We start from the raw sequence: 56,729 nt of genomic DNA on the forward strand, positions 1-56,729 counted from the left end.
GCGCCGTGATCACCGCTCCCGCACCCAGCGCCAGCAACACCACCGCCCCACCCGCGACATACGGCGTCATGGAGCTACCCCCCGTCTCGGCCAACCCCTCCTCCACCGGAGCCCCCTGCGGCTTCACGTCGGCGGCGACCGAGGGGGCCTCACAAGTCGCCCGCGCCAACGTCACCGTCCCCTCCACATCCGCCACGTTCAGCTTCAACGGGTTGACGGACACCTTGAGTTCGAGCGCGGTGGCCGCGGCCGTACGGGACGTGGTCGACGTCTTGGACAAGTCGAGCCGCACCGACCCGACCCCCGGCACCTGAACCTCCGTAGGACCACTGGCGGTCACCGTGACCCGCTTGCCGAGCACCGTCACAGAACCCGGCAGATGCGACGTGGCGACCGGCGCCTTCCCCGCCTCGCACGTCGCCTTGGACGTGACCGCGTCGACCTCGATGAGCGAGAGCAACGGCAACCCGGGCACATGGAGCCGGACATGGGCGAGGTCGGTGTACCCCTCGGCCTTCGTCGCGGAGACCGTCGCCTTCGCCGTGGCGACATCCGCGCTGAGCACACTGAAGGGCTGCCCGCCGTTCACCGCGTCCAACTGGGCGGAGAGCGCGGTCTTTTCGGCACTCCCCGGCGCCTGGACCTCGTTGAGGGAGACCGAGAGCGGGACGTCCACGGTCTTGTTGAGCAGGGACACGTCGAGCCCGGTACGCAGGACGACGGCGCTCGCGCGACCCTGGTCGGTGGTCGCCTGGGCGGACCCCGCGCCGGCCAGCGTCGCGGGCCCGGCGGCGAGGACGGTGGCCGCGGCGACGGTGGCCCAACGGCGTGCGGGCATGCGGAAGTTGGTGCCGTTCAAGGTGTGGGACCCCCAGAAGAGACATGCTTGGGACCCGGTAAGAATTACCCACGAAGGGTGAACCGTCAGCGATCCTGCGTCACTTCACCCCATCGTGGGTTTTCCGTGAACGTATTCGAATCGGCTGCCGACTATTCGACCACCAGCCCGTTCAGCACCACCCGTCGCGGCGACGCCAGGACGCGCACATCGGCGCGCGGGTCCGTCTCGTAGACCACGAAGTCCGCCGACGCGCCCTCCTCGAGCCCGGGCCGTCCGAGCCACCGCCGCGCACCCCACGCGGTCGCCGACAGCGCTTCTACGGCGGGGATGCCGGCGGTGACGAGTTCGGCGACCTCGGCGGCGACCAGGCCGTGGGCCAGGGACCCGCCCGCGTCGGTGCCGACGTACACCGGGACGCCGGCGTCGTAGGCCGCGCGCACGGTGTCGTAGCGCCGCTCGTACAGTCGCCGCAGGTGGGCGGACCAGCGTGGGTACTTGGCGTCGCCGCCCTCGGCGAGCTTCGGGAAGGTCGCGATGTTCACGAGGGTCGGGACGATCGCCACGCCCCGCGAGGCGAACAGCGGGACGAGGTCCTCGGTGAGGCCGGTCGCGTGCTCGATGCAGTCGATGCCGGCCTCGACCAGGTCGCGCAGCGCGTCCTCCGCGAAGCAGTGCGCGGTGACGCGCGCGCCGAGCCGGTGGGCCTCGGCGATCGCCGCCTCCACGCTCTCACGCGGCCAGCAGGCCGAAAGGTCGCCGAGGTCGCGGTCGATCCAGTCGCCGACCAACTTGACCCAGCCGTCACCGCGTTGGGCTTCCTGGGCGACGTAGGCGACGAGTTCGTCCGGTTCGATCTCGTGGGCGAAGTTGCGGATGTAGCGGCGGGTGCGGGCGATGTGCCGGCCGGCCCGGATGATCTTCGGGAGGTCTTCGCGGTCGTCGATCCAGCGGGTGTCGGACGGCGAGCCGGCGTCGCGCAGGAGCAGGGTGCCGGCGTCGCGGTCGGTGAGCGCCTGTGTCTCGGCGGTGGCCGCGTCGACGGGGCCGTGGGGGCCGAGGCCCACATGGCAGTGGGCGTCGACGAGGCCGGGGAGGGTCCAGCCGTCGACCGTGCGGATGTCATCGGCGTCGACGGGACGGTCGTAGGAGACGCGGCCGTCGATCACCCAGAGTTCGTCGCGGATGTCCTCGGGGCCCACCAGGACCCGGCCCTTTACGTGCAGCACCGGTTGATCGCTCATGGGACGCACGATAGTTCGTCGGGTGCGGGTTTCGATGTGGCTGGTCGCGCAGTTCCCCGCGCCTCTAAGGGGCGCTCTCGTCGTCCGGTACCTCAGACATCGCCGGGTCCAATAGACGGGACAGGAAATGGCGCGTTCGATCGTGCTGCGGGTTGGCGATGACCCGGTCCGGCGTGCCGTCCTCGACGATCACCCCGCCGTCCATGAACACCACCCGGTCGGCGACCTCGCGCGCAAACGTCATCTCGTGAGTCACCACCATCATCGTCATGCCCTCGTTCGCGAGCATCCGCATGACCGCCAGTACGTCGCCCACCAGTTCCGGGTCGAGTGCGGAGGTCGGTTCGTCGAAGAGCATCACCTCGGGGTCCATCGCCAACGCCCGTGCGATCGCGACGCGTTGCTGCTGGCCGCCGGAGAGGGACGCGGGGTAGGCGGCGGCCTTCTCGGAGAGGCCCACGCGCCGCAGGTTCTCGGCGGCGACCTTCTCCGCCGCCGCCTTGTCCCGGCGCAGGACCCGGCGTTGGGGCAGGGTGAGGTTCTCGGTGACGGTCAGGTGGGGGAAGAGGTTGAACTGCTGGAAGACCATGCCGATACGGCGGCGTACGGCGTCGATGTCCACGTCCGGGTCGGTGACTTCGGTACCGCCGACGAACACCCGACCCTGCGTGGGTTCTTCGAGCAGGTTCACGCACCGCAGCAGCGTCGACTTGCCCGAGCCGGACGGGCCGATGACGCACACCACCTCGCCCTGCCCGATCTCCAGGTCGATGCCTCGCAGTACCTCATTCGTGCCGAACGACTTGTGCAGGCCGCGCACTTCGATCTCGGGGTTCCCGGGTGGAGCGGTCATCGCACGGCCTCCCCGGTCTTGGTCTCCATACGGCGTACGACGAAGCTCAGCGGGATCGTGACGAGGAGATAGCACAGGCCCGCCACCAGGATGGGCGTGGAGTTGGCCGTCGTACTCGCCAAGTCCCGTCCGTATTTGGACAGTTCGCGCTCCTCCAGCGTGACGCCGAGGAAGAGGACCAGGGAGGAGTCCTTGAAAAGGAGGACGAGTTCGTTGGTCAGCGGCGGCAGGATGATCCGGAAGGCCTGCGGGACGACGATCGACACCATGGCCCGCGCCGGCGAGAAGCCGAGCGAACGGGCCGCCTCCAACTGCCCCTTGGGCACCGCCTGGATGCCGGCCCGGATCGTCTCCGCCATGTACGCGGCCGACACCAGGCCGAGCGCGAGGGCGACCTTGCCGTACGTGCCGCCGACGATCTCCGTTCCGGGGAAGGCGAGGGGCACGGCGACACCGACGAAGATGAAGATGAGCAGGGCGGGCAGTCCGCGGAAGATCTCGATGTAGATCCCGGCGAGCCAGCGGTACGGGCCGACGGACGACAGCCGCATCAGCGCGACGACCATGCCCAGCACGAGTCCGAAGACGAAGCCGGACAGGGTGTAGAGCACGGTGTTCTTCAGCGCCAGCGTGATGACGTCGGGGAACATCTGCTTGGCGATGCTCCACTGCGCGAACTGGTTCTTCAGGCGGCCCCAGTCGGCGGTGACCGCGAAGGCGATCACCGCGCCGAGGAACACGGTGTACTGAACTCCCCTGGACAGCCTGCGCCGTTGACGGCGCGTCAGCCCCTTTGCCTTGGGCTGGAGTTGGGTGTCGGCAGCGGTCATGACGCCGAGGGCGAGGCGGCCGAGGCGTCGTACGGGCCGATCCACTTCTCGTACAGCTTCTTGTACGTCCCGTCGGCCTTCGCGTCCTTGATCGCCTTGTTGATGGCGGCGAGGAGCTTGGTGTTGCCCTTCTTGACCGTGAAGCCGTACTGCTCACCGGTGTTGAGGTTGTCGACGACCTGGAAGGCGTCGGCGTTGGCCTTGGTCTTGAGCCAGCCCTGGACGACCGGGTAGTCGATGATGACGGCCTGGACCTGGCCGGTGCGCAGGCCGTTGAGGACGGCGTCGGAGGACTCGAAGGAGACGGGGTCGAAGCCCTTGCTCTTCGCGTAGTCCTCGCCGGTGGTCTGCGCCTGCGCGCCGAGCTTCTTGCCCTTGGTCTTGACGTCGGCGAGGGAGGTGATCCCGCTCTTCTTGTCGACGAGGACGGCCTGGGTGGCGTCGAAGTACGGGTCGGAGAAGTCGACGTTCTTCTTGCGCTCGGCGGTGATGGTCATGCCGGCGGCGGCCAGGTCGCACTCGCCGGCGTTGAGGAAGGCACCGGTCTTGAAGTTCTCGAACGGGGTGTCCAGGATCTGCTGCTTCACACCGAGGTCCTTGGCGACCAGGTCGATGAGGGAGACGTCGAAGCCCTGCACCTTGCCGTCGATCTCGGACTGGAAGGGCGGATAGGGCAGGTGGGTGCAGGTGGTCAGCCGGCCGGCCTTGACGAGTTCGACGCCACCGGCGGCGGTCTTCGAACCGCTGCCGCCGCTGTCGCTCGACGTGCAGCCGGCCACGAGGACGAGTGCGGCCGTCGCGGTGGTGGCGGCCAGGGTGCGGGCCCGGCGGCCGAGGAGCGTGTTCACGGAGGCCTCCTGTGACGGAACTGTGGCTTCCGATTATTCGGATGGGCGGGGCGGACCGCTCGTGGTGAGGCGCCGGCCAGGGGGCCGTACGGGCTAAGAAGTCGCCGGTCAGAGGGGCCCCAGGGGCGCCGGATACCCTCGTTCCCATCGACCCCCGCGAGTGAAAGAGCACCGCCGTGACGCACCCCTTCCTCGACCTGGCCCCGTTGAGCGCCGCGCACTTCGCCGCGATCGAGGACCGGGTGGCCCGGCTGCTCGGCACCGAGCAGGATGTCGTGATCATGCAGGGCGAGGCGTTGCTGCCGCTGGAGGGCGCGATCCGTTCGACGGCCGGTCCGGGCACGGTCGCGCTGAACGTCATCACCGGCCCCTACGGGCAGACCTTCGGCAACTGGCTGCGGGACTGCGGCGCCGAGGTGATCGACCTGGCGGTCCCCTTCCACACGGCGGTGACGGCGGACCAGATCAGGGAGGCCTTCGCGGAGCGCCCGGAGATCGACTTCGTCTCCCTGGTCCACGCGGAGGCCGCGACCGGCAACACCAACCCGGTCGCGGAGATCGGCGAGGCCGTCCGCGCACACGGTGCCCTCTTCTACCTCGACGCGGTCGCCTCCATCGGCGCCGAGCCGGTGCTGCCGGACGCGTGGGGTGTCGACCTGTGCGTGATCGGGGCGCAGAAGGCGATGGGCGGCCCGGCGGGCGTGTCGGCGGTGTCGGTGAGCGCACGGGCATGGGCCCGTATGACGTCGAACCCCGGGGCCCCGCGCCGCTCGTACCTCTCTCTCCTCGACTGGAAGGACCGCTGGGTGGACGCGGGCCGCAAGACCCTCCTCCACGCCCCGGCCCAGTTGGAGATGCTCGCCCTGGAGGCATGCGTCGAGCGGATCGAGGCGGAGGGCCTCGACAAGGTGATGCGCCGCCACGCCGTCGCGGCCGCGGCGACACGGGCCGGCGCCCTGGCCCTGGGCGGCGGCCTGGAACCGTACGTCCGCGACGCGACCGAGGCCGCACCGGTCGCCACGACCCTCAGGACACCGCCGGACATCATCGCGTCGGACCTGACGGCAAGCGCCCTGGCGACGAACCCCACCCTGCCCCTGGCAGCGGGCGGCGGCGCCCTGGCGAAGGAGATGATCCGGGTCAACCACTACGGCGTCGACGCGACACCGGACGCGGTACAGAGCTCTGTGGCTGCACTGGGCGCGGCGCTGGCCGAGCAGGGGGTGCGGGTGGACCTGGAGGCGGCTCGGACCGCCGTGGACGGGGCGTGGCGGTAACCCTCGGCCGAGGTACCCCCCAGGGGCTCCGCCCCCGGACTCCCGATCGGCCTCAACGGCCTCGTCCTCAAAGGCCGGGCGGGCTGGGAGTGGCAGTGGTCCGCAGTCACAGACTCCGAGGTCGAACGGATCTGGTTCCAGCGGGTGTTCGGGCTCGACGTGCAGCCGGTGCACGGCAGGAGCACTGTGCCCGGCCGGCGCCGGACTACCTCGGGCGGATCCCGGACGGGCCGATGGCCGGCGTCGAGGTCAGTCTGCGGTGGGTGCTTATTCATATGGTCGAGGAGTACGCGCGGCACAACAGTCACGCCGATATCTTGCGGGAAAGTATCGACGGTATGACCGGCGCCTAATTCGGATGTAATTCCAGAATTCTTCTGCCCGATTTCCGCGCACCTAAACGCAAATAATTCGCGTAGATCTCGTGAGGGTTACACCCTTGTGACCCGTTACACAGACGGACCGTTTTGCCCTTTATCTAATGGTCAAACCGCCGCATACCTCCCGCACTCGCACGCGTGATAACACAGCACAGCCCCAGACGTAACCCCGATCCTCCATGCAATTTCGAATTTCCCTCGGTAAATTAAATTTGCATGACCGCCACCCGAGCAGACCTGCACATAGACCGCCCCACGGTGGCCGACGGCGCCGCGCTCTGGCGTATTGCCAAGGACTCGAACGCCCTCGACCTGAACTCGTCGTACAGCTATCTGCTGTGGTGCCGGGACTTCGCCGGTACGTCCGCCGTCGTGCGGGACGAGCGCGGGGAGCCGGTCGGTTTCGTCACCGGGTACGTACCGCCGGACCGGCCGGGCACGCTGCTCGTGTGGCAGGTGGCCGTCGACGCCGCGCAGCGCGGCCGTGGGCTGGCCGCGCGGATGCTCGACGGGCTCACCGAGCGGGTCTCCGCCGAGTACGGCGTGACCGGCATCGAGACCACGATCTCGCCCGGCAACACCGCGTCCGAGCGCCTCTTCACGTCGTACGCCGAACGCCACGGCGCCACCGTCGAGCGCACGGTGCTGTTCGAGGCCGGTGACTTCCCGGACGGACCGCACGACCCCGAAGTGCTGTACCGGATCGGCCCGTTGAGCCTCTGAGGCCGCGGCCTCCGACACCCCCCACACCCCCTTAGGAGCGATTCGCGTGACCATCACCCAGCCCGATCTCACTGTCTTCGAGACCCTGGAGTCCGAGGTCCGCAGCTACTGCCGCGGCTGGCCCACCGTCTTCGACCGGGCCCGGGGCAGCCGTATGTACGACGAGGACGGCCACGCCTACCTCGACTTCTTCGCGGGCGCCGGCTCGCTCAACTACGGGCACAACAACCCTGTCCTGAAACGGGCGTTGATCGACTACCTGGAGCGCGACGGCGTCACCCACGGGCTCGACATGTCGACCAGCGCCAAGCGCGCGTTCCTCCAGACCTTCCAGGACCTGGTGCTGCGGCCCCGCGACCTGCCGTACAAGGTGATGTTCCCGGGCCCGACCGGCACCAACGCCGTCGAGTCCGCGCTGAAGTTGGCGCGGAAGGTGAAGGGCCGCGAGTCGATCGTGTCGTTCACCAACGCCTTCCACGGGATGTCGCTGGGCTCGCTGGCCGTGACCGGCAACGCCTTCAAGCGGGCCGGTGCCGGCATCCCGCTGGTGCACGGGACGCCGATGCCGTTCGACAACTACTTCGACGGCAAGGTCCCCGACTTCCTGTGGTTCGAGCGGCTGTTGGAGGACCAGGGCTCCGGCCTCAACAAGCCGGCCGCCGTGATCGTCGAGTCCGTGCAGGGCGAGGGCGGTATCAACGTCGCCCGCCCCGAATGGCTGCGCGCGCTCGCCGAGTTGTGCGAACGCCAGGACATGCTGCTCATCGTCGACGACATCCAGATGGGCTGCGGCCGCACCGGCGCGTTCTTCTCCTTCGAGGAGTCGGGGATCGTGCCCGACATCGTCACCGTCTCCAAGTCCATCAGCGGCTACGGCCTTCCGATGTCGCTGTGCCTGTTCAAGCCGGAGCTGGACATCTGGGAGCCGGGCGAGCACAACGGCACGTTCCGCGGCAACAACCCGGCGTTCGTCACCGCGACCGCAGCCCTGGAGACGTACTGGGCGGACGGCTCCGCGATGGAGAAGCAGACCCGGACCCGCGGTGAGCAGGTCGAGCAGGGGCTGATCTCCATCACCGAGGAGAACCTCGCCGACATCAAGGAGTACCGGGGCCGCGGACTGGTCTGGGGCATCGAGTTCAAGGACCCCGAGCGCGCCGGACGGATCTGCGCCCGCGCCTTCGAACTCGGCCTGCTCGTCGAGACGTCGGGCCCGCAGGGCGAGGTCGTGAAACTGCTCCCCGCGCTGACCATCACCCCGGAGGAGCTGGACGAGGGCCTGAGCATCCTCGCCCGAGCCGTACGCGAAACCGTCTGAACACCCCGACCCGCCCGACCATCTGACACCACATCAAGGAGGCGTCACAGCACCGTGATTGTCCGTTCGTTCAAGGAACTCGAAGGCACCGACCGGCACATCAAGGCCGCGTCCGGCACCTGGGAGAGCAAGCGCATCGTCCTCGCCAAGGAGCGGGTCGGCTTCTCGCTCCACGAGACCGTCCTCTACGCGGGTACGAAGACGTCCATGTGGTACGCCAACCACGTCGAGGCCGTCGTATGCGTCGAGGGCGAAGCCCTGTTGACCGACAACGAGACCGGGCAGACGTACACGATCACGCCCGGGACCATGTACCTCCTCGACGGACACGAGCGGCACACGATGCGGATCAAGGAGGACTTCCGCTGCATCTGTGTCTTCAACCCGCCCGTCACCGGACGGGAGGACCACGACGAGAACGGCGTCTACCCGCTGCTGACCGAACCCGAGGAGGTCTGACGAGCATGACGACCACAGTCACCGACCTGTACCCCAGCCGCGGCACCACCGAGGTGTCCGTCCCGCGCAAGGACCCCGTCGTCTGGGGTTCCCCCGACACCCCGGGACCGATCCCGCCGGCCGACCTCGGGGCCTTCGAGCGCGACGGCTTCCTCGCCGTGCCGGAGCTCCTGCGGGACGACGAAGTCGACGTCTACCGGCGGGAGTTGGAGCGCCTCGTCGTCGACCCCGCGATCCGGGCCGACGAGCGGTCGATCGTCGAGCCGAAGTCGAAGGAGATCCGGTCCGTCTTCGAGGTGCACCGGATCAGCGAGGTGTTCGCGCGGCTCGTGCGCGACGAGCGGGTCGTCGGGCGGGCCCGGCAGATCCTCGGCTCGGACGTCTACGTCCACCAGTCCCGGATCAACGTCAAGCCCGGCTTCGGCGCGAGCGGCTTCTACTGGCACTCGGACTTCGAGACCTGGCACGCCGAGGACGGTCTGCCGAACATGCGGACCGTGTCCGTGTCGATCGCGCTCACCGAGAACCACGACACCAACGGCGGCCTCATGATCATGCCGGGCTCGCACCGCACGTTCCTCGGCTGCGCGGGCGCGACCCCCGAGGACAACTACCGCCAGTCGCTCCAGATGCAGGACGCGGGCACTCCCTCCGACGAGGCGCTGACCGACATGGCCGCCCAGTACGGCATCAAGTTGTTCACGGGCAGGGCAGGTTCGGCGACCTGGTTCGACTGCAACTGCATGCACGGCTCGGGCGACAACATCACCCCGTTCCCGCGCAGCAACGTCTTCATCGTCTTCAACAGCGTGGAGAACCAGGCAGTTGAGCCGTTCGCGGCGCCGGTGCGACGGCCGGAGTTCATCGGGGCCCGGGACTTCACGCCGGTGAGGTGAGGAACGGGGTCAGAGCCAGGCCAGGGCCGCGGCCCGCTCCAGTACGTTCCGTACGGCGTCCTCGTCGCCCGTCGCCCCGCGCGGCACCGCGTCGGGGGTGTACCGCCCGCCCACCAGCAGGCAGAAGTCGACGGGATCCAGGACGAGTTCGGCCCGCACGGGCTCGTCCTCGGAGCCCAGCACCCACTCGCCCCCGCCGGTGATCGCGAAGAGCACCGGCGGCGCGGTGGGACCGAGCGCCAGGCCGAGGATGCGGACGGCCAGCCGGACCAGTTGCCCGAGGTGTTCCTCGGGCGGCGGCGGTACGCGCAGGCCGAGGGCGCGGCCCAGGTCGTCGGTGTGGATCCACGTCTCGAAGGCCCGCACCACGAAGTGGTCGGACACGGGCAGCCTGATCCCCATCAACAGCGTGGCGCAGGACGCGAGTTCGGAGTCGCGTGCCTCCGGTGTCGCGAGGAGGTCCGTCGCCTGCGCGGACCAGTCGGCGACCGTCGCCCCGGGGTCACGGCCGTGTTCATGGGCGATGACGTCCGTCGTACGGCGGTCCCAGGCGTCCTCCCAGGCCGCGCCCTCCTCGATCCGGGAGGCGGGGACGCGCGCGCCGATGCCCAGGCGTACCGCCAAGTGCTCGTCGGCGGCGAGGAGATGGGCGAGTGTCGCGTGGGCGTCCCAGTCGTGGACCACCGGAGTGCCCCACTTGCCCTCCAACTCGGGGAGCAGGGCGCGGAGTCCGGAGACGGCCGCGGCGTAAGGGGCCGCGTGCGGGGCGACTTGGGGTGCGGCGGGGCGGGTGCGCAGGGCACGGGTGAGGACGGGCACGGCGGGTTCGGCCTGGGTGCCATTCGCCGGCGGGCCGTCCAACAGACGTACCGTCTCCCGCAGTCGGGCGGCCTCGGCGGAGCAGCTCTCGCACTCGGCCAGGTGCGGCTGGACGCTTCTGCGCTCGGCGGGCGGGAGCGCGCCGAAGGCCCAGGCGGCCAGCAGGTCCCGTACACCGTCGTGGTCGGTCATCGGACGTCCCCCTTCCTTGTCGTCATCATGCGCTTCTTTCCAGCGCCGGGTCCGGAGGGTCCGCCAAAGACTCGGCCAAGGTGCGTAACGCCGTGCGCAGGCGGGTCTTGGCGGTGCCCTCGGGGATGCCGAGTTCGGCGGCGGCCTGGCGGTAGGTGCGGCCCGCGAAGTAGGCGAGGTGCACCACTTCCCGCTGGGGTTGCGGGAGTTCGGCGAGCGCGGTGTGCAGGAGCAGGGCGCGCTCGCGGTCCACGACCGTCTCGTCCGGGCCCGGCCCGGCGTCCGGGATCGCGTGCAGCGCCGAGTCGTCGGCGTGCCGGTGCTTGCGGTGTCTGGCCTCGCCGCGCACCCAGTCCACGGCCCGCCGGTGGGCCAGCAGCGACAGCCAGGTGCGCAGCGAGCCGCGGCGCGCGTCGAAGGCGTAGGGCCTGCTCCAGAGTTGGGCGAAGACCTCCTGCGCCACGTCCTCTGCGGCGAGCGGGCTGCGGGTGACCCGTGCGGCGACCCCGCGCACCAGGCCGCCGTAGATCCGGTACGCCTCGGTCAGCGCGGACTCGTCGCCGTACACGAGCCGTCGGTGCAGCTCCGTGTCGGCGGCGGATGGTACGGACGTGCTGCTGCCCGTCGGCTGCACCGGCACCACCCCCTGGTGCCCTTCCTAGCGTCAGCCGGACAGGACGTCCAGCAGGCGGTCGACGTCCTCGGGGGTGTTGTAGAGGTGGAAGGCGGCGCGCAGGTTCCCCGCCCGGTTGGAGACTTCGACTCCGGCCGCGCTCAACTCGCCCTGGCGGTGGCCCAGTCCGGGGACGGAGACGATCGGTGCGCCGGGGGACGGGACCGGCTCGTGACCGAGGCCGGCCAGGCCCGCGCGGAAGCGGTCGGCGAGGGTGAGGTCGTGGGTGCGTACGGCGGCCACGCCCAACTCCTCCAGCAGGGCGAGGGAGTGGCGGGCGCCGGCGTAGGAGAAGAGGGCCGGGCTCTCGTCGAACCGGCGGGCGGAGTGGGCGAGTTCGGCGACCGGGCCGTAGCAGCTGTCCCACGGGGCCTCCCCCGCGACCCATCCCGCGAAGACCGGGTTGAGGTCGCCGAGGTCCTCCGGGGTGACCAGGAAGGCGACTCCGCGCGGGCAGAAGAGCCACTTGAAGCCGACGGCGGCGACGTAGTCGTAGGCGTCGGCGTCGAGGTCCAGCCAGCCGGCGGCCTGCGAGGCGTCGACGTACGTGCGCGCCCCGTGTTCGCGTGCCGCCGCCCGGAGTCCGGGCAGGTCGGCGATCCGGCCGTCGGCGGACTGGGCGGCGCTGACCGCGACGAGCGCGGTGCCGGGGCGTACCGACTCGGCGATGCGCTCCAGCGGGACGGCGCGCACCTTGAGGTCGGCGCGCATGTGGAAGGGGTTCACCACCGAGCTGAAGTCGGCCTCGGCGGTGAGGACTTCGGCGCCGGACGGGAGCGAGGAGGCGATCAGTCCGCTGTACACCGCCACCGAGGCGCCGGCCGCCACCCGGCCGACCGGCACCCGCGCCAGGCGGGCGAAGGCGGCGCGGGAGGCCTCGACGTCGTCGAACATGTCGGTCGGTGTGCCGACCGAGGCCGCCTCGACGGCGGTGTGCATGGCGGTGACGGTGCGCCTCGGGAGGAGGCCGGTGCTCGCCGTGTTGAGGTAGGTGTTCTTCGGGGCGAACTCGGCGCGGACGAGGCTCTCGAAGGTCTCCATGGCTCCACTCTGCGGTGCCGTGCGCCCCTCGTCCATTGCGCGTTTTTGCGTGAATCCTCTAAGCGATGCTTATGCGTCGCCCCTGACCTGCGGCTTTCAGGCCTGGGGCACCGCGCACCCGTCGGGGCCGCAGGCCTCGGCGTCACCGTTGTCGATCAGCTTGAGCGGTGCGTGCTCGCCCCACGCCTGGGTCAGCGCCTGGGCGAAGACCTCGGCGGGCTGGGCGCCCGAGACGCCGTACTTGCGGTCGAGGACGAAGAAGGGGACGCCGTTCGCGCCCAGTTCGGCGGCCTCGCGCTCGTCGGCGCGGACGTCGTCGGCGTAGGCGGCCGGGTCGGCCAGCACCTTGCGGGCGGCGTCCGCGTCGAGGCCGGCGCCGGCGGCGAGTTCGACGAGACGCTCGTCGTCGCCGAAGACGGACCGCTCCTCGGCGAAGTTCGCCTTGTACAGCGCCTGGATCAGCTCGTCCTGGCGGCCCTGCTCCTTGGCGAAGTGGAGGAGGCGGTGCATGTCGAAGGTGTTGCCGTGGTCGCGGTCGCGGGTGCGGTAGTCGAGGCCCTCGGCGGCGGCCTGCGCGCCGAGGTTGTCCTCGCCCGCCTGTGCCTGCGCCTCGCTCATGCCGTACTTCTTGGTGAGCATCTTCAGCACGGGCTGGATGTCGCCCTTGGCGCGGCCCGGGTCGAGCTCGAAGGACCGGTGGACGACCTCGACGCCGTCGCGGTGCGGGAAGGCGTCGAGAGCCTTCTCGAAGCGGGCCTTTCCGACATAGCACCAGGGGCACGCTATGTCGGACCAGATTTCGACGCGCATCTTCTTCGGCTCTTTCCAGGACGTGTGCGGTTGACGGAGAGTCCCTCCGTTTCCCCCGTGAACGTTCCTCCGGCCCGCTTCATTCCCCGGCGAGGGTCAGCCGCATCCCCAGGTGGTGACCGCCGTCGGACGGATCGGCGACCCAGCCCTGACGGACGTAGAAGGCCTGCGCCCGTTCGTTGTCGACATGCACGTCGAGTACGGCGGTCTTCCGGGCGTCGGCCCGCCACTGCTCGACGCAGGCCGTGTGCAGGGCCGTGCCGAGGCCGGAGCGCCAGCGGTCGGGGTCGACGTGGAACTGGAACAGCTTGACCGTTTCCGCCGGGCCGTCCTCCGGGGTACGGAAGGAGGCGACGGCGACGATACGGCCCTCCTCGACCGCGCACAGCACATGGCCGTCCGGCCGCTCGATGGAGCCCAGCCAGGCGGCGCGCCAGTCGAAGTCGGACGGCGGGAGGCCGTCGGGGTAGTAGGTCGACCGGGCGCGGAAGTGCAGGTCGGCGACGGCCCCGGCCTCGGCGGGCAGGGCCGTGCGGATCATCAGGGTGTCGGTGGCGCGATCACTCGTCATGCGACCGATGACGTGAGGTCCGCCGCTCCGGTTCCCAGGCGGGTGAACTGGGCCCGGTAGGCGCTCGGGGTCAGCCCGGTGCGTCGGACCAGGTGACCGCGCAGGGAGTCCGCCGTGCCCAGGCCGCAGGCGCGGGCCACCTGGTCCATGGGGAGGGTGGTGGTCTCCAGGAGTTCCTTGGCGCGTTCGACGCGCTGGTGGAGCAGCCATTGGAGGGGGCTCACCCCGCTCTCGGCGTGGAAGCGGCGGGTGAGGGTGCGGACGCTGACGCCCGCGTGCCGGGCCAGGTCGGTGAGGGTGAGCGGCTTGTCGAGGTTGCGCATGGCCCAGCCCCGGGTGTCGGCGCAGGCGGTGCCGCGTTCGGGCGGCAGCGGGGTCTGGGTGAACTGCGTCTGCCCGCCCGGTCGTACGGGTGCGACGAGGGCGAGGCGGGCGACCTCGTTGGCGACGGCGGCGCCGTAGTCGGTGCGGATGATGTGCAGACAGAGGTCGATGCCGGCGGCGTAACCGGAGGCGGTCAGGACCTGGCCGTCCTGGATGTACAGGACGTCGCCCCTGAGGTCGAGGGCCGGGTAGCGCTCGCGCAGCTCGTCCGCCATGCCCCAGTACGTGGTGGCGCTGCGGCCGTCGAGCAGCCCGGCCTCGGCGAGCAGGAAGGCGCCGCTGCAGATGGAGGCGACGCGTTTGCCCGCGGCGGCGGCCTCGCGGACGGCGGCGACCGCGGCCGGATCGGGTTCGTAGCGCTCACCGGTGCCCGCGAGCACCACGGTGTCGGCGGTGCGCAGGACGTCGAGGCCCCGGCCCACCTGGAGGTCCAGGCCGCCGGTCGTCACCACCGGGCCGCCGTCGGAGCTGCAGATCGTCACCTCGTAGCCGGGGGTGCCGTCGATCTCGACCTTGGCGAAGAGCAGCTCCGGGATGGCCAGGTTGAACATGGAGACGGGGGACGGCGCGACGATCGCGACACGGTGCGGGGGCCGTTTCCTCGGCGTGTTCCTCGGCATGGCCAGAACCTCCGGCTGTATGGCGTTCCGGCCACTACTCTATGCCGTCGCGGTTCCGCAGCATGGGTACATGCCAACGCCGACCACCCAACTCACGCCCCGCACCGCCGGTTTGACCCCGTCCTCCCCCGCTCTCACCCTCACCGCCGCCCTCCTCGGCTTCGCGCTGATCACCCTCGACGCGTCCGTGGTGAACGTGGCGCTGCCGTCGATCGGACAGGCGCTCGGCGGCGGGATGGCGGGCCTGCAGTGGGTGGTGGATGCCTACACCCTCTCCTTCGCCGCCCTGATGCTGTCCACCGGCGCCTTCGCGGACCGGGCCGGGGCGAGCCGGGCGTACGCGATCGGCATCACGGTGTTCACCCTCGCCTCGGCGGCCTGCGGCCTGGCCCCGAACCTGCCCACGCTGATCGCCGCGCGCGTGGCGCAGGGTGTGGCGGCGGCCGTCGTCCTGCCGGCCTCGCTGTCCCTCGTCCGACAGGCCTACCCCGACCCCGCCAAGAGGGCGCGGGCGGTGGCCACTTGGGCGGCCGGGGGTGCGATCGCGATGGCCCTCGGCCCGGTGGCCGGGGGCGCGCTGACCACGGTCTGGGACTGGCGCGGCGTCTTCTTCATCAACCTGCCCCTGGGCGCGGTGGCACTGGCGCTGCTGGTCCGCTCACCGCGCTCGGAACGCCGCCCCGCGCCGCTCGACCTGCCGGGCCAGGTGCTGGCGGTGGTGGCACTCACCGCCGTGACCTTCGCGGTGATCGAGGGCGGCACGACGGGAGTTGTGGCCTCGCTGGTCGCCCTCGTCGCGGGCGCGGCCTTCGTCCGGGTCGAACTCCGCCAGGCACATCCCGTGGTGCCGCTCGGTCTGTTCCGCAGCCGTACGGTGTCCGTGGCGGTCGCGGCGGGTGCGGTGTGCAGCATCGCCTTCTACGGCGTGGTCTTCCTCTTCTCCCTCTTCTTCCAGCAGGTGCAGGGCCGTTCGGCGCTGTACGCCGGGCTGATGTTCCTCCCGATGGCCGCTCTGATCGCGGTCACGAACGTCCTGTCGGGCAAACTGGCGGGCCGCTACGGAGCCCGACTCCCCATGCTGATCGGCCAGTTGCTGGCCACGGCGGGCACACTCGGCCTGCTCTGGGTCGACGAGCACACGCCCCCGCTCCTGGTGGCCGTGCTGCTCGTACCGATGGCCGTCGGCTGCGCCCTGACGGTCCCGCCACTGACCATCGTGATGATGGACGCGGTACCGGCCGAGCGGGCGGGGCTGGCGGCCGGTGTCCTCAACTCGGCGCGCCAGGTGGCCGGTGGGCTGGGCATCGCCGTCTTCGGGGCGCTGGTCTCCGGCGGTTTCACGACGGGCCTGCGGGAGAGCCTCGCGATCAGCGCGGCCCTCTTCGCGGTGACGGCCTCGCTCAGCTTCCGTCTCTCAGGTCGTCCGGCCAACTCGCCCTGAACTCAAGGTGGTCGTACGTCACGACACACCCCTCCCCCATCGGCGACTGCGTCATGAAGCCGACCAGAGCGGCGTCCGTCTCCTTCTCGTCACCGAGCGTGAAGAGCCGCACGAAGACCCACCGCTCGCCGTCCCGAGAGGCATGAAACGCGAAGGCCCGCCCGGTGCGACTGACCCGCAGCCACACCGAACTCCCGTCCACGGTGAAGGAGTTGGCGTCGTCCGAGTGCCCCCGCGTGACCACCGTGCAGACGGTGGGCACGTCCGGCGAGTACTCCAGACACAACTTCGCCCAGGCCCGCTCCCCCACATGGACGTAGAGCACCCCGGCATCGAACGACCCCGCGAACCCCACGGTCACCCGAGCGATCAGCTGAAAGTCCCCATGCGGCGCCCCGAGCAACCGGGGCGCGTCCGAGGCGGGGTCCAGCCCCTCCCCGGTAGGCGTCACAAACCGATCCTGCCGGGGCCCTGCCCACCCGGTGAGCACACCGTCCTCGTAGGACCAATGCCCGTCGGGACCATAAGTGCGGAGGGGGAAGGGCAGTTCGGGAAGTTCCAAGTCCATCCACTAACTATCTCAGGCCCAGGCGAAGGTCTTTCAGGGGCGCGGGGAACTGCGCGACCAGCCACAACGGACCGTCAGTCCGAAGTCCACCGCACCCCAACGGCGCTACCGCTCCAACCGCCCGTCATAACGCCGAGGCAGCCCAAGGGAGTTCTCGTCCCGCAACTCCAACGGCAGCAACGCTTCAGGGGTGTTCTGATAAGCGACCGGCCGCAGCCACCGCTCAATAGCCGTACCACCAACAGACGTTGACGTAGAAGTCGTAGCCGGGTACGGCCCCCCGTGATGCTGAGCCGCCGCAACGGCAACGCCTGTAGGCCACGCGTTCACCAACACCCGCCCGGCGAGCGGCGTGAGTTCGGCGAGGATCTCCGCCCCACGCCCTTCCCCGGCCGCTTCCTCCGCCGACAGATGAACAGTCGCCGTAAGATTCCCCGGCAGCCGCGACAGCACGGCATTGGCCTGCGCGTCATCGTCATAGCGGGCCACCACAGTGACCGGCCCGAAGCACTCCTCGAGCAGCAGGTCGTACGCCCCTTCGGCCGCGAGCCTCTCCGCCGGCACTGTCAGGAACCCCGGGCTCACCGTGTGCTCGCTGCCCGCGCCGGGCGTCACCGGCGAGTCCACATCGGGGAGTTGAACCCGCTCGCTGACACCCGCGAGGAAGTTGTCCCGCATCCGGTGGTCGAGCAGCACCCCGGAGTCCGTGTCACTGACGGCGTCGGTGAGGGACTTGACCAGCCCGTCCCCGGCGGAACCGGACGGCACCAGCACCAGACCCGGCTTCACACAGAACTGCCCGACGCCCAGGGTCATCGACCCGGCGAGCCCCGTACCGATCGCCTCGGCCCGCTCGGCCGCCGCAGCCTCGGTGACCACGACGGGGTTGAGGGAACCCAGCTCGCCGTGGAAGGGGATCGGCACGGGACGGGACGCCGCCGCGTCGAAGAGGGCACGGCCACCCCGTACCGACCCGGTGAAACCGGCGGCCGAGACCAGTGGGTGCTTGACGAGCTCCACGCCCGCCTCGAACCCGTGCACCAGACCGAGGACCCCGTCCGGGATGCCCTGCTCGGCGGCGGCCCGGCGCAGCACCTTCGCGACCAGCTCGGACAGGCCGGGGTGGTCGGGGTGGGCCTTGACGACGACCGGGCAGCCGGCCGCCAGCGCGCTCGCGGTGTCGCCGCCGGGGACGGAGAAGGCGAAGGGGAAGTTGGAGGCCGAGTAGACGGCGACGACGCCCAGCGGCACCTTGTAGCGGCGCAGGTCGGGGATCGGCGGGGTGGCCGTGTCGTCGGGGTGGTTGATGACGACGTCGAGGAAGGCGCCCTCGTCGACGATGTCCGCGAAGGCGCGCAACTGGTAGCAGGTGCGGGCGAGTTCGCCGTTCAGCCGGACCGGGCCGAGCGCGGTCTCCGCGTCGGCGACCTCGACCAACTGGTTCTTGGCCGCTTCGAGCTGGTCGGCGGCGCCGCGCAGGAAGGCCGCGCGGACCGTGCGGTCGGCGAGGGAACCCCGTGCGGCGTACGCGGCGCGGACGGCGGCGTCCACCTCCTGGGCTGTGGCCTCCACCGCAACCTGTTCCCGCTGCTTCCCGGTTCGGGGGTCGACACTCCAGACTGGTGCTGCTGCCACCGCGGGTCCCTCCACATGTAATGCCGCAGTTCTGGGTCATTCACCAGGCTCGTTCGATATGCTGAACGCTGTCTCTGATGATGAATATGCTCGTGGAGACGATAACTCAAGGTTCTCGTCGAACGAAGGGGTCAAGGGCGATGTCGGCAGGCGAGACAGGCGGCGGGGCACAGGTCAAGTCCGCGGTGCGGACGGTGGAGCTGCTCGAATACTTCGCGGGCCGGCCCGGTATGCACTCCCTCGCGGCGGTCCAGGAGGCCGTCGGTTACCCCAAGTCCAGCCTCTACATGCTGCTGCGCACGCTGGTGGAGCTGGGCTGGGTGGAGACGGACGCCACGGGCACGCGGTACGGCATCGGCGTACGGGCGCTGCTCGTCGGCACGTCGTACATCGACGGCGACGAGGTGGTCGCGGCGGCCCGCCCCACCCTGGACCGGCTCTCGGACGACACCACGGAGACCATCCACCTCGCCCGCCTGGACGGCACGAACGTGGTCTACCTGGCCACCCGCCAGTCCCAGCACTATCTACGGCCCTTCACCCGCGTCGGCCGCCGCCTCCCGGCGCACTCGACCTCGCTGGGCAAGGCGCTGCTGAGCACCTACTCGGACGAGCAGGTCCGCAAGATGCTCCCGGAGACGCTGCCCGCGCTCACCGAGCACACGATCACCGACCGCGAGAAGCTCATCGAGGAGCTCCACCAGGTCCGCGAGCAGGGCTTCGCCGTGGACCGCGAGGAGAACACGCTCGGGCTGCGCTGCTTCGGCGTCGCGATCCCCTACCGCACCCCCGCGCGGGACGCGATCAGCTGCTCGGTGCCGGTGGCGCGGCTGACGCCCGCGCACGAGCAGATGGTGAAGGACGCGCTGTTCGACGCCCGCGACCGGCTCACCCTCGCCACCCGGAGGCTCTGACTCGTGGAGCTCCGCATGATGGAGGTATTCATGGAGGTCGCGCTCCGCCCGGTCCACGACAGCGACCTGCCGGTCTTCTTCCGGCAGGTCAACGATCCCGAGTCGCTCCGGATGGCCGCCTTCGCGCCCAAGGACCCGGCCGACCGGGACGCCTTCGACGCCCACTGGAAGCGCATCCGGGCCTCGTCGGACGTGCTGCGCACGGTCCTGGTGGACGGTGACGTGGTGGGCAGCGCCGCGGTGTACGGCGAACCGGGCGAGCGCGAGGTGACGTACTGGATCGACCGCGCTTACTGGGGCAAGGGCATCGCGACGGCCGCGCTGCGCGACCTGCTGGCCGAGGTGCCCGAACGACCGCTGCACGCGCGCGTGGCGGCCGACAACGCGGGTTCGCGGCGGGTGCTGGAGAAGTGCGGGTTCGTGGTCACCGGCGATGACCGGGGGTTCGCGAACGCGCGCGGCGAGGAGATCGACGAGCTCCTCCTGACGCTGACTTCATGAGCACTCGATGAGAAAAGCGGCGTAAGGGAACGATCCCGTCCCGTCCGCTCGTCCTCCATGCGGGATGAACAAGACGATCAGGCGCGCCTCCGTCTTCGCGCTGCTCCTGGTGCTCACCCTCCTGGTGAGGGCGACCTGGGTGCAGTTCTACGACGGCCAGGCGCTCGCGGACGACAAGGACAACCGGCGCAACGCGATCGCGACGTACGCGGACCCGCTCGGGAACATCATCGTGGCCGGGAACGCGATCACCGGCTCGACGCGGACAGGGGACAGCAGCGACCTCGCGTACAAACGCACCTACACGGACGGCAAGCTGTACGCGGCGGTGACGGGCTACGCCTCGCAGAGCTACGCGCCGACGCAGCTGGAGGGGATCTACGCGAACCTCCTCGACGGCACGGACAGCGGCCTGAAGACCGTCATGGACACGGTCACCGGCGAGCGGGCGGCCCCGGGCAACGTGGTCACGACGATCGACCCGGCTGTGCAGAAGGCCGCGTACGAGGCGCTCGGCGACAAGAAGGGCGCCGCGGTCGCGATCGATCCGACGACCGGCAAGATCCTCGCCGTCGTCTCGACGCCGTCCTACGACCCCTCGAAGCTGACCGACGCGAACACCGCCGCCGCTGCCTGGAAGCAGCTCAACGCCGACCCTGACAAGCCGCTGACCAACCGCGCGCTGCGCCAGCCGCTGCCGCCGGGTTCCACGTTCAAGCTGGTCGTGGCGGCGGCCGCCCTGGAGGACGGGCTCTACTCCTCGGTGGACGAGAAGACGACCAGCCCCTCGCCGTACACCCTGCCGGGCACGGTCACCCCGCTGAAGAACGAGAGTTCCTCCGCGCCCTGCACCAACGCCTCGATCCGGGTCGCGCTCCAGTACTCGTGCAACACCGTGTTCGCGAAGATGGCCGTCGACCTCGGGCAGGACAAGGTCAAGGCGATGGCCGAGAAGTTCGGCTTCAACGACGACAAGCTGGACATCCCGGTGCGGGCGTATCCGAGCGTGTACCCGTCGAACATGAACAAGTCGTCCACGGCCCTGACGGGCATCGGCCAGTACGACGTGACCGCCACCCCGCTCCAGATGGCCATGGTGTCGGCCGCCATAGCCAACGACGGCAAGCTGGTCTCCCCGCACATGGTGTCGGAGACCACCGACAGCGGCGGCGACGTGGTCCACAACTACGACGACAGCACGACGACGAAGGAGATCGTCAGCTCGCACACCGCCCAGCAGCTCCAGTCGGCGATGCAGACGGTCATCACCGACGGCACCGGCACGAACGCCCGGATCGCGGGCGTGACGGTGGGCGGCAAGACGGGCACGGCCCAGCACGGCGAGAACAACGACCAGTCCCCGTACGCCTGGTTCACGTCCTACGGCAAGTCCGACGACACCGGGAAAGAGGTCGCCGTGGCGGTCGTGGTCGAGCAGTCGGACGCGGCGAGGTCGGAGATCAGCGGCAACGGCCTGGCGGCCCCGGTGGCCAAGGCGATGATGAAGGCGGCGCTGAAGAGTTAGCGAGCGGCCCCGGCCGGGTGGCCGGGGCCGTCGTTCACTTGACGCCCAGGATCTGCTCCACGGGGTCGATCGCGAAGTACACGAGGAACAGCGCGGACACTCCCCACAGCAGCCAGTTGACCTCCTTCGCCTTGCCGAGCACCGCCTTGATCACGACGTACGAGATGAACCCGGCGCCGATCCCGTCGGTGATCGAGTACGTGAACGGCATCGCGGCGATCGTGAGGAACGCCGGGATCGCGATCTCGTACTTGTCCCAGTCGATGTGCTTGACGTGGGTCATCATCAGGAACCCGACCGCGATCAGCGCGGGCGCGGCGGCCTGCAACGGCACGATCGTCAGCAGCGGGGTCAGGAAGAGCGCGAGCCCGAACAGACCGCCGGTGATCAGGTTCGAGAACCCGGTACGCGACCCCTCACCGACCCCCGAAGCCGACTCGATGTAGGCGGTGTTGGAGGAGGCGGACCCGATGCCGCCGGCGACGGCCGCGGCACCGTCGATGAACAGGACGCGACCGATGTTCGGCACCTGTCCCTTGTCGTCCAGGAGACCGGCCTCCGCGCTGATACCCACGATCGTGCCCATGGCGTCGAAGAAGTCCGAGAGGATCAGCGTGAAGATCAGCAGGATCACGGTGATCGCGCTGGTCTCGCCGAAGGCCCCGAACAGGCTGAAGTGACCGATGAGCCCGAAGTCGGGCGCGGCCACGATCTTGTCCGGCACCTTGGGGGTCATCAGGCCCCAACTCTTGATGTCGGCGGCGGAGTTGATGATGATCGCGAGGACGGTCATCGTGACGATGCTGATCAGGATGGCGCCCTTCACCTTGCGGGCGACCAGCGCGATGGTCAGCAGTACGCCGAGACAGAAGACCAGGACGGGCCAGCCGGTCAGTCTGCCGACGGCGCCGAGTTGTACGGGGACCGTGGTCTGCGCGGCGTCCGGTATACGACTCACGAAGCCGGCGTCGACGAAGCCGATGAAGGCGATGAACAGGCCGATGCCGACACCGATGGCCTGCTTGAGCTGCTGCGGGATCGCGTTCATGATCGCCTCGCGCAGCCCGGTGAGGACCAGGACGCAGATCAGAACGCCCTCGATGACGACGAGACCCATCGCGTCGGGCCAGCTCATCAGCGGCGCCAGCTGGAAGGCGACGACGGCGTTGAGACCGAGGCCCGCGGCGATGGCGAGGGGCAGATTGCCGCCGACGCCCATGATGACCGTCATCACGCAGGCCACCAGGGCTGTGGCGGTGACCAGTTGGCCGGTGTCGAGCGAGTGCCCGAACTTGTCCTTGGCGCTGCCCAGGATGATCGGGTTCAGGACGAGGATGTAGGCCATCGTGAAGAACGTGGCGAAGCCGCCGCGTATCTCACGGCCGAAGGTGGACCCCCGTTCGGAGATCTTGAAGTACCGGTCGACGCTGTTCGCCGCCGGTGGTTCGGCACTTGGCCGGTCAGCCACCTTCTGTGACTCGGACATGCGGGTACTCCTCGTTGCCTCAGTGATCGGTGCGCGGATGCTGGCTGGATTGTTCCCGCGTCGAACCTGTTTCAGGTTTTCCCCGTGTTACGGAATCAGGGTCGACGCGCCAGACGATGTTCGAAGGCCTGTACCAATCCACTCAGTTGATCACTGCTACGCTCCCGATCCGGTCGGGGTCCTCCCCGAATGATCACGTGTCATCTACATGACACGCACACACCACAGCGAGGAGAGGTCCGCCGTGGGCACAGTCGTCGACGACGCCGCCTCCGTGGAGTTCCACGCCTTCTTCGAACGCCACTACGCCGAACTGTCGCGCCTCGCCCACCTGTTGACGGGCGAGGCGGACGCCGCCGACGATCTCGCGGCCGACGCGCTGCTCGCGCTCTGGCACCGCTGGGACCGGGTACGCGCCGCCGACCACCCCGCCGCCTACGCCCGTGGGGTCGTCGCCAACCTGGCCCGCACCCGGATCCGCAGCGCGGTGCGCGAGCGGCGGCGGGTCGCCCTGTTCTGGTCACAGCGCGAGGAGAAGACCGAGAACCCGGACGTGGCCGGCGTGGTCGACGTCCAGGAGGCCCTGCGCAGACTGCCGTTCCGCAAGCGGGCCTGTGTGGTGCTGCGGCACGCTTTCGATCTGTCGGAGAAGGACACCGCGCTCGCCCTCGGTGTTTCCGTCGGTACGGTTAAGAGCCAGACGTCGAAGGGCATGGCCGAGTTGCAGCGCCTGCTCGGCCCGCAGAGCCCTCCACTGCAGATGCGGGCGGCGATGGCGCGCGGCGGCGAGACCGGAGGGAGGAACCGATGAGGCACCAGGACGTCCACGACGACGAGTTGAGCGCCCGGCTGCACGAGGCGGCCGAGGCCCACGAGCCCGACCGGGCGCGCATCCTGGCCCGGCTCGAACGCGGCATGGCCGCGCAGTCGCGTCCCGACCACCGGGCCACCCGGCCGCCCGTGTTCGGCTGGGTGCGGGTCGTCAGCGCGACGGCGGCGGTGGCGAGCGTCCTCGCGATCGGCGGCTACGCGGTGGCGTCCGCGGTGAAGAGCGACTCCCCCGCCGAGCAGACGGTGTCCGTCTCACCGACCCCGACACCCACGCCGTCCCCGGACGCGACGAGCCGCACTCCGGTCAAACCCGTTGCTCCGAAGCCGAGTTCGGGTTCCGGCACCTCGCACAGCTCGACCAGGGCGAGCGCCTCCCCGACGACTTCCGCGACCGCCTCGCCGTCCACGCCCGTGCTGCCGCCCGCCTCCGGTACGCAGGACGGCCCGCTGTGGTCGGACGGCTCGATCGACCCGGGCAGCAACGACTTCTGGGCCCAGAGCGACATCACCCTCAAAACAACCAAGCAACTCACCTCCCTCACCGTCCAGTTGAAGGTCAGGCTGACCGGCGGGGTCAGCTCCGCGGGAGCCTGGCGCTCGCTGCCCGAGCAGGACTTCACGCAGACGGTGACGGAGCAGGACGGGTTCCTGGTCTACACCTGGGTGCTCAAGGAGGGCCGTACGGTCGCGGTCGGCGAGTGGGTCTTCGCCGGGCAGTACAACCACGACCGCGGCAGCCGGGACGCCAAGGACGACAGCTACTCGGCGGCGGGCACGGCGGCCGGCCAACAGCTGTCCGTGAAGGGCGACTTCGCGGCGCAGAAGTCGTAACCGGAATTCTCGTACAGGCGGCAACCCTTTCTCCTCCGGCGGCGACAAGGAAGCGCAAGGTCCCTCTCGCACGGAGCACACGGAGCAAGTCCTTGAGCACGCACAAGAAGCACCTCACCCGCAGGCGGGTGCTCGGGGCCTCCGCGATCGGTGTCGCCGCCACCGGCGCGGCCGTCGCGGGCGGCACCGGCCTCCTCTCGTCCGCCTCCGCCGCAGCCTTCGGCTACACCGACGACGGCTCCAACTACGTGATCACCACGGGCGCTTCGCTCGTGTTCAAGGTCTCGAAGTCGACGGGCGATCTCACGTCCCTCGCCTACAAGGGCAAGGAGTACGAGGGCTACGGCGGCAAGCACTCGCATGTCGAGTCCGGGCTCGGCGCCTCAACGGTCACCATCAGGCAGTCGGGTTCGACGATCCTGGTGAAGGTGGTCCACGGCCCGATCACCCAGTGGTACGCGGCCCGCAGCGGCGAGAACAACGTCTACCTGTGGACGAACAAGGCGGACGCGTCCTTCACCGCGACCCGCTACATCGTGCGGGTGAAGCCGGGAGTGTTCCCCAACTCCGGTTCGGACGCTTGGGATTCGACCACGGACACGATCATCGAGGCGGGTGACGTCTGGAAGCACCCCGACGGCACGACCCGCTCCAAGCACTACTCGGGCAGGCGGACCATCGACTACGACCATGTCGGCTTCGCGACGGGCTCGGTCGGTCTGTGGGTTGTCCGCTCCAACCACGAGAAGGCGTCCGGCGGCCCCTTCTACCGCTCCCTGCTGCGCCACTCGAACGAGGGCGGGGCGGGCCTGTACGAGATCCTGCACTACAACGAGGCCCAGACGGAGCCCGAACGCTTCGGCCTCCAGGGCCCGTTCGTGGTGACGTTCACGGACGGCGGGACGCCCTCGTCCTCGCTCTTCGCGGCGAACCTCGACACGTCGTGGGTGGACTCGCTGGGCATCACGGGCTGGGTGGGCAAGGCGGGCCGCGGGAAGGTGGCGGGGGTCGGCCTCAAGGGGATGGACGCCAAGTACCCCTACACGGTGGGCTTTTCCAACGCGGACGCGCAGTACTGGGCGAAGGCCGCGACCGGCACCGGCGCCTTCTCCTGCAAAGGGATGCTGCCCGGGACGTACACGCTGACCGTCTTCAAGGGCGAACTCGCGGTGCACACGCAGTCGGTAGTGGTGACGGCGGGCGGTACGACGTCGCTGCACACCCTGACGATCACGGGTGACCCGTCGACCGCGGCGGCGGTGTGGCGTCTGGGCAACTGGGACGGCACACCAGGGGAGTTCAAGAACGCGGAGCTGATGACGTACGCGCATCCGTCCGACGCGCGGGCTGCGAAGTGGACGGGGAACGTGACGATCGGGAGCGGAAGCGAGGCGGCGACCTTCCCGGCGTACATCTGGAAGGACGTGAACGACGGCGTCCTGGTCTACTTCAAACTGACGGCGGCACAGGCCGCGGCAGCGCACACACTGCGGGTCGGCGTGACGACGGCGTACATCAACGCCCGCCCCCAAGTCACCGTGAACAACTGGGTTTCGACTGTCCCCACCCCACCCACGCAGCCCTCGACGCGCGATCTCACCACGGGTTCCTACCGTGGAAACAACCACACCTTCGTTTTCAACGTCCCTTCCAGTGCGTGGAGTTCGGACACGACGAAGTACAACGTCCTGAAGATCAACGTGGTCAGTGGTTCGACGGGCTCGGCGTACCTCAGCCCGGGCACGTCGTTCGACTGCATCGACCTGCTGACCTGAGCCCCCCTCGGTCAGCAGAGCGACGCCCCCGCCGGTGACGACCGGCGGGGGCGTTGTCCATCGGGCTCGGCATCTCAGCGGTCCGCGCGCCGCCGCACGTGGAGGTGACCGTCACGAGGGAAGGCGGGCGGCGCGGCGGGCAGAACCCTGTCGAACTCGTACCGGCCCTTCTCCGCGACCCGGCACGAGGCCAAGTTGTCCACCTGGTGCAGGAGTTCGAGCCGCTCCAGCCCGTCGGCGGCCAAGGTGTCGAAGGCCCAGTCGCTGACTGCGTCGAGGGCGCGGGGTGCCACTCCCATCCCGCGAGCGTGTGCGGCGGTCCAATAGCCCACTTCGGCGGCCGACTTGCCGGGGGTGACCTCCTTGAGAACCATATTGCCCACCAACTGCTCCTGAACCGAACCGGTTTGGACCCCAAGAACGGCGAACGCGAACCGCTCCCCCGCTGCCCAACCCCGCTCCTGCTCCCGCACCCACCGCGCCCCGTCAACCTCGTTGTCGACGAGGGAAGTTATCCACTGACGCAAGAGGGGATCCCGGCCCGCCTCGACCAGTGCGGAAACGTCCGCGAGCCGCCAGGGGCGGAGAACGAGGGCGGGGGCGGTGGGCGTCGCGGCTACGTGAAGTACGACGGGAGCAGTCATGAACTGATCATATTCAGCGCCGATTTCGCCCTGCCGTGTCTCACGTCTGCCCTGTCACAGCGGTGTCCGGACACGCAGAGCCTGAACGGACCAGTCGAGCGCCGGAGCCAGACTCTCCGGGGCGGGCCAGCCATTGACCACGGCGAGCAGCTGGAGATACCGCTCCCTGCGGGGGTCGTTGACGCGCTCCAGCCGAGCGGCCAGCCGACGGCGAAGGTCGATGTCGTCGGGGCGGTCGAAGAGGTGCGCATAGTCCGCGGCGAAGGCCGCAACGAACGGATCGGCCTGAGATGAGGCCGGTTCAATACCGGCTGCGAGGGCCGGCCCGACTTGGTCACGGACGACGGCGGCGATATCGCGACGCGGGCCCGTCGTCGCATCGCTTCGAACCTGCTCGGCGGCCTGCTCCTCGGCCAACTGCCGCACGGAGGCGCGAAATTCTGGATCCAGGGACAGTTCGGCCAACTCTACCCACGCCTGGACCTGTTCCGCATCCGGGTTGTCGGGCAGCTCGGGAGTCATCGAGCGCCTGACCCCGGCGAACGCGGGGACGGCGGCGTCAAGGCCACCAAAGACCGCGTCGAGGAACTCTCCGACCAGACGCCGCCGTTCGTCCTCGGACAGCCGAGCCAACCGATGCATGAGTTCCATCTCCTCAGGTGTAGACCCCCGCGCGGCCACCGCCGCCAGCACCGCCTGTCGCAGACGCAGAACACGAATCTGCACGGCCAGCGCTTCAGCATGCGCCGCGGCAACCTCGGGCAGCGAGAGCTCCCGGTCCACGACCTTCCGGATCGTGGAGAGGTCAAGTCCCAGCTCGCGCAGGGTCCTTACAAGGTCCAGGCGTGCAACGGCTTCGATGTCGTAGAGCCGGTAACCTGCGGGGCTGCGGTCCGTCGGCGCCACGATTCCGCGATCGGAGTAGAACCGGATCGTCTTGACCGTGAGCCCGGTCAGCCGAGCCAGCTCGCCGATCGAGTAGAGCGTGTCGCCGTCCATGTCCCCACCCTTACGTCTCCCCTTACTGGAGACTCAAGTGCACTGGAACGGAGCCATGAACGACATCGCTGAGAACGGCGCCTACGTCACCGCATCCATCAACGGTCAGGAATGGCGCGTTGCGTGGTATCCGCCTTCTGACGCGCCGCCGGGTAGGCCGCACGGCGCGGAGGCAGTATGCGTCGCCGATGGTCGAATCGTCGTGGTCAGCCCGGACGGACAGCGGTGGGGCCTGCCCGCCGGTCGCCCTGAGGGCCAGGAGCAGTGGGTCGACACGATGCGCCGCGAGGTCGGTGAGGAGGCCTGCGCCGAGGTGACCGACTGCCGACTCCTCGGGTTCAGCCGGGGCATCTGTGTGCGCGGCCCGGAGGAAGGGCTGGTGCTGGTCCGGTCGATGTGGCGAGCAGAGGTGCGTCTGGCTCCGTGGGACCCACGGTTCGAGATGGCGCACCGCCGCCTTCTGCCGGCGGAGGAGGTGTTCCAGTCCGTGGCCGTCCCCGACGGCCTCGGCCCCTTCTACCGCCGACTGTTCGCCGAAGCTGCCCTCCACGACCTCTGACCGCCACATCACTCACGCTCCGGTCGACTCGCACCGACCGGAGCCTCGACCCGCGTCACCTCAGTCCATCGTCGCCCCGATAGCCGTAGACCCCGTAGTCAGAAACATCGTCGCCGGCAGCGTCCCACTCGACGACCGCGCCCCGTACGCCGTCGTAGCGTCCACAGACTTGAAGGACGGAGTCGTGACGCCGCCGTCCCAGTTGTTCGCCGCGGACACCGTCCCCGAACCCAGCTTGTCCAGGCCCCCCTTGTTGGCGACCGCCAGGTTGCGGGCGAGGCGGGACTTGCTCGTGGCGAAGAAGAAGCCCGCCGCCGTGTTCGCGTACGCGGTGTTGCGGTTGAGGATGATCGCGCCGGTGTTGGAGTTCTCGGTGAAGCCGTTGAGGCTGTTGTCCCAGGCGGCGTTGTCGTTGACAACGTGGGCGACCGCGACGCCTCCGCCGCCGAGTTTGAAGCCGTTGCCGTTGCCCTCGAAGGCGGAGTCGTTCCAGCGGTTCTTGCCGTTGCCGAAGGCCCAGGAGTGGTCGATGGTGACCGGTGAGGAGAACTGCCACAGGTCGAGGCCGTCGTCGGAGTTGTTGTAGAGGCGGGCGCCGGTGACCTTGTTGCCGGTTCCGGAGCCGAACTTGATGGCTATGCCGTCGGCGTTCTGGCCGTGCCCGGCGGCATCGTAGTTGCCGTAACTGTCCAGGTTCTGCACGAGGTTGTTCGTCGTGCCGTCGCCGCGCAGGGTGAAGCCCGAGTCGCCGTTGTTCGCCGTGACCAGGTTCTTGAAGATGCCGCCGACGGAGGACGTGGCTACGAAGCCCTGGGCCGGGGAGTTCTGGAAGGTCAGGTTCTGGACGGTCCAGTAGTCGCCGTAGATGCCGGCCAGCCACTGGCCGGCCGGGAGCTTGGAGCCGTCGATCTTCACCTTCTCCGTGCCGTACGGCTCCAGCGTGATCCGGGCCGAACTCGTGCCGTTCGCCGTGGACTTGAGGGTCGCGGCCGGGGTGTAGGTGCCGGCGCGGACCTGGATGACCGTCCCCGCCGTGGCGTTGGCTACGGCCGACTCCAGCTGGGCGGTGGTGGACACGGTGACCGTCGACGAAGCGGCTTGTGCGCCACCGCTGTTGAGGCCGAGGTAGACGCCGCCCGCCCCCGCGGCGACGGCCACCGCGGCGGCGATCGAGAGGGTGCGGGTCCTGCGGTGGCGTCCGGTGCTCGTACGCACGGCGTTGGTTCCTTTCCTGGATGACGAGGACGAAACGGGCCGGAGGGGCCGCCCCGGCCCGTTTCTGGTTCCTGGTCGCCGCCGTGGCCGGAAAGGTTGCCCCGGCTCACGGGGAGCGGACCGAAACTTTCGATCAGCCCGGCCCCACCCGCACCGATTGACGCACCGCACCCCACTGGTGACACTCCGAAGGCACAGCCATTCAACAGAATCCCCCACACCCCCACAGGATGTACCATGCGACCCCGCACCGCCCGCGCCCTCCTGCTCCCCTTCCTGGCCCTTGTCACCCTCCTCCTCAGCCTGCTCGCCGCCCCGCCAAGTACCGCGCACTCAGGAGCACCGCCCGTGACCCACCCCCAGTACGCCGGCTATCTCTTCGCCTACTTCACCGGCGAGGGCACCGCCGACGGCGAGCAGATCCGCTACGCCCTCAGCCGTGGCAACGACCCGCTGCACTGGCGGGAGTTGAACCAGGGCAAGCCGGTGCTGACCTCGACGATCGGCGAGAAGGGGCTGCGCGACCCGTTCGTGATCCGCTCGCCGAAGGGCGACAAGTTCTACCTGATCGCCACCGACCTGCGCATGTACCGGAACAGCAGCGGGAGTTGGGACGACGTCCAGCGGCACGGCAGCAAGTCCGTGATGATCTGGGAGTCGACCGACCTGGTCCACTGGACCGACCAGCGGCTGGTGAAGGTGGCCCCGGACAACGCGGGCAACACCTGGGCGCCGGAGGCCTATTGGGACGACTCGCTCGGTGAGTACGTCGTCTTCTGGGCGTCGAAGCTGTACGCCGACGACGACCCCGACCACACCGGCTCGACGTACAACCGCATGATGTACGCGACGACGAAGGACTTCCGCACCTTCAGCGCGCCGAAGGTCTGGGACGACCCGGGCTACTCGGTAATCGACTCAACTGTCGTGAAGTACAAGGACACTTACTACCGCTACACCAAGGACGAGCGCGACCCGTCCTCCAGCTCCCCCTGCTCGAAGTTCATCACCGGCGAGAAGTCGACCTCGCTGACCTCCACGTCGTACGACTTCGTCTCCGAGTGCATAGGCAGCGGTGCGATCGAGCGGGGCGAAGGCCCGACTGTGTTCAAGTCCAACACCGAGAAGAAGTGGTACCTGTTCGTCGACGAGTACGGGCTGCGCGGCTACGTCCCCTTCGAGACGACCGACCTCGACTCCGGCCGGTGGACCCCGTCCACGGACTACCAGCTCCCCGCAAGTCCCCGGCACGGCACGGTACTTCCCGTGACTCAGGTGGAGTACGACCGGCTGCTGGCCGCGTATCCGGCGACCGCGACGTCGGTCGTGGACGCGACGGCGCACGGGCAGAAGGGGTACGCGATCGTCACGGAGGCCTCGTCGAAGGTAGTGCTGCCGATGCAACCCGGCGCGGATCTGCGGCACTTGGCGCCGACGCTGACCGTGGGCGCGGGGGCGAAAATCAACCCGCCGTCCGGTGGCCGACGTGACTTCCGTACACCGCAGACCTACACAGTCACGGCCGCGGACGGGACGAGCCGGACCTGGACGGTGGAGGCGGTACCGACGCGAAGTCCCGTGCTGCCGGGGCTGACCGCCGACCCGGACGTGCACTATCTCGACGGCCAGTACTGGATCTACCCGACGAGCGACGGCTACGCGAACTGGGGCGGGACGAGCTTCAAGGCGTACTCCTCAAGGGACTTGGTCAACTGGCAGGACCATGGAGTCGTCCTCGACCTGGGCCCTGACGTCTCCTGGGCCGACAAGAACGCGTGGGCACCGGCGGTCGCGGAGCGCGACGGGAAGTACTACTTCTACTTCTGCGCCGAGCAACAGATCGGGGTCGCGGTGGCGGACTCGCCCGCAGGCCCCTTCAAGGACGTGCTGGGTCAACCCCTCGTGCGGAAAGGCCAGTTCGCAGGCCAGATGATCGACCCGGCCGTCTTCACCGACGACGACGGGCAGTCGTATCTCTACTGGGGCAACGGGCACGCGTACGTGGTGCCGTTGAACGCCGACATGACGTCGTACGACGCGGCGAAGGTGAAGGACATCACGACGGGCGACTTCCGTGAGGGGTCCTTCGTGGTGAAGCGCAAGGGCACGTACTACTTCATGTGGTCCGAGGACGACACCCGCAGCGAGAACTACCACGTGGCCTACGCGACGGGACCGTCCCCGCTCGGTCCGTGGACCGAGCGGGGCACGATTCTGTCCAAGAACCCCGAGTACGGCGTCCTGGGCACCGGCCACCACTCCGTAGTGAACGCCCCGGGGACCGACGACTGGTACATCGTCTATCACCGGTTCGCCCTGAACGGGCCAGGAAGGCCTGGTGGGGACGGCACGCACCGGGAGACCACGATCGACCGCCTGCGGTTCGCGGCGGACGGAACGATCCTGCCGGTGGTGCCCACCCTCGGGTCGATCAGCCCCCGACCGACAACACGTACGAACTAGCTGACGAAGTACGTCGGGTTCGGGATCTTGTACGTCTTGTCGGCGTAGCCCCCGTCGAGGTCCGAGTACTGGTCGCCGAAGTTGGCGATGATGTTGTACCCGAGGTCCTCGATGTGCTTCCGGGTGCCGGACTTGTACTGCACGGTGGTGCAGGTCCAGGCCGTCACGGTGGCGCAGTCGCTCAGGTACGCCGGCGGGTTGGCCGTGTCCTTGAGGAACATGTGGTCGGCGTCGAGGTTGACGTCCGCGCCGACCTTCTTCAGGTTGTCGACCGCGTAGGTGCGCTGCGACTCCTTCAGGCCCGAGTTGTAGAAGACCGTGACGCCCTTGGACGCGGCGTACTTGACCAGCTCGGGGGTGCCGAAGACCTCCGGGCGGTTGGCCTGGGCGACGTAGGTGGCCCAAGTGGCCGAGCTGTAGCCGTAGTTGTTCTTCTTCTCGTAGTCGAGGCTGAGCAGCAGCGTGTCGTCGATGTCGAAGACGACCGCGGGCTTGGCGCCCTTGTGGTGCTTGCGGACGGCCTCGTCGATGTACTTCTTGGCGGACGCGTCGATGCGCGCCAGGTCCTTGGCGTAGGGGCTGGTCGCCGAGGCCTGGTAGACGCCGTTGGCGTCGAGCGTGGTGCCGTAGTAGGTGTCGATGTCCTTCGTCAACAGGCCGATGTTGTACGGCTCGTGGGTCGAGTTGGCCGTCGACTGACCGGCCGTGGCGACGCCCGTGACGTAGAGGGCCGCACCGGCGACGACACAGGCGGCGCCGACGGCGGCCGCTCTGAGGGACTTCCGCATGGAATCTCCGGATCTGGTTGTTTGGGGTGATGCACCAGGTCAGGGACTGTCTACGCGCATCACACCATGGGGGTGAGGGTCTTTATCCGATCGATACATAACCCACAGGGTGGGGAATTACCCTTCCTTGGGGCCCACTTGACCTCCTCTTGATCGGCTTCCCCTACCGTCGTGGACGCGACTGCGAACGGGGGAACGCGCGATGGGTGACGGCAAGGATCCGGCCAAGGTTCTCGATATTAAGACCGCCGACATCAAGCGGGCGGCACCGGACTTCCAGACGGCGGCAGTTGACCTGGGCAAGGCGCTGACCGCGCTGGTGAAGTCCCTCGACGGGCTGGGCGAGCCGTGGGGGAATGACAAGCAGGGCAAGGAGTTCGGGGACTCCTACAAGCCGCTGCAGAAGAAGATCGAGAGCGCGGCGGGCACGCTGGTGCTCGGGCTGACGAGCATTCACGAGGCCATGGTGGACATGGCGGACGGGCATGTGGACAACGACGAGTTGATCGCCGGGATGTTCACCGAAGTGAAGGTCACCAAGGCGGACGGTGCCGGTGAGCGTTGAGGACGAGGCCCGGAAGATCCTGCTGCATCTGGGCCTGTGGTGGCCGGAGGCCGACTCGGGGAAGCTGCGGTCGGCGGCGACGGCCTGGCGTACGTTCGCGGGTGCCGTCGACGATGTGCGCGGCCCGGTCAACCAGAGCGCGTCGTCGATCATCCACAACAACACGGGTGAGTCGATCGAGGCGTTCGGCAAGTTCTGGGACCGCTACGCCAAGGACAAGGACAGCGGCTGGCTGAAGGACCTCGCCGACTCCGGGCGTGAAATGGCCACCGCGCTGGAGAAGTTCGCCGACGCGATCGACGACGCCATCAACAAGCTCTGGACGCAGATCGGCATCGACGCGGCCGTGATCGCGGGCGGGGTGGCGCTGGCGTTCTTCACCGCGGGCCTGGCCTCCGGCGCGGCGGTCGCGGCGGCCGACCTGGTCATCGAGTTCGGTGCCGGCCTCGGTGTCGCGGTCTCCACGACGATCGCCGAGATCGCCGGGGGCACGCTGGTCGCCGCCGCGTTCGGCGGGATCGAGTCGGTGACCGTCGACCTGGCCGTCGCCCAGCCACTGAAGATCGCGACCGGTCTGCAGCAGGGCTTCAGCCTCGACGAGGTCAACCAGGCCGCCCAGGACGGCATGCTCTTCGGCGGCGCGCTGGGCGCCGGCGGCGGGGTCGTCAAGGCGGGCATCGAGGGCGCGTTCAGCGACACCACCCCGCTGTTGCTACGACCGCCGTCGCTCCGCCCCGACCTGGTGGAGCTGGGCCCGGCGGCCCGCAACGCCGACCGCACCCCCTGCGTGGGCGAGCCGATCGACGTGGCCACCGGTGCGATGCTGATGACGGCGACGGACCTGGCGCTGCCGGGGAGCCTGCCGCTGGAGTTCACCCGCACCCACCTGTCCTCCTACCGCGGTGGCGTCTGCTTCGGCCCGACCTGGATCTCCACCCTCGACGAATGCCTCCAGATCGACGGCGAGGGCGTGGTGTTCGCCGCGGCGGACGGCATGCGCCTGGTCTACCCGGTGCCCGAAGCGGGCGTGCCGACGATGCCGGTGAAGGGTGTGCGCTGGCCGCTGGAGTGGGACGGCAAGCCGGACAGCGCGATGACGGTCACCGACCCGGCGACGGGAGTCGTCCGCACGTTCGCCGCCCCGGTCCCCTCCCCCACCTTCGGCGTCTTCCACCTCGCGCTGGACTCCTGGAGCGACCGCAACGGCCACCGCGTCGACGTGGAACGCGACGACGAGGGCGTGCCGTTCGGGCTCCGCCACTCGGGCGGCTACTACGTCGCCGTCGACACGACGGGCCCCCGCATCACCGCGCTGCGCCTGCTCGACGAACCCCCCTCGCGCTACGGCCCCGAGGGCCCGGTGGGCGAGGGCACGGTCGTGATGCGCTACGGCTACGACGGCGCCGGCAACCTCACGGAGGTCGTCAACTCCAGTGGGGAACCTCTGCGGTTCGCGTACGACGAGCAGGGCCGGGTCACCAAGTGGACAGACCGCAACGGCACTTGGTTCGCCTACGTCTACGACGAGCACGGCCGGGTCGTGCGCACCGAGGGCGTCGACGGCATCCTGTCCGGCACGCTGACCTACGACGACACGTCACGCACGACGACGTACACCGACTCGCAGGGCCGCGTCTCCACCCACCGCCACAACGCGGAGGGCCTGGTCGAGGAGGAGACCGACCCGCTCGGCAACGTAACCCGCACCCGGTGGGACGAGTACGGTTCCCGCCCCGTCTCGGTCACCGACCCGCTGGGCCACACGACCCGGTACGCCTACGACGACGCCGGCAACCTCACCGAACTCACCCTGCCCGACGGGTCGTTGACGCGGGCCGAGTACAACGCGCTCGGCCTGCCGACGGAGGTCGTGGAGCCCGGCGGGGCGGTGTGGCGGCATACCTACGACGAGCGCGGCAACCCGCTGGCGACGGTCGAGCCGACGGGCGCTGAGACCCGCTACGCGTACGACGCGTCGGGCCGGCCGACCTCGATCACCAACGCGCTCGGCCACACCCGGACGGTCGCGTACGACGCGGCCGGTCTCCCGGTGTCCCTGACCGACGAGTTGGGCCACACGACCTCGCTCCGCCGCGACTCCTTCGGCCGGATCACCGCGATCACCGACCCGCTGGGCCACACCACCCACATGGGCTGGACCCCGGAGGGCAAGCCGTCCTGGCGTGAACTGGCGGACGGGGCAAGGGAGTCGTGGACGTGGGACGCGGAGGGCAACCTGAGCGTCCACACCGACGCGGCGGGCAATGTCACCCACCACTCCGCCACCCACTTCGACGTGCCTGCCTCGCGGACCGACCCGGACGGGGCGCGGTACGAGTTCGCGTACGACACGGAGCTGCGGCTGACGGGAGTGACCAATCCGCAGGGGCGGACGTGGTCGTACACGTACGACGAGGCCGGCCGGCTGACCGCGGAGACCGACTTCAACGGGCGGACGTTGACGTATGCGCATGACGCGACTGGGCGGCTGAACTGCCGTACGAACGGGGCCGGGCAGTCGCTGCGCTTCACCCGCGGTCCCCTGGGACGTGTGGTGGAGCAGCGCGACGAGGCGTCCGGCGACATCAGCACGTACGCGTACGACACGGGCGGAAGGCTGAGTCGGGCCGGCAACAGGGACGCCGAGGTGGTGGTAGGCCGAGATCCACTCGGCCGGGTCGTCTCGGAGACCGTCAACGGCCGGACGACCACCTTCGAATACGACGCCCTCGGGCAGCGCACTCGACGCGTGACGCCGTCCGGGCTGGTCTCCGACTGGACATACGATCCGGCCGGGCGGGCAACCGGACTTCGCACCGCCGAAAGGGAGTTGACTCTCCTCTACGACGCGGCGGGCCGTGAGACCGAGCGGCGCGTCGGCGACGCCGTCTCTCTCACCCAGAGCTGGAGCGCGGCCGGTCGTCTGACCACACAGACGGTGGCATCACCGTCCGCCACGGCCGGGGCCGACCGACTGCTTCAGCACCGCACCTATGCCTACCGGGCCGACGGCTACCTCACCGAGATCCGCGAACTGACCTCCGGCACCCGCCACTTCGTCCTGGACGGCATGGGCCGGGTCACCGGGGTGCACGCTCACGGCTGGACGGAGACCTACGCGTACGACCCCGCCGGGAACATCGTGTCGGCGCAGGCACCTGGGCACGGTTCCCCCGGCGAGCGCGAGTTCGACGGCACGCTCGTCCGTGGCGCGGGGCGCACCACTTACGAACACGACGCCCAGGGCCGCCTGGTGGGCAAGAGGCTCAAGCTCCTCGACGGCCGGACACGCGCTTGGTCGTACGACTGGAACGCGGAGGACAGGCTCACCGAGGTGGTCACCCCGGAAGGGGATCGTTGGCGTTACGCCTACGACCCGTTCGGGCGCCGTATCTCCAAGCATCGGGTAAGGGAGGACGGGACCGAGACCGACCGCGTCGACTTTTCCTGGGACGACTCCCGGATTGCCGAGCAGACCGGCCCGGACGGCAGGGCCATCACCTGGGACTACGCGCCGGACACCGACCGTCCTCTCGCCCAGACGGATCACCGGCCGACGGCTGTCCGACCCGGGACTTCGTTCCTCGCCCGGCTGGCCGAGGAGACGACAGCCGGCGACGACACCCGCTTCCACGTGATCGTCACCGATCCGGTCGGCACGCCTGCCGAGTTGATCACTCCCGACGGCCGGGTCGCGTGGCAGCGGCGTACCTCTGTGTGGGGGACGGGGCTGCCGTCGGTGCCCTACGGCGAGGTGCCGGTGGACTGCCCGTTGCGTTTCCCCGGCCAGTACGCGGATTCCGAGACCGGTCTGCATTACAACGTCTTCCGGTACTTCGATCCGGAGACGGGAGGATTCATCTCGGCCGATCCGCTCGGTCTCGATCCTCATCCCAACCACTACGCGTACGCGTCCAACCCCTTCGCCTGGCTCGACCCGTTGGGGCTCGCCTGCAAGAAGATTCCGACTGACGAACTGAATTGGAACGCCCGCAGTCGACCGACCTTCGGGCACACCTTCAGCGAGCACGGAGCAGGCGCGAAGAACACGAAGAGTCTGACCGACCGCGCACGCACCACGGGGAATTCACAAGGACAGTGGCTGGACAACGACAAGGCTCTGGACTTCCTCAAGGCGCAGCACGACCCCGAGGGCGGAGTGCGTGAGGTCGCGCTCCCGAAGGGAATGGGGCAGGTCATCATGCCCAACGGTGAGATTGTGGAGGCCAACTACGCGAGGTTGGTGCCCAAACCCGACGGATCCTACAAAACAGCGTTTCCGATCGTGAAGAAGTGAGTACGCCCGTGGAATTCCGAATGAGTCTGGTTCCGCCGTCCCGCGAAACCCCGTTGACGCCCGACTTCGAGCTCGACGAGGACTACGAGTCCCTGGTCATGGACACATGTCAGCTGTTGGCGGAGACGGACTGTCGTTTTCACGTCGCGGGTTTCGGCCAGGATCCCTGGCCGGTCGACATCTCCTACGACCTCTCGTCGGTCATGGAGCAACTGCCCGAGGCCATGGCCTCCTTGAGCGACGGGAAGCCCACGCAGATCGACTTCTACGGCCAGGGAGTCGAACGGCTCGTGACGTTCACTCCGCACGACGGACAGGTCGTCATCACCTGTACGACGGAGACCGACTGGACTCCCGATCCGGGCACGGAGACCGTCTCGCCAGAAGAGGCGAAGGCCACGTTGGCCACCCTGGCCCACGACTTCAGGCGAGCACTGGATCTGGCCTGCCCGGACATCGCCGCGGTGCGGCCGTTCACCCACTGGTGAAGGCTCGATGAAACGGGCTGACCCCCGGACGAGGACGGCGGCTGCGTGCACGAGATCGTGCTCACCGATGCGAGCATCACGGTGCGTTGCCAGGATCTGGAGGCCGTGTGGGGCGACAGGGGCTGACATGGGCCCGGTCCCGGATTCCCGAACCGGGCCCGCGGAACAGGTCAGTTCATCGTCGCGCCGATCGTCGTGGATCCCGTCGTCAGGAACGTCGTCGCCGGCAAAGTGCCGCTCGACGAACGGGCGTTGTACGTCGTCGACGCGTCCGTGGAGACGAAGGACGGGGTGGAGATGCCGGAGTCCCAGTTGTTGCCGGCCGACGTGACCGCGGAGCCCTTGGTGACCGAGCCGCCGCCGTTGCTCACCGCGAGGTTCTTGCCGAGCTTGGCGGAGCTGGTGGCGAAGTAGTAGCCCCACTTGCTGTTGGCGTACGCGGTGGTCCGGTTGATGACCAGGGCACCGGTGTTGGAGTTCTCGGTGAAGCCGTTGCCGGCGTTGCCCCAGGCCGCCGAGTTGTTGATGACGTGCGCGACGACCTCGCCGTCACCGCCCAGCTTGTAGCCGTTGCCGTCGCCCGCGAAGGCAGAGTCGGACCAGCGGTTGACGCCGTTGCCGAAGGACCAGGTGTGCTCGACGGTGACCGGGGTGGAGAAGGACCAGAAGTCGATCCCGTCGTCCGAGTTGTTGTAGAGACGTGCGCCGGTGACGAGGTTCCCGCTGCCGGAGCCGAACTTGATGGCGACCCCGTCCGCGTTCTCGCCGTGCGTGGCGGCGTCGTAATTGCCGTACGAGTCAAGGTTCTTGACCGTGTTGTTGACGGTGCCGTCGCCGGTGAGCGTGAAGCCGGAGTCGCCGCCGTTGATGGTCTTGACGTTGTTCCAGTTGGTGCCGGTGCAGGACTGGCAGACGACCGCGCTGTCCGGGGAGTTCTGGAAAGTGATGTTGGAGACGTTCCAGTAGTCGGCGGTCAGCTTGAAGATCCAGGACCCGGACGGCAGCGACGAACCGTCGATCTTGACGGTCTCCGAGCCGTACGCGGTGAGCGTGACGGGCGAGGACGAGGTGCCGTTGGTCGTGGACTGGAGGGTGGCCGTCGGGTAGTACGTGCCGCCGCGGACCTGAATGACCGTGCCTGCGGTGGCGGTTGAGATCGCGCTGGTCAGTTCGGCGGTCGTGTCGACGACGACCGTGGCGGCCTGGGCCTGGGTGGGGAGGACGGCGAGACCGGTGCCGAGCGCCAGGGCCGTGGCCAGGGTGAGAGCGGTACGACGAGACATAGGAGTGCGGTCCTTTCGTCGTTCACTTGCGGATGGGGGGACTTCAGGGACGCCAGTCGCCGAGATAGGTCGCGGGGGTGTGCAACGCGGCCTCGGCGGGCGTGAGTTGGGGCCGGTTCTCCGGGACGGTGATCACGGAGCCCGGGCCCGTGTTGCGGTACTCGTGGAAGCGCATCGACTGCCAGGGGTAGGCGTCGCGCATGTTCGTGTAGGGCGCGACCGGGTCGATGCCGGGCCCGATCCGGGTGTCCCGCACGACGAGGGACGGCCAGGCCGTCGTCTCGTACGACGGGACCCACGGGCGGGCCAGCTTGTACGCGGCGTCCTCGGCACCGGAGGTGATCCGGGAGCGGACCGCGAGGATGCCGTGCGGGTTGGCGCGGGCGGTGGAGGGGGCGAAGACCATGCCCTTGGGCGTGAAGGCCACGTCCCGTTGGAGGGTGTGGAAGTGGCAGTCCGCGAAGACGGCGGTGGCCCGACCGAAGACGAAGTCGACGTCCCCCTCGATGTAGCAGTGGGAGAAGTACTGCCGGTCGAAGGCGTCCAGCGCCGAGGTGTCCACGAACAGGGTGTCCTGGTGCGCCAGCAGCCTGACGTGTGAGAACCGCGAACGGTCGCCCGTGACGTACGCGGCCACCGCCTGCGTGCCCGTGATCTCCGGATGGTCGGCGCGCAGCCAGTCGTTGGCGAGCGTGAGGTCCCGAACAGTCAGCCCGGGCGCTGCCGAGGTGAAGGTCGCGGAGCCCGCCGTGCCGTAGGTCCCCGAACCGTCGGGCCTCTGTGTCCCGTTGGCGTTGCCGTAGACGATGACGACGTCACGCGGATCGCGGGTGGCGCCACGCAAGGTCAACTCACCTGTCTCCGCAGGCACGTTGATGACTTCTCTGTACGTCCCGGGGTGCACGACGATCGTCCAGCCGGTGCCCTCCACCGCGTCCACCGCCGCCTGCACCGAGTCGCCGGGCCGGACGTGCAGGACACGACGACGGTCGAGAGCGACAGCCGGTGCCGCGCCGGCGGCCACCAGTCCCCCGGCGATCCCCGTCAGGAGTGTGCGTCTGCGCAGGGTCATCTCCGCCCCGGCTTCCAGTCGCCGAGATAGACCTCTCGTGTCGCCGACTCGGCCTGTTCGGCGGTGAGTTGGGGCCGGTTCTCCGGGACCCCGATCAGCGCACCGGGGCCCGTGTTGCGGTACTCGGCGAACCGCTGGCTCTGCCAGGGATAGGTGTCGGACATGTTGGTGTACGGCGCCACCGCGTCGATCCCCGCACCGAGCGCCGTCTCCCGCACGGTGAGCATGGGACGGGCGGTGGTGTCCGAGCCGGGCACCCAGGGGCGGGCCAACTTGTAGTAGCCGTCCGGGGCTTGGCTGCTCACACGGCTGTGCGTCACCAGGTATCCGCGCGGGTTGGCGACCGCCGTGGAGGGCGCGAAGACGAAGCCGTACGGTGCCGTCGCGAGGTCGGTGCGGTTCAGGGTGCGGAAGTGGCAGTGGTCGTAGACGGCCGTCGCCCGCCCGAAGACGAAGTCGACGTCTCCCTCGACGTAGCAGCGCGCGTAGTACTGCCGGGCGAAGACGCCGAGGGCCGACGAGTCGGCGTACAGGGTGTCTTGGTGCCCGAGGAAGCGGCAGTCGAAGAACGCCGAACGGTCGCCCTGCACCTTGATGGCGACCGCCTGCGTGCCGGTGATGTCGGGGTGCTCGGCGCGCAGCCAGTCGTTGGCGAAGGTGATGCGGCGGGCGGTGAACCCGTCGGTGCGGATGAGGGTGGTGGCCGAGCCGGAGGTGCCGTAGGTACCCGAACCGTCGGGTTTCTGGGTCCCGTTGGCGTGGTCGTAGACGATGACGACGGCACGCGGGTCGTCGTCGGCGCCGAGCCAGGTCATCTCGCTTGCCGCGTCGGTGAGTTGGCCGGTCGCCGGGTCGGTGACGCCGACGGTGACCGTCTCGCGGTAGACGCCGGGGGCGATGACCAGGGTGTACCCGGCGCCGGTCGCGGCGGTGACGGCGGCCTGGACGGTGGTGAAGTCGCCCCGGCCGTACGGGTCGACGTACAGGGTGAGCGGGGTGAGGCGCACGGCCGGTGAGCCGTAGCGGCCGAACGGGCGGGGCCGGGTGGCGGCCCGGGCGGGGGCGGAAGTGAGGCCGAGCGCGGCGCCCGTGGCGACGGTGCCCGCCGCGAGGAACCCCCGTCTGGACAGCGGGCGTTGGAGGTGCTCGTGCAAGGGCATGCGGGTGCTCCTTATGACGAGATGGCGGGATGGCGGGATGGCGAGACGACGAGGGGTCAGCGCAGGCGGCCCGCACCGGCGTTGTGGTCGACGAGGAACGGCACGGCCCGCGCGGGGTCGACCTTCGTGCGCAGGGTCGGGGTCCAGCCCGCGCCGGACTGGAGGATCTCGCTGGGCACACCGGCGTTGTGGACGGCGATCAGGTCGGTGAGCTCGCCGTTGACGTAGTTGTCGTCGGCGGTGAGCGGCGCCTCGGACCACTTCTTGAGGATGGTGGCCTCGGAGATGCCGGCCGGAACGGTGAACGCGTTGTGCTCCGCGACGAGTTGGGACTCCAGGCCGATGCCGTAGCTGTAGCCGTATCCGGGCTCGGCGACGAAGTGGTTGTTGTAGGAGTCCACTTGACCGAACCGGACGCGGGGCGCGCGCTCGACGAGGTTGGCGAACAGGTTGTGGTGGAGCGTGACCTTCAGATGCCCCCGGTCGACAGCGGCAGTCGAAGCGCTGTCGCTGTTGCCGATGAGGATCGTCTTGTCGTGGTCGGAGAAGACGTTCCAGGAGGCGGTGACGTAGTCGGCGCCCTTGACGATGTCGAGTTCGCCGTCGTGCTGCTCGAAGATCCGCCCGTAGTAGGTGGGCAGTGAGCTGTCCGGGTGGGCGCCGTCGGTGAACGTGTTGTGGTCCAGCCACACATGGGTGGAGCCGTAGATGACGGCGCTGTCGTACTCGGAGTTCCAGTTGCCGGTGTCGCCGTCGGTCGGGTCCCACTGCGGGAAGCAGTCGAGCGGGCTCTCGAAGGCGAGGTTGCGGACGATGACGTTGTCGACGGCCGTGATCTGCAGGCTGGCGCCCTTGAACCCCGCGTTCTTGCCGATGCCGATGATGGTGGTGTTGGCGGGCACGAACGCCTTGATGGCGGTGTTCTGGTTGGCGGCCGACACCCGGCGAAGCCCCTCAGGGCTGTCGGCCGGCTCGTTGTCGAGGTTCTGGTCGTAGCCCCAGACGGCGGGGTCGTAGGTGGCGAGGTACTGCGCGAAGTCGTAGCCGGGCGCGGCGAAGGAGTCGCAGCCCTCGGCGTTGGCGTCGATGATCCCCTTGACTCTGATGACCTTCGGCGCGGTGCCGCCGGCGGCCAACGCGGCCTTGAAATCAGCCCAGTTGGAGACGGTGTAGACGTGGTCGGGGGTGGCGGCGGCCCCGCCGCTGGTGCCGGTGCCGTAGGAGGCCCAGCCGTCACCGGCGCCGAGGGTCTCGCGGGCGAGGCTGCGCGGATGGGCCTGGGCGGTGGTGCCGGTGAGAGCGAGAGCGAGCGCCGTGCACCCGACCAGCGAAGCTATGACGCGTCCATGACATATAAAGGAATGCACTGTACGGGTCTCCTTGCTCAGAGGACGTCCGAGGCGTCCGTCGCCTCGGGCCAGGTGATCCAGGACGTGGGAATCTCGTCGCGCAGCCGGACCACATCACGCGGCGCGAGCACCCGGGTACGCGCCAACTCCCGCGCCACGAGCCGCGCCACGGCGATCGCACCGGGCGGATTGAAGTGCGTGTTGTCCTGCTCTGTGTCGGTCCAGTTGAAGTAGACCTTCGTCTCCTCGACCCCGAGCCGCTGCCACAACGCCAGCGACAAGGCCTCGACGTCGAGCAGCGCGACCCGCTCCTCCTGGGCGAGCGCACGCATCGCCGCCGGGTAATCGCCGTGCGTGGGAACGGCGTTGCCGTCGGCGTCGAACCTGCGGCGCTCGACGGGTGTGGCGAGCACGGGCCGGGCACCACGGCTGCGGGCGCCGTCGAGGTAGAGCCGCAGATAGTCCTGGTACGTCGTCCAGGGCTCGGTGTAGCGGGTCGGATCGGCGATCTTCTCGTCGTTGTGCGCGAACTGGACGAGCAGAAGATCACCGGGCCGGACGGCGGCGAGGATCGCGTCCAGCCGCCCTTCGTCGACGAAACTCTTCGAACTCCGGCCGTTGACGGCCTGATTGGAGACCTCCACCTCTTTGCGGAGAAAGAAGGGAAGGGCCATTCCCCACCCGGTTTCCGGGGCTTCGGTGGAGTACTTCTGGGCGGCGGTGGAATCACCGGCGATGTAGAGAGTACGGCCCTTTTGCCGACCGACTCCTAAGGGAACAGCAGCAAGACCAGCAAGGGCGATCTGTCTGCGGGTAAGAGGCACGATGGCTCACCTTCCGGCTTTGTCTTTTAGGGGCGCGGGGAACTGCGCGACCAGCCCCCACCGGCCCGCAGCCCCCCACAAACCGAAACCACCCGATCTCAGTGGTTCTTCTTCCAATCCGCCTGCGCCGCATTCAACTGGTCGGCCAACGTGTCCAGAAACTCCTTCGCCGTCACCTTCCCCAGCAACAGCTTCTGGAAATTCGGCTCATTGTCGGCCTTGGAGATCGTGTTCCAGTCCGGCAGGTAGTACGGCAACTGCACAATCTTCGTGTCGGCCCCATTGAGCGCCTCAGCCGCCAACTGCGTAGGCTCAGACTTCTGAATCCACGCGGAGCGAGCCGCATCCGTGTTCGCCGGCACCTGCCCCGCAGACTCGTTGAACTTGGAGTTCTCCGCCGCGGACACCGCGAACTCGATGAACTTCCACGCCGCGTCCTTGTTCTTGCTGGACTTGAACAGACTCAGCCCGTCAACGGGGTTGGAGATCTGCACACGCGTGCCGTCGTCCAGCGTCGGATTGGGAATGCCCTTGAACTTGTCCGCGCCCAGCGCCTTCAGATGGTCCTGATACGACCCGAGGTTGTGACTGAGCATCCCGATCGTGCCGCTGTCCCACTGCGCGACCATCTTGGTGAAGTCGTTGTTGAGGTCGGCGGACGGAGTGTCCTTCTTGAACAGGCTCACGTACTTCGCCAACGCGGCAACATTCTTCGGGTCGTTGACCGTCGTCTTGTCGCCGTTCCAGAACGAGGTGATCCCGGTCTGCCCGTACACCGCGTCGAGGGCGGGCGCGATGGAACCCTCACCGCCCCGAATGGTGAAGCCGAACTTGTTCTTGGCCTTGTCGGTGAGCTTGTCGGCGGCTGCGTAGAACTTCGACCAGGTGGTCGGCGCGTCAAGACCGGCCGCCTTGAAGAGGTCCGTGCGGTACCACAGCGTGCCGTTGTTGGCGGAGGTCGGAATCTGGTACAGCGTGTCCCCGCCACCGGCGGACTTGCTGACGTCGAGCAGGTTCTGGCTCAACTTTCCGTTCAGAGAACTGGACTTGAGCCGACTGTCCAACGGCTCAAGCGCCCCCTGCACCGCGACCTCGGCGAGCACCGCGGTCCCCACCCCGCCGACGTCGGGCAACCCGCCGCCCTGGATCGCGGTGTCGTACTTCGACTGGGCGCTCGCGGCCGGTATCCCGACGTACTTGACCTTGATGTCGGGGTTCTTCTTCTCGAAGTCCGCGATGATCTGCTTCCAGATGTCGGTACGGACACCGCCGTTGTTGTCCCAGAAGGTGATCGTGCCCTTGCCGGAGCCCTCGTCGCCCTTGTCCCCCGCTCCGCCACTGCCGTCGTCTCCGCAGGCGGTGGCGGTCAGCGCGAGCACGGAGCCCAGGGCGACGGCCATCGCGGCCCGCCGGCTTCTGCGGATGCTGGTCTTCATAGGTCGGCTCTCTTCTTGTGGATCCAACGGGGTGACGAGGTCACTGGCAGCGACCGGCAAGCGCTTGCTACGGAGGTGCGTCATTGCGACTCCCAACAGGCGTACGGGCAGGGCGAGTTAATGGAGAGAACTGATCCGGAACCGCGTGAACACGGCCGCGCCGGCATGTCCCGTGCCGGCGGGCGCGAGCGCGAAGAGCCCGAGCAGGGCCCCGACCCAGCGCCAAGGGGTGGCGGCGAAGACCTGACCGCTCGGCCGCGGCCCGTCCCCGACGTCGTAGAAGAAGCGGCACCGCGCCCCGGCACCGATCTCGATCCGCAGCCGGACCCGGCCTTCCGGTGCGAGGCAGGACTCCCCCGCGTCCCGTTCCCGCTCGGCGACCGGCTCGGCGAAGCGGTGCACGAATCGCACCAGCCCGTCCGCGCCCCGCTGGAGTCCGATCCAGCTGTACGCGTCACCCAGCACGGCCAGTCCGGCGCGCGCACCCAACTCCTCGCTGTGGAGACGCAGTTCCACCTCGACCGCGACAGGCGCGCCGGGCAGTCGCTGGGTGAGGAGGTTGGGAAGCCTGCGCAGGTCGTGTGCCTCGGCGGAGCGGGCGCAGGTGAGTCGTAGGCCGTCGCCCGAGTGGTGGGTGGCCCAGCCGTCCTGCGGGTTCGCCGTCCACTGCCACTGGCGGCCGTACCGTCCGCCGGGGAAGTCGTCGTCGGTGGCGGGCGCGGCGGGCGGCTGCGGCGGGAGATCCGGTCTCCGGTGTACGGCTACGGGGGCGCCCGCGTCGCCGATGACCGGCCAGTCTCCGTCGCCCCAGCTCATCGGCTGGAGGTGCACAACTCGGCCGTAAGCACCGCGCTGTTGGAAGTGCAGGAACCAGTCCTCGCCGGACGGGGTGCGCACCCACGCGCCCTGGTGGGGGCCGTTGACCTCGGTGTCCTTCTGCTCCAGGACGACCTTCTCCTCGTACGGTCCGAAGAAGCCGCGCGAGCGGAACGCGCCCTGCCAGCCGGTCTCGACTCCCCCTGCGGGCGCGAGGATCCAGAACCAGCCGTCGTGGCGGTGGACCTTGGGGCCCTCCAGGGTGAACCAGCCGGGGAGGTGGTCCGCGTCTACGATCACCTTGCCGTCGTCGAGCAGGGTCGTGCCGTCGGGGTGCATACGGTGGCCGGTGAGGCGGTTGTTGATGCCCGCGCGGGACTTGGCCCAGGCGTGGACGAGGTAGGCCTCGTCGTTGTCCTCGTCCCACAAGGGGCACGGGTCGATCAGGCCCTTGCCCTCCTTGAGGAGGTGGGGGCGGGTCCAAGGGCCGCGTATCTCGGGGGCGTTGATCTGGAAGATGCCCTGGTCGGGGTCGCCCCAGAAGATCCAGAAGCGTTCGTCGTGGTACCTCAACGCGGGAGCCCAGACACCGCAGTCGTGCCGTGGGGTCCTGAACTCCCCTGCTGGCTCGAGGCGTTGCAGGGCATGGCCGACCAGGGTCCAGTTCACCAGGTCGCGGGAGTGCAGCAGCGGCAGACCGGGTACGCGACCGAAGCTGGACGCGGTGAGGTAGAAGTCGTCGCCGACGCGGATGACGTCCGGGTCGGACCAGTCGGCGTTCAGTACGGGGTTGGTGTACGTCTCGGGGGTCACTGGCCGACCGCCTTCCGCACCAGGACCGCTGCCTCGCCCCGGTCCAGGCTGCCGTCCGCGACGACGGTGACGATGCGCCGTACGACCGTGTCGCCGGGCGGGATCGGCAGCCGTTCGTCGAACGCCAACGACGAGCCCACGCCCGGGTATTCGGCGGTGCGGACGAACCACGGGTCCTGGCGGGAACGGTCCGTGGCACCGGCGAAGACCAGCGTCCAGCCGGAGCCGGCGAGGGCCAGCCAGTCGGCGCGGGTGCCGTGGACGGCCGGTTCGCCCTCGCGGTCGGCGGTGAAGACGTGCGGGGTCTCCGCCTCCTTGCGGGCCCGCCAGAAGAACCCGCCGTACGCGGCTCCTGGGCGGCCGTTGGTGGCGGGGCTGCCGATCGACAGGGGTTCGGGCGTCGCGTTCGTGAGGGAGAAGGTGAAGTCCAACGCCCAGGCGGTGTCGGTGAGTTCGGTGGCGGCGACCGTACGGCGTTCGCGTAGCAGCTCGGCGCCGGAGGCCACCCAGCGGAGTTCCTCGACGAAGCCGTCGGGGTCGCGGAGCTGGAAGGCGGAGTGGCGTTGGGCGCCGTGGTTGTCCAGTTCGGTCGGCCCCTCGTCGCGGACGTACGTCCGGCCGCCCCAGAAGTTGTGCCCCTCGACGTCGGGAACGGCGACACCGACGCCGAGGTGGTGGGTGTGGTCGACGGGGCTCAGTTCGGTGACCGCCGTACCGGACAAGGTGGTTACGGGGTGCAGATACGGGCGTGGGGAGAGCCGGGCGGGCAGCTCGGGCCTGGTGACGTACCGGGCGACCGGGCGGCCCGCGACGCGCAGCACCGGTGTGTCATGGGTGATCATCAGGTGCTCACCTCTTTCGGTGGGGCCCAGGGGGCGCCCAGCTCGGAGTAGAGGGCGAGGGTGTCGGCCGCCGCCGTGACCAGGGCGTCGATGCCGGGGACGACCCGGCGGTTCTCGGTGGGGATCAAGTGCCAGGCGCTGGTGGGAAGTTGGGCCGGGTCGGAGGCCTGGCGGATCGCTTCGACGACCTTCATGAAGGCGCCCGTCGCGTCCGGTTCGACCAACAGGGCTTCGCCGTCGACGAGATGGGCGACCAGGTTCTCCAACAGGTCCGTGCTGCCGTACTCGAACTCCTCCGGGCCGTGGCCCGCCCGCTGGAGCAGGACGCGGTCCTGCTTGTACCAGTAGGTGATCCGGCCCTCGCTGCCGTGCACCAACACATATGGATCGCCGGGGTGTTCGGCGCACAGGGTCACCGCGACGGTGACCGGGCGGCCCTGGACCGTGGTGACGCGGACGCAGGAGGTGTCGTCGGACTCGATGTCGTTGGCACGCACGAGTTCGGTCTCGATGCGGACGACGTCCTCGGCGCGGGTCGTGCCGTTGAGGGCGAGGGCGGTGGCGACGGCGTGCGCGAGGGGGTTGGTCAGCGCGCCGTCGATCACGTCGACGCCGTTGAGGCGACGCTTGCCCGCCCAGGGGGCCCGCTGGTAGTACGCCTCGTCGCGCGCCCAGGCACCGGCCCCGCCGACCCCGGTCAGGGTGCCGATGGTGCCCTTGGCGATCAGCTCGCGGATCGCGGGTACGGCGTGCGAGCCGAGCGACTGGAACCCGATCTGGCAGACCACCCCGGCCGCGGCGACCCCGTCGGCCATCCGGCGGAACTCGGCGTACGAGGGCGCGGGCGGCTTCTCCAGCAGCAGGTGCACACCCCGCTTCGCGGCGGCGAGGGCGAGGTCCGTGTGGGTCGGGATCGGGGTGCAGACCACGGCCACCTGGGCGCCGGTGGAGTCGAGGAGTGCGCCGAAGTCCGGTGACTGCGCCGGGAGTTCGGCGCCGAACTCCTCCTCGGTCAGCGGAGTCAGCTCGCAGATGCCGACGAGGCGTACGAGTCCCTTGTCCTGGAGCCGGCGGATGTTCTCGACGTGCCAGCGGCCGTGGCCGCGGGCGCCGGCGAGGACGACGGGGACGGGTGTGGAAACGGTCGTGGCACCGCTCGGGCGGGTCATGGGATTCTCCCTGCGTCGACGATCTTCGCCAGCAGGGTAAGCGGTTGCCTCATCCCTTCACCGCCCCCGCGCTGAAGCCGGTGATCAGCCACTTCTGGATGAAGGCGAAGACGATCACCACGGGTACGGCCGCGACGATGCCGCCTGCGGCGAGCGCGCCGAGGTCGACGCTGTCCGCGCTCATCAGGGTGTTGAGGCCGACCGGGATGGTCTGCTTGCTCTGGTCGGAGAGGAACATCAGGGCGAAGAGGAAGTGGTTCCAGGCGTGCACGAAGGCGAAGGAGCCGACGGCGATCAGGCCGGGCCGCAGCAGCGGGAGGACCACGATGCGGAACGCGGCGAAGCGGTTGCAGCCGTCGACCCAGGCTGCCTCTTCCAGGGACTGCGGGACGTTCCGGATGAAGCCGCTGATGAGGATCATCGACAGCGGTAGCTGGAAGACGGTCTCCGCGATGATGACGCTGCCGAGTGAGTTGATCATCTGGAGCTTGGCGAAGATCTGGAACAGCGGGACCAACAGCAGTGCGCCCGGAACGAATTGGGAGCAGAGCAGGGCCAGCATGAAGGTGCGCTTGATCCTGAACTCGAAGCGGGCGAGCGCGTAGCCGCCGGCCAGGGCGACGACCGTGGTGAGGACCAGGGTGGCGACGCCGACGTAGACGCTGTTCTGGAAGTAGACGCCGAAGCTGCGTTCGGTCCACACCTTCTGGAAGTGGTCGAGCGTCATCGGCCAGGGCACGAGGGAGGTCGAGCCGGCCGGGCGGAACGCGAAGAGCAGGATCCAGTAGAAGGGGATCAGGGTGAAGACGAGGTAGATGCCGAGGGGGACGTAGAGCTGCCAGCGCGGGACCTCGTCCCAGGCGCGGCGGGCCTTGCGCGGTTGCTGTGGTGCGGTGGACTCCCGCTCGCGGGCCGGGGCGATCTCGGTGATCACTTGTCGCCGCCTCCGAACTTGCTCAGGCGCAGATAGACGATCGAGAAGAACAGCAGGATCACGAACGCGACCGTGGTGAGGGCCGACGCGTAGCCGAAGTTGTGTGCTTCGACGCTGGTGTTGGCGACATAGAGCGGGAGCGTGGTCGTCTCGCCGGCCGGGCCGCCGCCGGTCAGGGTGTAGAGGAGGTCGACGTTGTTGAACTCCCACACCGCGCGCAGCAGGGTGGAGAGGACGATCGCGTCCTTGAGGTGCGGGAGCGTGATGTGCAGGAACTGCTTGAAGCGGCTCGCGCCGTCCACCTCGGCGGCCTCGTAGAGGTCCTTCGACACGGACTGGAGGTCGGCGAGGATGAGGATCGCGAAGAAGGGGACGCCCCGCCAGAGGTCCGCAACGACCGCCGCCGAGAAGACGGTTGAGGGGTCGGAGAGCCAACTCGTGCCGTACTGGCCGATTCCCATGTCCGCGAGATAACGGGTCACGCCCGTCTGCGAGTTGTAGAGCAGCACCCAGATCGCGGAGGTCAGCACGCCTGACACGGCCCACGGGGAGAACACCAGAGCGCGGCCGATGGACCGGCCCACGAAGGTCTGGTTGACGATCAGCGCGAGGGCCAGTCCGAAGAGGAGTTGGAGGCCGACCTCTACGACGACCCACTTGGCGCTGAAGGTCAACGTGTCCCAGAACTGGGGGTCTTGGGTGAAGGCGTGGGTGAAGTTGTCGAGGCCCGCGAAGCCGTTGCGCCACGGTTTGGTGGGGTTGTAGTTCTGCAGGCTGTAGTAGAAGACGCTGATGACCGGGTAGGCGATGAAGCCCAGCATGAGCAGCGCGGCCGGGGCGATCAGCAGATACGGGAGCCTGCGCGGGGTCGCGGAGGCACGGCGCCGCCGGGGTGGCGCGGGCGGTTTCGCCACGGCTGCGGCTTGGGCCATGACTGTTCTCCGTTCCAGTGGGGCGGGTGCAGCAGGTGCAGGAAGCGCTTGCTCGATGGGCAGGCGGAGGTACTCAACCGGCGTACGGGTCCGGCACCTTGCCCGGCCGGGCCAGGAACTCGAAGTCGCAGCCGGTGTCCGCCTGGGTGATCTGGTCGTTGTAGAGCGCGCCGTAGCCGCGCTCGTACCGTGCGGGCGGCGGTGTCCACTCCGCCCTGCGTCGCGCCAACTCCTCGTCGTCCACGTTGAGTTGGAGGGTGCGCGCCTCGACGTCCAGGGTGATGGTGTCCCCGGTCCGTACGAGCGCCAGTGGTCCGCCGACGTACGACTCGGGCGCGATGTGCAGCACGCACGCGCCGTAACTCGTCCCGCTCATCCGGGCGTCGGAGATACGGACCATGTCCCGGACGCCCTGCTTGAGGAGGTGGTCGGGGAGCGGGAGCATGCCGTACTCGGGCATGCCGGGGCCGCCCTTGGGGCCCGCGTTGCGCAGCACCAGCACGCTGTCGGCGGTGATGTCCAACTCCGGGTCGTTGATGGTGCGTTGCATGGTCCGGTAGTCGTCGAAGACGACCGCGGGGCCGGTGTGCTTGAGCAGGTGCGGTTCCGCGGCGATGTGCTTGATGACGGCGCCGTCCGGGCAGAGGTTGCCGCGCAGGACGGCGACTCCGCCTTCGCTTGCCACCGGGTTGTCGCGGGGTCGTATGACGTCGTCGTTGTGCACCCTCGCGCCTTCGAGCTGTTCGCGCAGGGTGTCGTGGGAGACGGTCGGGCGGTCGAGGTGGAGCAGGTCGGTGATCCGGGAGAGGAAGCCGGGCAGGCCGCCGGCGAAGTGGAAGTCCTCCATGAGGTACGTCCGTCCGCCCGGGCGTACGTTCGCCAGGACCGGGACCGTGCGGGCGATGCGGTCGAAGTCGTCGAGCGTGAGGCGGACGCCCGCGCGGCCGGCCATGGCGATCAGGTGGATCACGGCGTTGGTGGAGCCGCCGAGGCCGAGGACGGTGGTGACCGCGTCCTCGAAGGCGTCCTGAGTGAGGATCGACGAGAGACCACGTCCCTTGTGGACTTGTTCAACAATCCTCATGCCGGATTGCGCGGCCATCCGATCGTGCCCCGAGTCCACGGCGGGAATGCTCGACGCGCCCGGCACGGTCACACCCAGCGCCTCGGCGGCGGCCGTCAGCGTGGACGCCGTCCCCATGGTCATGCAGTGCCCGGGAGACCGCGCCAGGCCGCTCTCCAACTCCGTCAGCTCGCAGTCGCCGATGAGGCCGGCCCGCTTGTCGTCCCAGTACTTCCACATGTCGGTGCCGGAGCCAAGGATCTCGTTGCGCCAGTGGCCCGGCAGCATCGGCCCGGCGGGGACGAAGACGGTGGGCAGGTCGACGCTGGCGGCCCCCATGAGGAGCGCGGGGGTCGACTTGTCGCAGCCGCCCATCAGGACGGCGCCGTCGACGGGATACGACCGCAGCAGCTCCTCGGTCTCCATCGCGAGCATGTTGCGGTAGAGCATCGGGGTCGGCTTCTGGAAGGTCTCACTGAGTGTGGAGACCGGGAATTCGAGGGGGAAGCCGCCCGCCTGCCACACGCCCCGTTTGACCGCCTGGGCGCGGTCACGGAGGTGCACATGACAGGGATTGATGTCCGACCAGGTGTTGAGGATCGCGATGACGGGCTTGCCGAGGTGTTCCTCGGGGAGGTAGCCGAGCTGACGGGTGCGGGCCCGGTGACTGAAGGAGCGCAGCCCGTCGGTGCCGTACCACTGGTGGCTTCTGAGCTCTTCCGGTGCCTTCATATGGACCATCCGGCGGCTATCGCGGCGACCTCGGCGCGCTCGCTCTCGGGCAGGGCCTTGCTGGGGGGCCGTACGTCACGGCGGCACAGGCCGAGGGACGCAAGCGCTTCCTTCACGATCGTGACGTTGTTCGCGGAGCCGTTTGCGGCCCTTAGTTCCTCGAATCGGCGGATCTGTTCCCACACCTTCATCGCCCCGGGATAGTCCCCCGATCGAAGCGCTTCGATCATGTTCAGCGAGACGGACGGGGCGACGTTCACCAGTCCCGAGGTGAAGCCGGTGGCGCCCGCCGAGAAGTAGGAGGGGGCGTACGGTTCGGCAAGACCGGCCACCCACACGAAGCGTTCGAGGCCCGCGTCCCGGGCGAAGGCGGCGAAGCGGGCCGCGTCGGGGACGGCGTACTTGACGCCGATGACGTTCGGGCAGTCGTCGGCGAGTTCGGCGAGGCGGGCACCGAGGAGTTGGGCGTTGCGGATGTACGGGACGACACCCAGGTCGGGCACGGCCTCGGCGATCGCGCGGTGGTAGTCGACCCAGCCGCCCTGCGAGACGTAGGGGTGGACGGGCTGATGGACCATCACCATCTGGGCACCGTGGTCGCGGGCGTGCCGCGCGGAGGCAATGGCGGTGGGCACGTCGTGGCCTACGCCGACGAGGACGGCGGCGCGTGCGCCCACCTCGTCGAGGGTCAACTCCGTTACGAGCCGGCGTTCTTGAGGGGTGAGGGCGTAGAACTCGCCGGTGTTCCCGTTCGGCGTCAGGATGCCGATCCCGCCGTCGAGCAGGCGGCGCAGGAGAGTCCGGTGGGTGTCCTGGTCGACGGTGCCGTCGGCGGCGAACGGGGTCACCGGGATCGCCACCACGTCGGCCAGGGCGGCCCGTTGGGCCTCGAACGCCGCTGTCATGCCTGACCTTCCTCTCCCTGGGTTCCCGTCCCGGTGCCGGGCCCCTGTCCCAACTCGGTGCCGGGGAAGGCCCGTTGCACGAACGACGCGATGTGGGCGTGCAGTGCGGTCGCCGCGGCGTCCGCGTCGCCGTCGAGGGCGAGCCGCAGGATCTCGCGGTGTTCGCCGGCCTCCCGTTCCCAGGAGGGCGAGGCGGCCCAGGCGACGGCGGAGACCAGGGCGGCCTGGTCGCGGACCTCGTCGAGCATCCGGCCGAGCAGCGGGTTGCCGCACGGCAGGTACAGGGCGCGGTGGAACTCCCGGTTGGCGAGGGAGCGTTCGGCGGTGTCGCCGGCCTCGTCGGCGCGGGTCAGCGCCTCACGGGCGGCGTCCAGGGAGGCGCCCAGTCGTACGGCCCGCCGGAGCGCCTCGGGTTCGAGGAGCAGCCGGACGTCGTACACCTCGCGCGCCATGTCCGCGTCCACCATGCGCACCGTGACGCCCTTGTACTGGTTCATCACGACGAGTCCGGTGCCGGCCAGGGTCTTGAGCGCCTCGCGCACCGGGGTCTTGGACACCCCGAACTGTGCGGCGAGTTCGGTCTCGACCAGTGGCTGACCCGGCGTCAACTGCCCGGTGAGGATGCGGTGTTTGATCCCTTCCAGCACGAACTGCGTGCGGGACGGGATCGGCGTGGGCACAGAGGTCATGCGCGCCTCTCGGATCTCACATATCGCGTCTCATATATGACGTACGAAGTACGACGCGTTGAAGGTAGGAGCGGCCCTGTGTTTCGTCAATGCTTCTGACAGAAGAACTAGAAAGCGCTTCACACGGTCTTGATGCATCGTCGCGCTTCACATGGTCTTGGTGACGCCTTCGAGTGCGGCCGAGGTCCGGCCGGGGAAGATCGCGGCGGCGCGCTCCAGCGCCGCCTCCCTCGTGAGGGTGGGTCCCACGTGGGTGATGAGGAGTTCGCGCGCGCCCTTGGCGCAGGCGGCGGCGTCCTCGGGCGTGAGATGGAATTGCCGTTCGCCTTCGCGATGCCGGTCGATGTCGGCCTCGCAGAGGAACACGTCGGCGCCGCCCGCGAGTTCGGACAGCGCCTCGCAGGGTCCGCTGTCCCCGGAGTAGCCGAGGACACTCCCCTGGCACTCGGCGCGCAGCCCGTACGCCTCGCTGTCGTGGACGACGGCGCGTGCGGTGAGGCGCAGGTTCCAGTGCCGGACGGCGTGGCCGTCGTAGAGCGGGCGGAAGTCGAAAACGCCGCTCAGGAACCGCACGTCCGGCTGTCCGAAGAAGCCGGCGAGGCGGCGGGCGCAGTCCTGCGGGGCGTAGAGCGGGATCGGGGCGGCCGGGGTCATCCCGCCGAAGGCGAACGCGTAGGCGGCGGCGAGGAGATCGGCGCTGTGGTCGGCGTGCAGGTGCGAGATCCAGATCGCGGTGAGCCGCGCCGGGTCGGTGTGCCGCTGCAACTCCGCGAACGTTCCGGTGCCCGCGTCCACCCACACCTCGGCGCCGCCGCCGCGCAGCAGGTACCCGGAGCAGGGGCGGCCGGGACGTGGATGCGGGGAGGCGGTGCCGAGGATCGTGAGACTGAGAGGCATGTCGGGGAAGAGTACGGTTCCGGGGCCCGCGGCACTCACAGTTCGGGACCTTTCGCCACGCCCGGCCCACCGGGGGCGAGGATGCCGCGGTCAGTACCCTGACGCGGTGATGGCCAACACTCCCTTGTCCAGGGCGATGAGCGGCACCGTCGACACCCCGCTGCTGCCGCTGCCGGACCGGGTCGTCGAACTCCTGTCGGAGCTGGGCAGCCCGCCGCGGCTGGCGGCTCATCTGCGGGCCGTCCATGACGTCGCGCACCAGCTGGTCGACTGGGTGGAGCAGCGCTGCCCGGCCCTGTCCCTCGACCGCGAGGCGGTGCTCTTCGGGGCGGCGACACACGACATGGGCAAGACGGTGCACGTCTCCGAGCTCTCCGGGCCCGGGGCCGCGCACGAGGAGGCGGGACGGACCCTGCTGCTGGCCCACGGTGTCGCCCCGGAGCTGGCCCGCTTCGCCGCGACGCACGCCTCGTGGGCACGGCCGGATGTCGGGTTGGAGGACCTCCTGGTGAGCCTCGCCGACAAGGTGTGGAAGAACAAGCGGGTCCCCGAGCTGGAGGATCTCGTCGTGGCCCGGCTGGCCGGAGCGAGCGGCCGGGCGGTGTGGGAGGAGTTCATGGCGCTCGACGAGGTCCTCGCCCGCATCGGGGACGGGGCGGACGAACGGCTGGCGTTCCAGGCGTCGTTCCCGGTTCACGGCTGAGACGCCGGTCTACGGGTGTGGGTGCCGGTCCACGACTGAGGGTGCTGGGCCACGGCTGAAGGCGCCGGTCACGACTGAGTGTGCCGGTCCACGACTGAAGGCGCCGGGGCCACGGCTGAAGGCGCCGGGGCCACGGCTGAAGGCGCTGGTCCACAGCTGAAGGCGCTGGGCTACGGCTGAGGACTCCGGTCCACGGCTGAAGGCGCTGGGCTACGGCTTCCAGCCCGGGTCCCGTCCGCTGAGGCCGACCGCCCGGTCCAGGAGCGGTGCGTCCGCCGGTACCGGAACCACCGGTCCGAAGATGCCTCCGCCGCCGGTCGGGTCCTCGGCCGCCGCGAGCAGGAAGGTGTACGAGGCCTGGAGCGCGGTGGGGTCGGGGTCGTAGGGCTGGCCGGTGGCGCGGGCCAGGTCCCAGCCGTGGACGACCAGTTCGTCGGCCACGACGGCGGCGGCGATCTCGCCGGGGAGGTCGATGCCGCCCGCGCGGGTCATGCCGGTCCAGGCCGCCGGGTCGCGCCAGGCCTCGGCGAGTCCGTCGAGGATCTTGGGGAACTCCTCGCGCCAGCCGGGCCCGATGTCGGATGCGGCGCTGTCCGGTGCGGTGTCCGTCAGGACGCCCAGGTCCTTGCGCGCGGCGTCGCGGAAGGCCACGGACAGGCCGAGCAGGTGTCCCAGCATGTTGCGCACGGCGGTGCCGGGGCACGGGGTCACATCTCTGAGCTGCTCGTCGGTGACGCCCTCCACGAGCCGGGCGACGACACGGGTCTGCGGGCCGAGGTCGAAGATGCTGTCGGACATGCGCTTCCCTT

At 69.2% G+C, this 56,729-nt stretch carries 53 protein-coding genes; 19 read left to right on the plus strand and 34 right to left on the minus strand.

Going from position 1 to position 56,729, the window contains the following annotated elements:
* From SSP08S_RS10035 to SSP08S_RS10060, 5 genes are all read right to left on the minus strand, one after another.
* Positions 1-859: SCO1860 family LAETG-anchored protein (locus SSP08S_RS10035; protein ID WP_019067453.1), on the minus strand; the 859-nt coding region annotated here is incomplete at its 3' end.
* A gap of 131 nt (positions 860-990) precedes the next feature.
* Positions 991-2,082 carry an amidohydrolase family protein gene (locus SSP08S_RS10045; protein ID WP_078532402.1) on the minus strand — a complete coding sequence of 364 codons (1,092 nt, stop codon included), beginning with the start codon at positions 2,080-2,082 and terminating at the stop codon, positions 991-993.
* 64 nt (positions 2,083-2,146) lie between these two features.
* On the minus strand, positions 2,147-2,935 hold the full coding sequence (locus SSP08S_RS10050) for an amino acid ABC transporter ATP-binding protein (protein WP_019067455.1): 789 nt from the start codon (positions 2,933-2,935) through the stop codon (positions 2,147-2,149).
* A complete protein-coding gene (locus SSP08S_RS10055) occupies positions 2,932-3,765 on the minus strand; it encodes an amino acid ABC transporter permease (protein WP_026178351.1) in 834 nt (277 codons plus the stop codon). The genes SSP08S_RS10050 and SSP08S_RS10055 overlap by 4 nt, the downstream gene beginning before the upstream one ends.
* Complete coding sequence (locus SSP08S_RS10060; RefSeq protein ID WP_019067457.1) at positions 3,762-4,613, minus strand: transporter substrate-binding domain-containing protein; 852 nt, start codon at positions 4,611-4,613, stop codon at positions 3,762-3,764. Before SSP08S_RS10060 ends, SSP08S_RS10055 begins: the two co-directional genes overlap by 4 nt.
* Before the next feature lie 176 nt (positions 4,614-4,789).
* Here SSP08S_RS10060 and SSP08S_RS10065 point away from each other — a divergent pair, with 176 nt between their 5' ends.
* The 6 genes from SSP08S_RS10065 (at position 4,790) to thpD (ending at position 9,666) form a co-directional block, all read left to right on the plus strand.
* On the plus strand, positions 4,790-5,890 hold the full coding sequence (locus tag SSP08S_RS10065; protein ID WP_019067458.1) for a pyridoxal-phosphate-dependent aminotransferase family protein: 1,101 nt from the start codon (positions 4,790-4,792) through the stop codon (positions 5,888-5,890).
* Between the two features lie 95 nt (positions 5,891-5,985).
* Positions 5,986-6,243 (plus strand): mycothiol transferase, encoded by a 258-nt coding sequence (locus SSP08S_RS62835; protein WP_043259373.1) that lies wholly within the window; start codon positions 5,986-5,988, stop codon positions 6,241-6,243.
* A gap of 243 nt (positions 6,244-6,486) precedes the next feature.
* Positions 6,487-6,993 (plus strand): diaminobutyrate acetyltransferase, encoded by a 507-nt coding sequence (gene ectA, locus SSP08S_RS10075; RefSeq protein WP_026178352.1) that lies wholly within the window; start codon positions 6,487-6,489, stop codon positions 6,991-6,993.
* Positions 6,994-7,039: 46 nt separating this feature from the next.
* Positions 7,040-8,311 (plus strand): diaminobutyrate--2-oxoglutarate transaminase, encoded by a 1,272-nt coding sequence (gene ectB, locus SSP08S_RS10080; protein WP_019067461.1) that lies wholly within the window; start codon positions 7,040-7,042, stop codon positions 8,309-8,311.
* 54 nt (positions 8,312-8,365) lie between these two features.
* Entirely contained in the window at positions 8,366-8,770 is a 405-nt protein-coding gene (locus SSP08S_RS10085) for an ectoine synthase (RefSeq protein WP_019067462.1), read from the plus strand.
* Between the two features lie 5 nt (positions 8,771-8,775).
* Positions 8,776-9,666: an ectoine hydroxylase gene (thpD, locus tag SSP08S_RS10090; RefSeq protein WP_019067463.1), complete on the plus strand. Its 891-nt coding sequence runs from the start codon at positions 8,776-8,778 to the stop codon at positions 9,664-9,666.
* Between the two features lie 9 nt (positions 9,667-9,675).
* Here the strand turns inward: thpD and SSP08S_RS10095 are convergent, their stop codons facing one another.
* From SSP08S_RS10095 to SSP08S_RS10120, 6 genes are all read right to left on the minus strand, one after another.
* On the minus strand, positions 9,676-10,677 hold the full coding sequence (locus SSP08S_RS10095) for a maleylpyruvate isomerase family mycothiol-dependent enzyme (protein ID WP_019067464.1): 1,002 nt from the start codon (positions 10,675-10,677) through the stop codon (positions 9,676-9,678).
* Between the two features lie 25 nt (positions 10,678-10,702).
* Positions 10,703-11,320, minus strand: a complete 618-nt coding sequence (locus tag SSP08S_RS10100; protein ID WP_019067465.1) for an RNA polymerase sigma factor — start codon at positions 11,318-11,320, stop codon at positions 10,703-10,705.
* 21 nt (positions 11,321-11,341) lie between these two features.
* On the minus strand, positions 11,342-12,391 hold the full coding sequence (locus SSP08S_RS10105; protein WP_019067466.1) for an aminotransferase class V-fold PLP-dependent enzyme: 1,050 nt from the start codon (positions 12,389-12,391) through the stop codon (positions 11,342-11,344).
* Positions 12,392-12,487: 96 nt separating this feature from the next.
* Positions 12,488-13,201, minus strand: coding sequence for a DsbA family oxidoreductase (locus SSP08S_RS10110; RefSeq protein WP_019067467.1), 714 nt, complete (start codon positions 13,199-13,201; stop codon positions 12,488-12,490).
* A 79-nt stretch (positions 13,202-13,280) separates the two neighbouring features.
* Positions 13,281-13,772 (minus strand): GNAT family N-acetyltransferase, encoded by a 492-nt coding sequence (locus tag SSP08S_RS10115; RefSeq protein WP_019067468.1) that lies wholly within the window; start codon positions 13,770-13,772, stop codon positions 13,281-13,283.
* Complete coding sequence (locus SSP08S_RS10120) at positions 13,769-14,707, minus strand: GlxA family transcriptional regulator (protein WP_019067469.1); 939 nt, start codon at positions 14,705-14,707, stop codon at positions 13,769-13,771. Before SSP08S_RS10120 ends, SSP08S_RS10115 begins: the two co-directional genes overlap by 4 nt.
* A 139-nt stretch (positions 14,708-14,846) precedes the next feature.
* Between SSP08S_RS10120 and SSP08S_RS10125 the strand changes: the two genes are divergently transcribed.
* Positions 14,847-16,217: an MFS transporter gene (locus SSP08S_RS10125; RefSeq protein ID WP_026178356.1), complete on the plus strand. Its 1,371-nt coding sequence runs from the start codon at positions 14,847-14,849 to the stop codon at positions 16,215-16,217.
* On the opposite strand, the gene SSP08S_RS10130 is transcribed toward SSP08S_RS10125, so the two are convergent.
* Both SSP08S_RS10130 and SSP08S_RS10135 read right to left on the minus strand, forming a co-directional pair.
* Complete coding sequence (locus SSP08S_RS10130; RefSeq protein WP_019067471.1) at positions 16,177-16,785, minus strand: DUF1349 domain-containing protein; 609 nt, start codon at positions 16,783-16,785, stop codon at positions 16,177-16,179. The two genes, SSP08S_RS10125 and SSP08S_RS10130, sit on opposite strands and share 41 nt — an antisense overlap.
* A gap of 105 nt (positions 16,786-16,890) precedes the next feature.
* Positions 16,891-18,420, minus strand: coding sequence for an aldehyde dehydrogenase (NADP(+)) (locus tag SSP08S_RS10135; protein ID WP_078532403.1), 1,530 nt, complete (start codon positions 18,418-18,420; stop codon positions 16,891-16,893).
* 140 nt (positions 18,421-18,560) lie between these two features.
* On the opposite strand from SSP08S_RS10135, the gene SSP08S_RS10140 reads away from it, so the two are divergent.
* The 3 genes from SSP08S_RS10140 (at position 18,561) to SSP08S_RS10150 (ending at position 21,360) form a co-directional block, all read left to right on the plus strand.
* Positions 18,561-19,334, plus strand: a complete 774-nt coding sequence (locus SSP08S_RS10140; protein ID WP_019067473.1) for an IclR family transcriptional regulator — start codon at positions 18,561-18,563, stop codon at positions 19,332-19,334.
* A 30-nt stretch (positions 19,335-19,364) separates the two neighbouring features.
* The gene (locus SSP08S_RS10145) at positions 19,365-19,835 is read left to right on the plus strand and encodes a GNAT family N-acetyltransferase (protein ID WP_026178357.1); all 471 of its coding nucleotides are present in this window, start codon (positions 19,365-19,367) and stop codon (positions 19,833-19,835) included.
* Between the two features lie 64 nt (positions 19,836-19,899).
* Positions 19,900-21,360: a peptidoglycan D,D-transpeptidase FtsI family protein gene (locus tag SSP08S_RS10150; protein ID WP_019067475.1), complete on the plus strand. Its 1,461-nt coding sequence runs from the start codon at positions 19,900-19,902 to the stop codon at positions 21,358-21,360.
* Between the two features lie 34 nt (positions 21,361-21,394).
* On the opposite strand, the gene SSP08S_RS10155 is transcribed toward SSP08S_RS10150, so the two are convergent.
* Positions 21,395-22,846 (minus strand): NCS2 family permease, encoded by a 1,452-nt coding sequence (locus SSP08S_RS10155; RefSeq protein WP_019067476.1) that lies wholly within the window; start codon positions 22,844-22,846, stop codon positions 21,395-21,397.
* Between the two features lie 244 nt (positions 22,847-23,090).
* Between SSP08S_RS10155 and SSP08S_RS10160 the strand changes: the two genes are divergently transcribed.
* From SSP08S_RS10160 to SSP08S_RS10170, 3 genes are all read left to right on the plus strand, one after another.
* Positions 23,091-23,657: a SigE family RNA polymerase sigma factor gene (locus SSP08S_RS10160; protein ID WP_019067477.1), complete on the plus strand. Its 567-nt coding sequence runs from the start codon at positions 23,091-23,093 to the stop codon at positions 23,655-23,657.
* Complete coding sequence (locus SSP08S_RS10165; RefSeq protein WP_019067478.1) at positions 23,654-24,508, plus strand: hypothetical protein; 855 nt, start codon at positions 23,654-23,656, stop codon at positions 24,506-24,508. Before SSP08S_RS10160 ends, SSP08S_RS10165 begins: the two co-directional genes overlap by 4 nt.
* A gap of 92 nt (positions 24,509-24,600) precedes the next feature.
* Positions 24,601-26,283 carry a rhamnogalacturonan lyase B N-terminal domain-containing protein gene (locus SSP08S_RS10170; RefSeq protein ID WP_019067479.1) on the plus strand — a complete coding sequence of 561 codons (1,683 nt, stop codon included), beginning with the start codon at positions 24,601-24,603 and terminating at the stop codon, positions 26,281-26,283.
* Between the two features lie 74 nt (positions 26,284-26,357).
* Here the strand turns inward: SSP08S_RS10170 and SSP08S_RS10175 are convergent, their stop codons facing one another.
* The gene (locus tag SSP08S_RS10175) at positions 26,358-26,927 is read right to left on the minus strand and encodes a GNAT family N-acetyltransferase (RefSeq protein WP_019067480.1); all 570 of its coding nucleotides are present in this window, start codon (positions 26,925-26,927) and stop codon (positions 26,358-26,360) included.
* Between the two features lie 54 nt (positions 26,928-26,981).
* Entirely contained in the window at positions 26,982-27,926 is a 945-nt protein-coding gene (locus SSP08S_RS10180; RefSeq protein WP_019067481.1) for a MerR family transcriptional regulator, read from the minus strand.
* Between the two features lie 55 nt (positions 27,927-27,981).
* Between SSP08S_RS10180 and SSP08S_RS10185 the strand changes: the two genes are divergently transcribed.
* Positions 27,982-28,485, plus strand: a complete 504-nt coding sequence (locus SSP08S_RS10185; protein WP_158697157.1) for an NUDIX hydrolase — start codon at positions 27,982-27,984, stop codon at positions 28,483-28,485.
* Positions 28,486-28,545: 60 nt separating this feature from the next.
* Here SSP08S_RS10185 and SSP08S_RS10190 read toward each other — a convergent pair whose 3' ends face one another.
* Positions 28,546-29,700: a right-handed parallel beta-helix repeat-containing protein gene (locus SSP08S_RS10190; RefSeq protein WP_019067483.1), complete on the minus strand. Its 1,155-nt coding sequence runs from the start codon at positions 29,698-29,700 to the stop codon at positions 28,546-28,548.
* A 237-nt stretch (positions 29,701-29,937) separates the two neighbouring features.
* Here SSP08S_RS10190 and SSP08S_RS10195 point away from each other — a divergent pair, with 237 nt between their 5' ends.
* Complete coding sequence (locus SSP08S_RS10195) at positions 29,938-32,163, plus strand: glycoside hydrolase family 43 protein (protein WP_019067484.1); 2,226 nt, start codon at positions 29,938-29,940, stop codon at positions 32,161-32,163.
* On the opposite strand, the gene SSP08S_RS10200 is transcribed toward SSP08S_RS10195, so the two are convergent.
* On the minus strand, positions 32,160-32,951 hold the full coding sequence (locus SSP08S_RS10200) for an HAD family acid phosphatase (RefSeq protein WP_019067485.1): 792 nt from the start codon (positions 32,949-32,951) through the stop codon (positions 32,160-32,162). The genes SSP08S_RS10195 and SSP08S_RS10200 overlap by 4 nt on opposite strands.
* A 202-nt stretch (positions 32,952-33,153) precedes the next feature.
* On the opposite strand from SSP08S_RS10200, the gene SSP08S_RS10205 reads away from it, so the two are divergent.
* From SSP08S_RS10205 to SSP08S_RS58180, 3 genes are read left to right on the plus strand one after another with little or no spacing between them, the layout of a single operon-like run.
* Positions 33,154-33,516, plus strand: coding sequence for a hypothetical protein (locus tag SSP08S_RS10205; RefSeq protein ID WP_019067486.1), 363 nt, complete (start codon positions 33,154-33,156; stop codon positions 33,514-33,516).
* On the plus strand, positions 33,500-37,813 hold the full coding sequence (locus SSP08S_RS10210) for a DUF6531 domain-containing protein (RefSeq protein WP_019067487.1): 4,314 nt from the start codon (positions 33,500-33,502) through the stop codon (positions 37,811-37,813). The genes SSP08S_RS10205 and SSP08S_RS10210 overlap by 17 nt, the downstream gene beginning before the upstream one ends.
* Before the next feature lie 20 nt (positions 37,814-37,833).
* Positions 37,834-38,301 (plus strand): hypothetical protein, encoded by a 468-nt coding sequence (locus SSP08S_RS58180; RefSeq protein ID WP_019067488.1) that lies wholly within the window; start codon positions 37,834-37,836, stop codon positions 38,299-38,301.
* A 170-nt stretch (positions 38,302-38,471) separates the two neighbouring features.
* On the opposite strand, the gene SSP08S_RS10225 is transcribed toward SSP08S_RS58180, so the two are convergent.
* The 15 genes from SSP08S_RS10225 to SSP08S_RS10295 all read right to left on the minus strand — a co-directional run bounded on the left by SSP08S_RS10225 (position 38,472) and on the right by SSP08S_RS10295 (position 55,217).
* A complete protein-coding gene (locus SSP08S_RS10225; RefSeq protein WP_019067489.1) occupies positions 38,472-39,584 on the minus strand; it encodes a right-handed parallel beta-helix repeat-containing protein in 1,113 nt (370 codons plus the stop codon).
* A 43-nt stretch (positions 39,585-39,627) separates the two neighbouring features.
* Positions 39,628-40,650 (minus strand): pectinesterase family protein, encoded by a 1,023-nt coding sequence (locus SSP08S_RS10230; protein ID WP_026178359.1) that lies wholly within the window; start codon positions 40,648-40,650, stop codon positions 39,628-39,630.
* Between the two features lie 2 nt (positions 40,651-40,652).
* Complete coding sequence (locus tag SSP08S_RS10235) at positions 40,653-41,816, minus strand: pectinesterase family protein (protein WP_019067491.1); 1,164 nt, start codon at positions 41,814-41,816, stop codon at positions 40,653-40,655.
* 56 nt (positions 41,817-41,872) lie between these two features.
* A complete protein-coding gene (locus SSP08S_RS10240) occupies positions 41,873-43,183 on the minus strand; it encodes a pectate lyase family protein (protein WP_019067492.1) in 1,311 nt (436 codons plus the stop codon).
* 17 nt (positions 43,184-43,200) lie between these two features.
* Entirely contained in the window at positions 43,201-43,989 is a 789-nt protein-coding gene (locus SSP08S_RS10245) for a rhamnogalacturonan acetylesterase (RefSeq protein ID WP_026178360.1), read from the minus strand.
* A gap of 98 nt (positions 43,990-44,087) precedes the next feature.
* A complete protein-coding gene (locus tag SSP08S_RS10250; protein WP_019067494.1) occupies positions 44,088-45,425 on the minus strand; it encodes an ABC transporter substrate-binding protein in 1,338 nt (445 codons plus the stop codon).
* A gap of 117 nt (positions 45,426-45,542) precedes the next feature.
* Positions 45,543-47,054, minus strand: coding sequence for a glycoside hydrolase family 43 protein (locus tag SSP08S_RS10255; protein WP_019067495.1), 1,512 nt, complete (start codon positions 47,052-47,054; stop codon positions 45,543-45,545).
* Positions 47,051-47,896: a DUF6807 domain-containing protein gene (locus SSP08S_RS10260; RefSeq protein WP_019067496.1), complete on the minus strand. Its 846-nt coding sequence runs from the start codon at positions 47,894-47,896 to the stop codon at positions 47,051-47,053. Before SSP08S_RS10260 ends, SSP08S_RS10255 begins: the two co-directional genes overlap by 4 nt.
* Complete coding sequence (locus tag SSP08S_RS10265; RefSeq protein ID WP_019067497.1) at positions 47,896-49,065, minus strand: Gfo/Idh/MocA family protein; 1,170 nt, start codon at positions 49,063-49,065, stop codon at positions 47,896-47,898. The genes SSP08S_RS10260 and SSP08S_RS10265 overlap by 1 nt, the downstream gene beginning before the upstream one ends.
* A gap of 49 nt (positions 49,066-49,114) precedes the next feature.
* Positions 49,115-49,999 carry a carbohydrate ABC transporter permease gene (locus SSP08S_RS10270; RefSeq protein WP_019067498.1) on the minus strand — a complete coding sequence of 295 codons (885 nt, stop codon included), beginning with the start codon at positions 49,997-49,999 and terminating at the stop codon, positions 49,115-49,117.
* Positions 49,996-50,931, minus strand: a complete 936-nt coding sequence (locus SSP08S_RS10275) for a carbohydrate ABC transporter permease (RefSeq protein ID WP_019067499.1) — start codon at positions 50,929-50,931, stop codon at positions 49,996-49,998. Before SSP08S_RS10275 ends, SSP08S_RS10270 begins: the two co-directional genes overlap by 4 nt.
* 73 nt (positions 50,932-51,004) lie before the next feature.
* A complete protein-coding gene (gene araD, locus SSP08S_RS10280; RefSeq protein WP_026178361.1) occupies positions 51,005-52,735 on the minus strand; it encodes an L-arabinonate dehydratase in 1,731 nt (576 codons plus the stop codon).
* Positions 52,723-53,631, minus strand: coding sequence for a dihydrodipicolinate synthase family protein (locus tag SSP08S_RS10285; RefSeq protein WP_019067501.1), 909 nt, complete (start codon positions 53,629-53,631; stop codon positions 52,723-52,725). Before SSP08S_RS10285 ends, araD begins: the two co-directional genes overlap by 13 nt.
* The gene (locus SSP08S_RS10290; protein ID WP_019067502.1) at positions 53,628-54,320 is read right to left on the minus strand and encodes a GntR family transcriptional regulator; all 693 of its coding nucleotides are present in this window, start codon (positions 54,318-54,320) and stop codon (positions 53,628-53,630) included. The genes SSP08S_RS10285 and SSP08S_RS10290 overlap by 4 nt, the downstream gene beginning before the upstream one ends.
* A 147-nt stretch (positions 54,321-54,467) precedes the next feature.
* Positions 54,468-55,217: an MBL fold metallo-hydrolase gene (locus tag SSP08S_RS10295; protein WP_026178362.1), complete on the minus strand. Its 750-nt coding sequence runs from the start codon at positions 55,215-55,217 to the stop codon at positions 54,468-54,470.
* Positions 55,218-55,326: 109 nt separating this feature from the next.
* Between SSP08S_RS10295 and SSP08S_RS10300 the strand changes: the two genes are divergently transcribed.
* A complete protein-coding gene (locus SSP08S_RS10300; RefSeq protein ID WP_019067504.1) occupies positions 55,327-55,920 on the plus strand; it encodes an HD domain-containing protein in 594 nt (197 codons plus the stop codon).
* Positions 55,921-56,130: 210 nt separating this feature from the next.
* On the opposite strand, the gene SSP08S_RS10305 is transcribed toward SSP08S_RS10300, so the two are convergent.
* Positions 56,131-56,718: a TIGR03086 family metal-binding protein gene (locus SSP08S_RS10305; RefSeq protein WP_019067505.1), complete on the minus strand. Its 588-nt coding sequence runs from the start codon at positions 56,716-56,718 to the stop codon at positions 56,131-56,133.
* Positions 56,719-56,729: the final 11 nt, after the last annotated feature.

Source organism: Streptomyces hokutonensis (assembly GCF_000376565.1).
Lineage (GTDB): Bacteria > Actinomycetota > Actinomycetes > Streptomycetales > Streptomycetaceae > Streptomyces > Streptomyces hokutonensis.

Bases quoted from the DNA above. Each gene is read 5' to 3' on its own strand.
- SSP08S_RS10045 (WP_078532402.1), bottom strand. From the start codon at position 2,082: ATGAGCGATCAACCGGTGCTGCACGTAAAGGGCCGGGTCCTGGTGGGC.
- SSP08S_RS10050 (WP_019067455.1), bottom strand. From the start codon at position 2,935: ATGACCGCTCCACCCGGGAACCCCGAGATCGAAGTGCGCGGCCTGCAC.
- SSP08S_RS10055 (WP_026178351.1), bottom strand. From the start codon at position 3,765: ATGACCGCTGCCGACACCCAACTCCAGCCCAAGGCAAAGGGGCTGACG.
- ectA (WP_026178352.1), top strand. From the start codon at position 6,487: ATGACCGCCACCCGAGCAGACCTGCACATAGACCGCCCCACGGTGGCC.
- thpD (WP_019067463.1), top strand. From the start codon at position 8,776: ATGACGACCACAGTCACCGACCTGTACCCCAGCCGCGGCACCACCGAG.
- SSP08S_RS10095 (WP_019067464.1), bottom strand. From the start codon at position 10,677: ATGACCGACCACGACGGTGTACGGGACCTGCTGGCCGCCTGGGCCTTC.
- SSP08S_RS10105 (WP_019067466.1), bottom strand. From the start codon at position 12,391: ATGGAGACCTTCGAGAGCCTCGTCCGCGCCGAGTTCGCCCCGAAGAAC.
- SSP08S_RS10110 (WP_019067467.1), bottom strand. From the start codon at position 13,201: ATGCGCGTCGAAATCTGGTCCGACATAGCGTGCCCCTGGTGCTATGTC.
- SSP08S_RS10115 (WP_019067468.1), bottom strand. From the start codon at position 13,772: ATGACGAGTGATCGCGCCACCGACACCCTGATGATCCGCACGGCCCTG.
- SSP08S_RS10120 (WP_019067469.1), bottom strand. From the start codon at position 14,707: ATGTTCAACCTGGCCATCCCGGAGCTGCTCTTCGCCAAGGTCGAGATC.
- SSP08S_RS10125 (WP_026178356.1), top strand. From the start codon at position 14,847: ATGCCAACGCCGACCACCCAACTCACGCCCCGCACCGCCGGTTTGACC.
- SSP08S_RS10130 (WP_019067471.1), bottom strand. From the start codon at position 16,785: ATGGACTTGGAACTTCCCGAACTGCCCTTCCCCCTCCGCACTTATGGT.
- SSP08S_RS10140 (WP_019067473.1), top strand. From the start codon at position 18,561: ATGTCGGCAGGCGAGACAGGCGGCGGGGCACAGGTCAAGTCCGCGGTG.
- SSP08S_RS10145 (WP_026178357.1), top strand. From the start codon at position 19,365: ATGGAGGTCGCGCTCCGCCCGGTCCACGACAGCGACCTGCCGGTCTTC.
- SSP08S_RS10150 (WP_019067475.1), top strand. From the start codon at position 19,900: ATGAACAAGACGATCAGGCGCGCCTCCGTCTTCGCGCTGCTCCTGGTG.
- SSP08S_RS10155 (WP_019067476.1), bottom strand. From the start codon at position 22,846: ATGTCCGAGTCACAGAAGGTGGCTGACCGGCCAAGTGCCGAACCACCG.
- SSP08S_RS10165 (WP_019067478.1), top strand. From the start codon at position 23,654: ATGAGGCACCAGGACGTCCACGACGACGAGTTGAGCGCCCGGCTGCAC.
- SSP08S_RS10175 (WP_019067480.1), bottom strand. From the start codon at position 26,927: ATGACTGCTCCCGTCGTACTTCACGTAGCCGCGACGCCCACCGCCCCC.
- SSP08S_RS10180 (WP_019067481.1), bottom strand. From the start codon at position 27,926: ATGGACGGCGACACGCTCTACTCGATCGGCGAGCTGGCTCGGCTGACC.
- SSP08S_RS10185 (WP_158697157.1), top strand. From the start codon at position 27,982: ATGAACGACATCGCTGAGAACGGCGCCTACGTCACCGCATCCATCAAC.
- SSP08S_RS10195 (WP_019067484.1), top strand. From the start codon at position 29,938: ATGCGACCCCGCACCGCCCGCGCCCTCCTGCTCCCCTTCCTGGCCCTT.
- SSP08S_RS10200 (WP_019067485.1), bottom strand. From the start codon at position 32,951: ATGCGGAAGTCCCTCAGAGCGGCCGCCGTCGGCGCCGCCTGTGTCGTC.
- SSP08S_RS10205 (WP_019067486.1), top strand. From the start codon at position 33,154: ATGGGTGACGGCAAGGATCCGGCCAAGGTTCTCGATATTAAGACCGCC.
- SSP08S_RS58180 (WP_019067488.1), top strand. From the start codon at position 37,834: ATGAGTCTGGTTCCGCCGTCCCGCGAAACCCCGTTGACGCCCGACTTC.
- SSP08S_RS10225 (WP_019067489.1), bottom strand. From the start codon at position 39,584: ATGTCTCGTCGTACCGCTCTCACCCTGGCCACGGCCCTGGCGCTCGGC.
- SSP08S_RS10235 (WP_019067491.1), bottom strand. From the start codon at position 41,816: ATGCCCTTGCACGAGCACCTCCAACGCCCGCTGTCCAGACGGGGGTTC.
- SSP08S_RS10250 (WP_019067494.1), bottom strand. From the start codon at position 45,425: ATGAAGACCAGCATCCGCAGAAGCCGGCGGGCCGCGATGGCCGTCGCC.
- SSP08S_RS10260 (WP_019067496.1), bottom strand. From the start codon at position 47,896: ATGATCACCCATGACACACCGGTGCTGCGCGTCGCGGGCCGCCCGGTC.
- SSP08S_RS10265 (WP_019067497.1), bottom strand. From the start codon at position 49,065: ATGACCCGCCCGAGCGGTGCCACGACCGTTTCCACACCCGTCCCCGTC.
- SSP08S_RS10275 (WP_019067499.1), bottom strand. From the start codon at position 50,931: ATGGCCCAAGCCGCAGCCGTGGCGAAACCGCCCGCGCCACCCCGGCGG.
- araD (WP_026178361.1), bottom strand. From the start codon at position 52,735: ATGGTCCATATGAAGGCACCGGAAGAGCTCAGAAGCCACCAGTGGTAC.
- SSP08S_RS10285 (WP_019067501.1), bottom strand. From the start codon at position 53,631: ATGACAGCGGCGTTCGAGGCCCAACGGGCCGCCCTGGCCGACGTGGTG.
- SSP08S_RS10290 (WP_019067502.1), bottom strand. From the start codon at position 54,320: ATGACCTCTGTGCCCACGCCGATCCCGTCCCGCACGCAGTTCGTGCTG.
- SSP08S_RS10295 (WP_026178362.1), bottom strand. From the start codon at position 55,217: ATGCCTCTCAGTCTCACGATCCTCGGCACCGCCTCCCCGCATCCACGT.
- SSP08S_RS10300 (WP_019067504.1), top strand. From the start codon at position 55,327: ATGGCCAACACTCCCTTGTCCAGGGCGATGAGCGGCACCGTCGACACC.
- SSP08S_RS10305 (WP_019067505.1), bottom strand. From the start codon at position 56,718: ATGTCCGACAGCATCTTCGACCTCGGCCCGCAGACCCGTGTCGTCGCC.